At 49.6% G+C, this 57,671-nt stretch carries 41 protein-coding genes (1 of these 41 only partly in view); 12 read left to right on the top strand and 29 right to left on the bottom strand.

The window, feature by feature from the left end:
• Positions 1-84 precede the first annotated feature (84 nt).
• The 17 genes from FJM74_RS14575 to FJM74_RS14495 all read right to left on the bottom strand — a co-directional run bounded on the left by FJM74_RS14575 (position 85) and on the right by FJM74_RS14495 (position 28,380).
• Positions 85-720: a class I SAM-dependent methyltransferase gene (locus tag FJM74_RS14575; RefSeq protein ID WP_187263352.1), complete on the bottom strand. Its 636-nt coding sequence runs from the start codon at positions 718-720 to the stop codon at positions 85-87.
• A gap of 87 nt (positions 721-807) precedes the next feature.
• Positions 808-2,574 (bottom strand): DUF6119 family protein, encoded by a 1,767-nt coding sequence (locus FJM74_RS14570; RefSeq protein ID WP_187263351.1) that lies wholly within the window; start codon positions 2,572-2,574, stop codon positions 808-810.
• An 80-nt stretch (positions 2,575-2,654) separates the two neighbouring features.
• Positions 2,655-3,341: a LamG domain-containing protein gene (locus FJM74_RS14565; RefSeq protein ID WP_187263350.1), complete on the bottom strand. Its 687-nt coding sequence runs from the start codon at positions 3,339-3,341 to the stop codon at positions 2,655-2,657.
• Positions 3,342-3,745: 404 nt separating this feature from the next.
• Entirely contained in the window at positions 3,746-5,182 is a 1,437-nt protein-coding gene (locus tag FJM74_RS14560) for a glycoside hydrolase family 28 protein (RefSeq protein ID WP_241739181.1), read from the bottom strand.
• A gap of 251 nt (positions 5,183-5,433) precedes the next feature.
• Positions 5,434-5,832 (bottom strand): VOC family protein, encoded by a 399-nt coding sequence (locus FJM74_RS14555; RefSeq protein WP_187263349.1) that lies wholly within the window; start codon positions 5,830-5,832, stop codon positions 5,434-5,436.
• Positions 5,833-5,920: 88 nt separating this feature from the next.
• A complete protein-coding gene (locus FJM74_RS14550) occupies positions 5,921-7,153 on the bottom strand; it encodes a dienelactone hydrolase family protein (RefSeq protein WP_187263348.1) in 1,233 nt (410 codons plus the stop codon).
• Positions 7,154-7,591: 438 nt separating this feature from the next.
• Positions 7,592-8,416, bottom strand: a complete 825-nt coding sequence (locus tag FJM74_RS14545) for a rhamnogalacturonan acetylesterase (RefSeq protein ID WP_187263347.1) — start codon at positions 8,414-8,416, stop codon at positions 7,592-7,594.
• A 260-nt stretch (positions 8,417-8,676) separates the two neighbouring features.
• The gene (locus FJM74_RS14540; protein WP_187263346.1) at positions 8,677-11,409 is read right to left on the bottom strand and encodes a pectinesterase family protein; all 2,733 of its coding nucleotides are present in this window, start codon (positions 11,407-11,409) and stop codon (positions 8,677-8,679) included.
• Between the two features lie 515 nt (positions 11,410-11,924).
• Positions 11,925-13,652 (bottom strand): glycoside hydrolase family 28 protein, encoded by a 1,728-nt coding sequence (locus FJM74_RS14535; RefSeq protein WP_187263345.1) that lies wholly within the window; start codon positions 13,650-13,652, stop codon positions 11,925-11,927.
• Positions 13,653-13,713: 61 nt separating this feature from the next.
• A complete protein-coding gene (locus FJM74_RS14530; RefSeq protein ID WP_317175563.1) occupies positions 13,714-15,360 on the bottom strand; it encodes a T9SS type A sorting domain-containing protein in 1,647 nt (548 codons plus the stop codon).
• 582 nt (positions 15,361-15,942) lie between these two features.
• Entirely contained in the window at positions 15,943-16,926 is a 984-nt protein-coding gene (locus FJM74_RS14525) for a pectinesterase family protein (RefSeq protein WP_187263343.1), read from the bottom strand.
• A gap of 6 nt (positions 16,927-16,932) precedes the next feature.
• Positions 16,933-18,162, bottom strand: coding sequence for a glycoside hydrolase family 88/105 protein (locus tag FJM74_RS14520; protein ID WP_187263342.1), 1,230 nt, complete (start codon positions 18,160-18,162; stop codon positions 16,933-16,935).
• A gap of 569 nt (positions 18,163-18,731) precedes the next feature.
• Positions 18,732-20,105, bottom strand: a complete 1,374-nt coding sequence (locus FJM74_RS14515; protein WP_206684047.1) for a pectate lyase family protein — start codon at positions 20,103-20,105, stop codon at positions 18,732-18,734.
• Positions 20,106-20,170: 65 nt separating this feature from the next.
• On the bottom strand, positions 20,171-21,460 hold the full coding sequence (locus tag FJM74_RS14510) for a DUF4861 domain-containing protein (RefSeq protein WP_187263341.1): 1,290 nt from the start codon (positions 21,458-21,460) through the stop codon (positions 20,171-20,173).
• A 136-nt stretch (positions 21,461-21,596) separates the two neighbouring features.
• Positions 21,597-23,204 carry a DUF5123 domain-containing protein gene (locus FJM74_RS14505; RefSeq protein WP_187263340.1) on the bottom strand — a complete coding sequence of 536 codons (1,608 nt, stop codon included), beginning with the start codon at positions 23,202-23,204 and terminating at the stop codon, positions 21,597-21,599.
• Between the two features lie 20 nt (positions 23,205-23,224).
• Complete coding sequence (locus tag FJM74_RS14500) at positions 23,225-25,102, bottom strand: RagB/SusD family nutrient uptake outer membrane protein (protein WP_187263339.1); 1,878 nt, start codon at positions 25,100-25,102, stop codon at positions 23,225-23,227.
• 26 nt (positions 25,103-25,128) lie between these two features.
• Positions 25,129-28,380 (bottom strand): SusC/RagA family TonB-linked outer membrane protein, encoded by a 3,252-nt coding sequence (locus tag FJM74_RS14495; RefSeq protein ID WP_206684046.1) that lies wholly within the window; start codon positions 28,378-28,380, stop codon positions 25,129-25,131.
• A gap of 1,096 nt (positions 28,381-29,476) precedes the next feature.
• On the opposite strand from FJM74_RS14495, the gene FJM74_RS14490 reads away from it, so the two are divergent.
• Together FJM74_RS14490 and FJM74_RS14485 are read left to right on the top strand one after the other, a co-directional pair.
• Positions 29,477-30,559, top strand: coding sequence for a LacI family DNA-binding transcriptional regulator (locus tag FJM74_RS14490; protein ID WP_187263338.1), 1,083 nt, complete (start codon positions 29,477-29,479; stop codon positions 30,557-30,559).
• A 101-nt stretch (positions 30,560-30,660) separates the two neighbouring features.
• Positions 30,661-32,094: a tagaturonate reductase gene (locus FJM74_RS14485; protein ID WP_187263337.1), complete on the top strand. Its 1,434-nt coding sequence runs from the start codon at positions 30,661-30,663 to the stop codon at positions 32,092-32,094.
• Positions 32,095-32,119: 25 nt separating this feature from the next.
• On the opposite strand, the gene FJM74_RS22590 is transcribed toward FJM74_RS14485, so the two are convergent.
• Complete coding sequence (locus FJM74_RS22590; RefSeq protein WP_262890442.1) at positions 32,120-32,251, bottom strand: hypothetical protein; 132 nt, start codon at positions 32,249-32,251, stop codon at positions 32,120-32,122.
• Positions 32,252-32,571: 320 nt separating this feature from the next.
• Here FJM74_RS22590 and FJM74_RS14480 point away from each other — a divergent pair, with 320 nt between their 5' ends.
• The 7 genes from FJM74_RS14480 (at position 32,572) to FJM74_RS14450 (ending at position 43,561) form a co-directional block, all read left to right on the top strand.
• Complete coding sequence (locus FJM74_RS14480; RefSeq protein ID WP_187263336.1) at positions 32,572-33,819, top strand: tagaturonate epimerase family protein; 1,248 nt, start codon at positions 32,572-32,574, stop codon at positions 33,817-33,819.
• A 98-nt stretch (positions 33,820-33,917) separates the two neighbouring features.
• Positions 33,918-35,318: a glucuronate isomerase gene (gene uxaC / locus FJM74_RS14475; protein WP_187263335.1), complete on the top strand. Its 1,401-nt coding sequence runs from the start codon at positions 33,918-33,920 to the stop codon at positions 35,316-35,318.
• A gap of 248 nt (positions 35,319-35,566) precedes the next feature.
• Positions 35,567-36,919: an MFS transporter gene (locus FJM74_RS14470; protein ID WP_187263334.1), complete on the top strand. Its 1,353-nt coding sequence runs from the start codon at positions 35,567-35,569 to the stop codon at positions 36,917-36,919.
• 420 nt (positions 36,920-37,339) lie between these two features.
• A complete protein-coding gene (locus tag FJM74_RS14465) occupies positions 37,340-38,347 on the top strand; it encodes a Gfo/Idh/MocA family protein (protein ID WP_187263333.1) in 1,008 nt (335 codons plus the stop codon).
• A 534-nt stretch (positions 38,348-38,881) separates the two neighbouring features.
• The gene (locus tag FJM74_RS14460; RefSeq protein WP_187263332.1) at positions 38,882-40,246 is read left to right on the top strand and encodes a Gfo/Idh/MocA family protein; all 1,365 of its coding nucleotides are present in this window, start codon (positions 38,882-38,884) and stop codon (positions 40,244-40,246) included.
• 299 nt (positions 40,247-40,545) lie between these two features.
• On the top strand, positions 40,546-42,483 hold the full coding sequence (gene dnaK / locus FJM74_RS14455; RefSeq protein ID WP_187263331.1) for a molecular chaperone DnaK: 1,938 nt from the start codon (positions 40,546-40,548) through the stop codon (positions 42,481-42,483).
• Positions 42,484-42,709: 226 nt separating this feature from the next.
• On the top strand, positions 42,710-43,561 hold the full coding sequence (locus tag FJM74_RS14450; RefSeq protein ID WP_187263330.1) for a universal stress protein: 852 nt from the start codon (positions 42,710-42,712) through the stop codon (positions 43,559-43,561).
• 392 nt (positions 43,562-43,953) lie between these two features.
• Here the strand turns inward: FJM74_RS14450 and FJM74_RS14445 are convergent, their stop codons facing one another.
• The 3 genes from FJM74_RS14445 to FJM74_RS14435 form a co-directional block, all read right to left on the bottom strand.
• Positions 43,954-44,388 carry a hypothetical protein gene (locus tag FJM74_RS14445; protein ID WP_187263329.1) on the bottom strand — a complete coding sequence of 145 codons (435 nt, stop codon included), beginning with the start codon at positions 44,386-44,388 and terminating at the stop codon, positions 43,954-43,956.
• A 42-nt stretch (positions 44,389-44,430) separates the two neighbouring features.
• Positions 44,431-45,246 (bottom strand): thermonuclease family protein, encoded by an 816-nt coding sequence (locus tag FJM74_RS14440; RefSeq protein WP_241739180.1) that lies wholly within the window; start codon positions 45,244-45,246, stop codon positions 44,431-44,433.
• A gap of 191 nt (positions 45,247-45,437) precedes the next feature.
• On the bottom strand, positions 45,438-46,505 hold the full coding sequence (locus FJM74_RS14435) for a DUF6687 family protein (RefSeq protein WP_187263328.1): 1,068 nt from the start codon (positions 46,503-46,505) through the stop codon (positions 45,438-45,440).
• 290 nt (positions 46,506-46,795) lie between these two features.
• On the opposite strand from FJM74_RS14435, the gene FJM74_RS14430 reads away from it, so the two are divergent.
• Positions 46,796-48,277 (top strand): nicotinate phosphoribosyltransferase, encoded by a 1,482-nt coding sequence (locus tag FJM74_RS14430; protein WP_187263327.1) that lies wholly within the window; start codon positions 46,796-46,798, stop codon positions 48,275-48,277.
• Positions 48,278-48,359: 82 nt separating this feature from the next.
• Here the strand turns inward: FJM74_RS14430 and FJM74_RS14425 are convergent, their stop codons facing one another.
• From FJM74_RS14425 to FJM74_RS14405, 5 genes are all read right to left on the bottom strand, one after another.
• Complete coding sequence (locus FJM74_RS14425; RefSeq protein ID WP_187263326.1) at positions 48,360-48,659, bottom strand: HNH endonuclease; 300 nt, start codon at positions 48,657-48,659, stop codon at positions 48,360-48,362.
• A 379-nt stretch (positions 48,660-49,038) separates the two neighbouring features.
• On the bottom strand, positions 49,039-49,458 hold the full coding sequence (locus FJM74_RS14420) for a response regulator (protein WP_187263325.1): 420 nt from the start codon (positions 49,456-49,458) through the stop codon (positions 49,039-49,041).
• Between the two features lie 15 nt (positions 49,459-49,473).
• Positions 49,474-50,256 carry a sensor histidine kinase gene (locus FJM74_RS14415; protein WP_194350014.1) on the bottom strand — a complete coding sequence of 261 codons (783 nt, stop codon included), beginning with the start codon at positions 50,254-50,256 and terminating at the stop codon, positions 49,474-49,476.
• 8 nt (positions 50,257-50,264) lie between these two features.
• A complete protein-coding gene (locus tag FJM74_RS14410) occupies positions 50,265-50,912 on the bottom strand; it encodes a hypothetical protein (protein WP_187263323.1) in 648 nt (215 codons plus the stop codon).
• Between the two features lie 6 nt (positions 50,913-50,918).
• Complete coding sequence (locus FJM74_RS14405; protein ID WP_187263322.1) at positions 50,919-51,239, bottom strand: hypothetical protein; 321 nt, start codon at positions 51,237-51,239, stop codon at positions 50,919-50,921.
• A gap of 255 nt (positions 51,240-51,494) precedes the next feature.
• Between FJM74_RS14405 and trxA the strand changes: the two genes are divergently transcribed.
• Positions 51,495-51,809, top strand: coding sequence for a thioredoxin (gene trxA, locus FJM74_RS14400; protein WP_187263321.1), 315 nt, complete (start codon positions 51,495-51,497; stop codon positions 51,807-51,809).
• A 198-nt stretch (positions 51,810-52,007) separates the two neighbouring features.
• On the top strand, positions 52,008-52,973 hold the full coding sequence (locus FJM74_RS14395) for a nucleoside hydrolase (RefSeq protein ID WP_187263320.1): 966 nt from the start codon (positions 52,008-52,010) through the stop codon (positions 52,971-52,973).
• Positions 52,974-53,030: 57 nt separating this feature from the next.
• Here FJM74_RS14395 and FJM74_RS14390 read toward each other — a convergent pair whose 3' ends face one another.
• The 3 genes from FJM74_RS14390 to FJM74_RS14380 all read right to left on the bottom strand — a co-directional run.
• Positions 53,031-54,644, bottom strand: coding sequence for a family 43 glycosylhydrolase (locus FJM74_RS14390; RefSeq protein ID WP_187263319.1), 1,614 nt, complete (start codon positions 54,642-54,644; stop codon positions 53,031-53,033).
• A gap of 174 nt (positions 54,645-54,818) precedes the next feature.
• Entirely contained in the window at positions 54,819-56,201 is a 1,383-nt protein-coding gene (locus tag FJM74_RS14385) for a family 43 glycosylhydrolase (protein WP_187263318.1), read from the bottom strand.
• A gap of 242 nt (positions 56,202-56,443) precedes the next feature.
• Positions 56,444-57,671 carry the 3' portion of a glycoside hydrolase family 2 protein gene (locus FJM74_RS14380; RefSeq protein WP_187263317.1) on the bottom strand. Its footprint extends 632 nt past the window's final position, so 1,228 of the gene's 1,860 nt are visible here — the last part of the coding sequence; the start codon falls outside the window, past its right edge — the gene reads right to left on this strand; its stop codon occupies positions 56,444-56,446.

Here is a 57,671-nt window from a genome sequence, read left to right as displayed (position 1 = left end):
TACAACTATTGTTGGTGCGGCAACTGGGCTGGTATATACAACAGATTAGGAGTAGGCAATTACTAAAATAGCCACTGGTATTCTTTATCTTTCTAGTTTCCTACACGTTATTTGCCAAAATTTTTGGGAGGGCTTATTCCCCATATTTTTTGCCGGTTCATTTATCTCTTTAGATTCAACCAGTCCATAAGCAGCAAATTCTTTTTCTAAAGTATCCGAATCATAAAAGAATAGCTGAACACCATGCCTCGTTTCAAATCTGTCCTTACTTAATTTTTCTCCTTGCCCATAAGCAGCATCGTTTTTAGAAATTGCCACAAAAACCATGTACCCACCAGGCCGAAGCTGGTTGTAACAATCGCTAATCAGCTTAACACGCTCTTTATCATTTAACAAGTGGATCAGTGCATAGCAGAAAATCCCATCGTACAATTCCTGGTCAAACGGCATGGCGCTAACGGATCCATGGTATACTTTTACATCATCTCCATAGTGTTGTTGGGCTAAGGCAATTGCAGTTTCCGAAATTTCTATTCCTGTTACACTGAACCCATTATCCGTAAAGATCTTTGCATTTCTGCCGTAGCCAAATCCGGGTATCAAAATCTTGCTAAGTCCATTTTTCTTAAAGAGCTGTAAGGTTTCGATTGCAGAGTCCGCTGGTTCAAATCCCCACATCGTCTTTTTATCTTTAAAGCTCGACTCCCAAAACTCTGCCATGATATTTTTTTTTGATTGTGGATACGGTTTTTATAAACTATGCACCAGGTATTAACCTGAGTCGACGTTTACTTTTTGTCTACTCTATTATTGTCTCATAATTTGATGTGTCAAAAGATCATAGTAGTTTGCTCTCATTTCACCAGAACATTGAATGAGCTGAAATCTAGCTATGTTCGAATCAAACCTATCCATATTATCTTCTACTTTCAAATCGTCCTTTAAATGAGAAGTGAAAGCAATCACAAAAGAGATTTTTTTATTAAAAAGATTCTTAAATTCATCAAGATTTAAACCATCAAAATCGTAGCCCTTATCTACTAATTTGCTATATATTTGATTAAGTAATTCTTTTTCCTTCGTTCCCAGATTTTCCCTTAATCTCCTTGCGGAAATCAAAATCTGATTTGTTAATTCCCTCATTTTAGTACTGAATCCATATTTTACATGGATGAGATATAAGTTATTTTCATCATAATGTAAAATATCACACAGCTCTAATCCATCAGCAATAATGGTATCAATTACTATGTAACCCAGTTTATTATTATACAGGAGGTTGTAACTACCCTCCCGACTTAAGAATGTTTTATCCCAGGGTTCTGTTAAAACATTTGGAGGGGCTTTATATATTCTTAGGATATGTTGGGCATTGATATTCAAATCTTTGACAAAAGAATCTCGAAGTCTATACCACTTGGTATCTACTAAAAATATTGGCTGCTGATTGATAGAAAATTCAGTTGTAAAATGGAATAAAAAATTTGAGCTAATCGTTTTCCGACCATCCTTATAACAGGTAACTTTAACACCTTGAAGGTAAACCATAAAATTAAATCTGTCGTTGTTCCCAAACTTCTCGACTGTCCTGCGAAGTACAGTATCGTAAATTTCATTTCTATCAGTTACAGTTGAAAAAGTAGCATACCCTCCATTCTCAGTTTTTTCTTTTAATATAAAACTATCAGCCTCATAGAACCTTTCTATTTCGTTTGGGTTACAGAAATCAAATTCAAACCTTCTGGCTGTCTCTGGCCTTCCGATAAAAGCTGCATCATTGTACAATCTGTCAATTAAAATAGGTTTGAAAGATTCATTAATTATTTTCTGGTCTGTTATTTCTTTGTAAGAGCTTAAATAGTCACTTGGGGCAATCTGAAGTATGTCGCGAAATTCATTGATAATTTTATGTAGTTCCTCAAACGTAACTCCTCTCTTTACCTTGAACGACTTACCTACATATATTTGAATTCTTTCATCTTCACGTTTTTGTAGGAATCCAAAGTGTAAATTGGAAATTTCATTACTTAGCTTAAGGTGTATTTCCTGAGGCAGTTTTCCGAATTTCACGAAGTCAATTATTCTATAGTTATCGCGAAATTGTTCGTTTAGTCCAGCACGGGCACCCGTTAGCCCTCTTGATTTGATAGAGGCAAGTTGGTCCAAATCAGGTTTCATTATCCGGGCATACATATTTAAACCAAATGAATGGTCAATGAAGGGGACTATAATTTGATAGGCATTCCCACCAATTGTACAGAAAAGTTCATTTTCACTGTGGGAAAACAGTATTAATGACAATTTCTGTTGTTTAAAATTTTGACCAAAACTCAAACCCTGAGGTAAAAAATCTTTCCAGTCTGAGTCTGTATCATTTGTATTGAAGAGGTGAAGAAAATAGGTGATATCGTCTTTATTTATTGACTTTATACTATCAGCTTTTATGGTATTTTTAAAACCAAGTTTCTTGTATGAAGTTGATATTATTTTAAAGATGATTTCTCGGGCATCATGATACTCCCTTAATAATCTGTGCGACTTGTCAATTCGATAAATTTTTGGAGTTTGAATCATATTATATGTTTGCTAACTGCTAATTAAACCGAATATTCAGCTTGTCTGCACTATATCTTTAATCGTTTCTCTTCTAAATCCTACGGCTCCAGCGGAGGTAGTGCCCAGGGAATAAACCGAACGGTTTTGATGGCTCCGTTAAACCAGGACACTTTGTTTATTCTGGTGCCGAGCGAAACATTTGCCTGCGGACTCATGGGTAAGAACGTAATGTTGCCGGATCCTTCTTCTACGCCATTTACATAACCTGTCATGGTATTGTCTTTGTAAATCAACGTCATGGTGGCCCACTCGTTTACCGGATGCGTTTTGGTAGAGTCTATCAGCACCAGCCTTTCATTCTCCGTTTTCATAAAGAAGTCGGCGTACCACTCTTTTTTGTCGTTTAGCCTTAGCTCCATCAGCATGCGGCGGTCCAGGTTAACGGGGTCCTGGATGTGGAAAAACCGTTGCTCCACGTTAGCAGGGAAAGCATCGTAGGGGTTAAACACCACTTCTATGGTAAATTCTTCGGCATCGAAAATCGGGTTGGCAATCAGTTGCAGGCCATCGTCTTTCCCGTCGAACTCTACGGCCTTCTCTCCTCTTGCCACGCTTATCACCTTCGGCTCACCTAGCACGGTAGTTGGGTGTTCTCCTACCTTATCGAGCGACTCCAGCCACCAGATTTCGATGGGCCCTCTTGGGTCTGACGCTTTTCTGCCAGAACTGCAACCGAGACTCACGAGTGCCAGCACCCAAATAAAAATATGTATCTTCTTTGTCATGAAAAAGAGTTAATAATAGTTGATTTTGGCCTTCCTGCCAGTGTATTGGAGAAAACGCTGTAGCGGACAGCAGTTTATATTTCATAGTCTTTCTTACTGCTTCCCCAGGACGCTCGCAGGAGCTGCGCACACTGCGAGGTCTGGCCAGCTATTTCACTATTGTCCCTTTAGCACATCAGCACATTAATTAATAGGCCCATTCACACACAATTATTCTAATGAAAATGGCCCTCCTGAGCTATTAGCTGCTGCTGCTGCTGCTCGGGGGTCATGAGCACCCGCGAGGGGTGCGGCTACAGGGGGCATGTTATTGTCTGAATCAAAATTTACAGAATCAGGGAATTATCTGAACAAGGTTTTCAGATATCCAAACCTTTAAAACCTGGCAGCTTCGAATCCGAAAATTAATTCTCCTCCAGCTTTACCTGCTCGCCGTTGATGGTTACATTCTCGAACTGCACGTTTTTGATGTTGCTGAACTTGTAGGGCTCCGCCACATTTTTAATGTTCACGTCGATCAGGCGCAGGTTCTCTACCGGCGATTGCGGATAACCTTCCAGCAGCACCCCTACTTTACCCCCGTTCTCTACAGTCATGTTGCGGACTTCGATGTTGCGGACAGCCGGCACGTGTGCGCCAGAGTCTTCGTAGAACATGTTTACGCGCACCACCTGCTGGGCCACCTGCCCAACCTCGATGTTGCGCAGGTACACGTTCTCTACGGTGCCGCCTCGCATAGAACTGGTTTTGATCCGCAGGGCGCGGTCCAGTTCGGGGCTGCTCATTTTGCAGTTCTCGGCAAAAATATTGCGGGCTCCTCCTGATATCTCACTTCCGATCACCACACCACCGTGACCGTTCTCCATCACGCAGTTCTGGATCACGATGTTCTCGCTCGGCACGTTTATGCGGCGGCCATCCGCATTGCGGCCCGACTTTATGGCAATACAATCGTCGCCGGTGTTGAAGAAGCAGTCTTTGATCAGCACGTTCTTGCACGACTCCGGGTCGCAGCCGTCAGAGTTTGGCCCCTGGCTTTCTACGGTCACTTTCTGGATTGTCACGTTGTTGCAGAGCACCGGGTTCAGAATCCACATCGGGGAGTTGATAAAGGTAACGCCCTCGATCAGAATGTTTTCGCAGCGGTAGGGCTGCACGAACTGCGGGCGCAGGTAAAAGCCTTCACCAAAAATACGCTCCTCTACCGGCACGTTGTCTTCGCCCATCTGGAACAGCACGGCACGCTTGTCGGGGTCGTTCTGGTTGGGTGTTCCTTCTTTCCAGCCATCACGCTTGTTGCCTTTCCAGGGCCACCAGTTGGTTTCGTCGGCCTGCCCGTCCAGCACGCCTTCGCCGGTTATGGCAATGTTTTTTTCCTCAAACGCATAAACCAGGGGTGAGTAGTTCATCAGTTCCACTCCTTCCCAGCGGGTGTACACCACCGGCAGGTAATCTTTGGGGTTGGTAGAGAAGAGAATAGTCGCACCTTTTACCACATGCAGGTTCACGTTACTTTTCAGGTAAATCGGCCCGGTCAGGAATTTGCCTTCAGGCACCACTACCCTGCCGCCGCCTGCTTCGCTACAGGCAGCTATCGCCTTTTTAAAGGCTTCAGAAGAATTGGTGGTGCCGTTGCCTACTGCGCCATAATCGGTTACGTTAAAATCTCTGTCGGCAAAAGTCGGTGCTCTTATCTGGCTCAGGATGTCGTCTAATCCGTCCCACACATCAGCTTCCTGCTGCGCCTGGCCCTGTTGATTCCCGCTTTCATTTCCGCAGCTTGCTGTTCCCAGCAACGTGAGCAGCATAAGGCTGGCAGCCCAGTATTTTCTTATATTCATGTTTATCTTGTTTTTAGGTTGATGTAACTGATACTTAGTTAAATTAGAAATTCAAAATTATTTATGCCCTTGAAACTCGCCCATCATGTTTGAGAACTCCACTAATTTCTGGTGCAAAAGCAGATATTTTGTTAGATAATATCTTCATTTCCCATACGGCCGGAGGCCGCGGAATAGCAGTCACAAGCGAGGACACTCGCGCCATGATCATTTCTAATTTTGAACTTTGAATTTCCCAAAGTGGCGTAGCCTTAGTTTTCCCGTTCGGTGAGCATGGGTTTGCCGCGTTTGCAGAGCTGTACAGCCAGCCCCCAGGGGTCGCGCATCATCACCAGGTGCGAGCCGTCGTCCAGTTTGGTGTCAGACACCTCGGTTGCTCCTGCCTGCTGCAGGCGTGCCTTGTCGGCATCCGGATCTTCCGATACAAAGGCCAGGTGCACCAGCAGCGGGTCCATGTCGCGGTACGGAGGTACCTTGTCTGCCGGGTTGCGGTACACCTCTATCATAATGCGGCCGCTGTCATCGGCCAGGAAAGCCATAAACGGAGCTTCTTTCACCTGTTTTACCACCTTCATGCCCAGGTGCTCGGCATACCAGTCGACCATGGCGATCGGGTCTTCTACGTTCACGGCAAAGTGTTCTAATTTCATATCTTTATTTTGAGTGATTGATTCAGTGATTTAGTGGGTAAATTATTTAAATGAAAACGGCCCTCCGGAGCTGCTATTCCTGCTGCTGCTATTTTAGCCAGCGCTCCAGCCAGGCAAAGGCATCGTCCTGCATTTGTATGCTCATGGAGTGGGGCACGTCGTAGTAGTTGCACTTAAATCTATCGGGAGCTTTCATCTTGGCATAGATAACAGCCAGTTTGGTTTCGGCTGCCTGCATGCCGGCTATGTTGAAGAGTTTGTCCTGCTTGCAGTTCAGGATCAGCAGCGGCCTTGGCGCATTGAGCGAGGCCACATCGGGCAGGTCGAGGAACCTGTGCTGGCGTGGCACATACATCATCCAGGTGTGGCGGGTGTGCTCCTGGAGCATGTGCTCGAACGTGGTAGAAAAAGCAGCCACCACGCCCGTCTTGATTCTGGCATCGAGCCCAAACAAATAGGTGCTGCGCAAGCCGCCCAGCGAAAGCCCGATGCAACCGATCTTCTCCGGGTCCACCTCCGGCCGGGAAAGCAGAAAATCTACGGCCACACGATCGCCCTGCGCGATCATGCCGAGCCAGGTGGTGCCGGAGGCAAGAATGGTTTTGTTGAGGGGGATTTCGTGCGAGTTGGCAAATTTATTATAGGCTCTGATACGCTTGCTTTCGCTCTCGTAGCTCGTGTTTAGCAGGGTTTTGGTGAATTGCGGACTCACCGTTTCCGGCTGCAGCTTCTGAGAGCCAAAGTACATGGCATCGGGGCAGAGCACCACAAAACCGCGCTTTGCCAGCTCATCGGCGTAGTAGCGCCCTTCGTAGAGGTTCTGCACATACTCCACCAGCAGGGGTGGTTGGTTGTCTGTCAGGGTGTGCTTCTCCTTCCCGTAAAAGTAAAACCCGCCGTGGTCATGAAGGGCTATCACAGCCGGGGCAGGTTTGGTCAGGTTATCCGGAATCAGCAAAAAGGCTTCGGTTTTTTGAAGCGCATTCAGGTTGTAGCGCACCAGGTACTGGGTGTAGCCATCTCTTTTGGTAGAATCAAGTACTTCGGAGTTCAGGGGAGCCGGTACAGGGTCAAAGGCCAGCAGCTCGTGCAGTTTCGCTTTGGCGGTATTTCGCCACTTTTTCTCGTTTTTCCAGTTCCTGGCCAGGTAACTCAGGCGATTGTTGTCTTTAGCAGCGTAGGAGCTGATGATCGGGTAAAAGTTGCCGATGTCGGAGGTGGTTTGCTGGGCGAGCAGGCCAGATGAAGCAACTAACGGCAACAGGAGCCAGAGAATCGTTTTTCGAAGACCCGGTAGGAAGCAGAAAAGGTTTAGGGACATAATGGCTGGCTAAATTTCGGCATCGGCTTTAGAATAAATATCCTAAAACTAAACAGGATGTATCTAGTCAAATTTACATTATATTAATCTGAAATGCGAACCAGCGCCGGATTAATACACGATTTTTACGCTGACAGAAAAACTTCTATTTGTCAGGCAGCCGGATTTGCGGCTGATGCCCGCTTCCGAGTTCTGAGCTAACCATATTTCCTTCCGGCACTCAGAAAATGAAATGTACCGATTGTCCTTGAAGCTGTTATTCAGAGTAACTTATGGAAACAGAAATCACCCCCTCTTATGAGCTTTCAGCTCGCGGAGGGGATGATTTCTGTTTAAAGATACCCGAAAAATATTATTCTTACTTATTCAATTATTCTAATCAAAAAGCCCCTTCGGAGGTATTGAACAACTGCTGCTCCGCGCCTTTGGATTATGAGCCTACTTCTCCTTCGTTTTTGTGCTTGCCTGTGGCAGTTTCAGTTGCTTCATGCCGTCAAATACCAGCTGCGCCACGGCTTTGCCTCCTTCCGGCTGAAAGTGCGTGTTGTCTTTCTGTCCTTCGGGATAGGCTTTGTACTTGCCGGCTGGCAGGTTCATAAAATAGTGCTCCGTTACGTACTCCTGCCCTTTCGCCGTGAAAGCGTCCATAGATCGTTGGTTCAGGTCCAGCAGGTACACATTTAGCTCCTTTGCCACCTCCTGCACTGCCTGCGGGTAGTCGCCGTGCACGTTGGTCAGTTTCCCGTTCTGCCAGGGGTAGTTGCGGGCCACTGGCGTGAGCAGAACCGGGATGCCGCCTTTTTCGCGGGTCTGGTTTACGAACAGCCTCAGATACTCTTTGTAGCCTTGTATGTTCACGTAGCGCTCCGGTTTGTTTTGGGCCGCATCGTTGTGCCCGAACTGAATCATGACCACATCATTTTTCTGCAGTTCCTTGTACACAGCTGCCCAACGCCCTTCCTCAAAAAAGGTGCGGGTGCTGCGGCCTCCCCTGGCCTTGTCTGCCACCACCGCACTGTCGGTCTTGATCAGGTGCCTTACTTTGGTGAGGCTGTCGGGGCGCAGAAAGGGCTGAAACACCTGCCCCCAGCCAGTAACCGGGTAACGGGTGCTCCTATAATCTTCGCCATCGTAATCGGTGTAATCGGCCACGGTAGAGTCGCCGATCAGGTACACAGTGGTTATTTTCTTTTTCTGCGGCATAAAGGACATGCCGATGAGGCAGATACCCAACACCAGCATGCCTGCTACTATTCTGTTCATGGAAGGAAGGTTAAGGGGCTACGCCGAATTAAAAATTAGAAATTCAAAATTAGAAATTAACATAAACCTGCTTCCTGATAATACGAGAAGCCTTTTTCACCTGATTCATCATTATTGAATAGTTGAACTCGTTTTAACAGCTTTAACAAGATAAATCTGAGGCTGTTTTCAGATCAATTCTTCTATCTACTGCTGGATCAGGAAGGAAAACCACGTGGCGCTGCAGAACAGCGCCACGTGGTTTAGAAGTAAAAAGTGAGTTATTTTCGGATCAGCACTTTGGCAGATCCGTGCTTACCATCTACAAAGTAGCGGGCAACGTAAAGTCCAGGCTTGTAGCCTTTAAAAGAGATAGCCTTGTCGCTGGTTTCTTTCTGAACCACCGCACCAGTAATGGAGTAAACTGTAACTGCAGTGCGTGAACCGGTAAGGTACAAGGTCTTATCAGCGTAACGGACAGGTTGTTTTTCCAGCTCAGCAGCCACAGACACAATGGTAGCCACCTCCAGGGCGCCTGGTCCTTCGAAAAGAGCAGGGTGCGATGCTGCTGTGTAAATACCGGCTGGCATTTCTACCCCATTGTGTATAAATTTAATAACGCTTACTCTGGTGTTCAACACAGCTTTGCCCGTACCGCTGGTTACCAGTTTCAGTTCGTCGCCGGCACTTTTCTCGTGGCTGAAAAGAACCTTGTTGTTAGCGCCAACCTCTATCTGACCGCTTCCGAAAGCAAAGGCGCTCGTGCCTTCTAGGCGAGTAACCGATGCGGCGTTGCTGCTTGGCCTGGTGGCATCCCAGGTACCGGAAAAACCGCTGTTGTCGCCGCTCAATATTAAAGTGGCTGTTACCTGCTCATTCCGGTTGTTGAAGGCTGTCACCTTGGCTCCTCCTCTTAAGTTGCCCAGCAGTGTGAGCGCATTACCAGCCGCATTGTTGCTGCTCATTTGCATAGTAACATCGCCGAGCACATTAATGGGCGCATTCAGCGAAAAGCCGGTTCCGCCGGTGGCATAGGTTATGCGGGAGCCTGCTTCCATTTCCACTTCTCCGGTTACGGCATGGTTGCCGCGCATACGCAGGTTGCCTGCCGGCTGCAACACCATTTTAGCCGGGAAAGGCTCACCAGTTGTTTCAATTTCCCGGTTCACGTATACGGTCTCTCCGGCCTCCGGCAATAGTTGCGGCGAATAATGGGCCGCGTTATCCCAGTTGCCGTTGGCGCCTCCCACAAAAGTAAAGGAGCCTGGCCGGCCTACAATCACTTTACCAGTCCCACTGATCAGGTCCGGATGTGTCGTGGCCGTATATTCGCCCATGGCCTGCATGTCGCTACCGATGAAGAACTCACTCAGGGTAACGTCGGCGTTGAGCACCAGCGCAGCACCTGCTGCTACACGCAACTGCGAGGTTGGCTGCAGCGCCCCGTCGTTATCGATGGCAAGGGTGGCACCGCTGCTTATGTTCACACTGCCTCTGCCCAATGAGTTGGCAGCCTTTGCCTGCAGTGTACCGGCGCTGATGGTCCAGGCACCAGAGTAGTCTGTGTTGTTGGCGGCCAGCACCAGCAGGCCATTGCCTTCTTTTGTCAGGTTATGCACGCCAGCCAGTGCCGCATCCAGGGTAAGTGTGCCGGTTACGCCAAAGGTGTTGGCTTCTTTAGTCGAAATTTTGCCAGCCAGTGTCACTTCTTCAGCCGCACGGATTGCTGAACCGCCGATAGAAAGATAGGTTACGGTGCTGTTTCCGGTTACCCGCAGCACAGCTCCGTTTACCATGTTCAGGTCGGCAACAAAACTGCCACCGTCTGCCAGCACTTCGTGCTCTCCGCTTACTGTGGCTGATTCGCCGGTAGCCGGAACGGCTGCCGGGTTCCAGTTTTCGGCCACTAACCAGCCTTTGGTGGCGGCGGCACCTGTCCAGTTATAAGAGGGCACTACAGGCGCCTCTGCGGCCGGGTTCCAGCTATCGGTGCCTGCCATTACCTTTTCTACGGTATAATTCTCTGCTTCTCCGGCTGTAAGGGCGCGCAAACCAACCCAATTGGCACGCTTGCTCATATCGGCGCCTGGCCCGGTGTTGTTGTATTCGTACAGCTTCAGATCGGGGCTGGTGGCTGCGTAGTCCATGTTCCAGGTATCGCCCCAACCTTGCGGATGGATCTTCTCTGTCATTTCGGAATTCATCCAGACTACATGCGGATATTCATGCCATGGGCGGCCCAGCCTAACCAGTTCGCCATCGTCGCCGGAACGTGGGCTGCTGGTGGCATAAGTCAGGCGGCACTCGTTGAATACGTAGCCGTAGGTTTGGGTACGAGGCGTAGAAGGTGCTGTAATCCAGCCGCCGCCCCAACTGCGGATTTCACAAGCCTGAAAGAACGCAATTCCAGCGCCATAAATATAGTCAGTGCGGCCCTCGATCAGGCAGTTTTCAAAGTAGGTGCGTTTGCCGGCATCCCAAAGGTAAATGGTGTCCTGGTAGCCTTTCAGGTCGCAGTTCACAAACACGTTCTTATCTGACTTTACGGTGATGGCCTGCGCCTGCCCTACCGGGCCAGCTGTGTTCTCGATGGTCAGGTTCTCGGCCCGGAAGCCATCGCCCTGCAAGGTGAGGGTGGCAGAGGTGCGGATGTTGTCGCCGGTCCATTTGGCTGCGTCGGCGGTAGGGCACTTGCCACTGGCGCAGTCGTAGATATGGTAGCTGATAATGGTTTCTTCGCGGCTCTCGCCAATAAGGGTCACGTTCCTTTTTGTGCCGGGCACCATCAGTTTCTCGGTATTATAAAGGCCTCTTTTGATGTAGATGACCGTGCGCCTGTCGCTGTTATTGGGCACAGCATCTATGGCAGCCTGTATTTTCTCAAAATCGCCGCTGCCATCCTGGGCTACCACGATGTCGGCATTAAAGGGTTTGGTCTGGGCAGTGCTGCTGAAGCCTGCCAACAGCAGACACAAAAGCAAGAGCAACTGCGGTATGTGTATAGGTCTTTTCATAAAATAAATGTGTTATTAAGTTTAAATAGGTTAATAATTTTTTAATACCCTGCAACCTAAAAGGCTAACGAATACTTGTTCTATCATAAACACTAAACTAGTGCTCCTTTCATATGATCTTCAGAAATGATTACTGCTTATAAAGCTGCCAGAAAGCTTATCTACCATAATTTCTAATCTTGAATTTGGCGAAGCACTAATATCAAATCGTATGTAGTCTCTTCCATATGCTCACCCTTCTCTGTCATCCCAAAGGGACCTTGTGGGTGAGAGGCAAAGGCCATGGCTATTGGCATTTTTTCTGAATTGATGCACCTGGCTATCTCATCTGCCTGGCAGTTCCTGTAGGGGTATACTCCAATTAGCCAAAGCCTATGGATACCTCCTTCCAACGATTTGGGACAATAATTCATCTCCAAATCAAGAATTGGCTCATTAAAAAGCTGCTGTTGTTGCTGCTGTAGAATAAGTAACTACTGCGCATGAACCTGATATTCATGCGCAGTATTGTTCATTTACTCCATGGTAAGGGCTGCGTCGTTCAGGTCTTTCCCTTTTGATACCTGCTTCTGCATATCCTTAAAATCTTTGGCATCCAGCTTCACGTGTTGGGTCAGCGGACCGAGCACTTTTACTACCGGCTCTTTTGTCTCGTTGTACGTCAAGCCACTTACCTGTATATTTTTGCTGTTGTAGATCGTGAGGGCGGGGCCTTGCTCTGTTACCACCTGCACGTTCTTCAGCTCAATCCCGTCAGCATCCACAGCCGAAATCCCTTTTTTGGCTTTCAGCACGGCATTCTCCAGGCGCACGTTCTGCAGGTTCATCTCTGGCAAGCCCTGCAGGGCCAGCGCCTCGTCTGCACCCGATACCCGTATGTCTTTCATATAGATGTCTTTGAACGATGGTGTCTCTTTTGACACTGGCACTGGCTTGTCGTCACGGGCCTCGTCGTCGGCGCGCTGGTCTACTTCCAGTACGGGGGAGTTGCCGCCATAGAAAAGGTTAAAGCTGATGGCCTGGGTCGGGATGTTGATCATGTCGATGTTGGAGATGTAGATGTTCTCTACCAGGCCGCCTCGGCCGCGTGTGCTCTTAAAGCGCAGGCCGATGTCGGTGCCCATAAAGGTGCAGTTAGATACGTGCACGTTCCTTACGCCGCCCGACATCTCGCTGCCCACCACAAAGCCGCCATGCCCATGGTACACCACGTTGTTTTTCACGATCACGTTCTCGGTGGGCATGCCACGGTCGCGGCCGTCCTTGTCTTTGCCCGACTTAAAGCAGATGGCATCGTCGCCCACATCAAACGTATTGTTGTAGATGAGCACGTTTTTGCACGACTCCAGGTCTACGCCATCGCCGTTCTGGGAGTACCAGGGGTTGCGCACGTTCAGGTTGCGCAGTATCACGTTTTCGCTCATGAGTGGGTGCAGGTTCCAGGCAGGAGAGTTCTGGAAAGTAGGTCCGTCGAGCAATACTTTATTGCAGCTCACGATGCTTACCATTACAGGGCGCAGGTAGTCGCGCACGGCCTCGTACTCTTCTTTGGTATCGTAAAAAGGTACGTTGAAATTACTGCCGGGTGTGTCGCCTTTCTTCGCCATTTCAGTAGGGTACCACATTTGCCCGTCGTCGCTCAGCACGCCGCCTGACTGCACCTTGGCTTTCCACTGCGACTCGGTGAGCTTGCTTTTCTTCACGGTGCGCCAGGCATCGCCATTGCCGTCAAACGTACCCGGGCCGGTAATGGCAATGTTTTCCAGGTCTTTGCCGTAAATAGGCGAAATGCACCGGTAGGTATTCAGTCCCTCAAAGCTGGTTTCTATAACGGGGTAGTCATCAAAGTCTTTGCTGAAAATCACCAGGGCGCCAGCCTCAGCATGCAGGTTGATGTTGCTTTTGAGAATTATCGGGCCGGTGAGCCACATGCCACGCGGAATTATTACTTTGCCGCCCCCTTTGGCTGCCACCGCCTCTATGGCCTGCTCAAAGGCTTTTGTGTTTTTGGTCAGGCCATCGCCCACTGCTCCGAATTCAGTAATGCTTACAATGTTATCAGCAAAGCTTGGCTCCTGCACTCTGGGCATATCGAACTCCACGCCCTCGTACACATCAAAGGTATCGGCTACAGCCTTAGAAGTGGTAGCACCTCCGCTTTGCTGCTGACAGGAAGAAAGCAGGATACCTGCCAGGCCCACTAACACCACTAACCGGCTTGTTAATTTGTTTTTGATCATCATAAAATTTGTATTGGTAATCTGTAATTATAAGCTTGTACTGTATTACAAAATTTCTCTGATACTACTCCCGTATCAGCGCCACCCGTTTCACACTTGTTTCCTCCCCGATCCGGAGCGAGATAAAATACATACCGCTGGTGAGCTGGTTGCCGTTGGTGTCGGTGCCGTTCCAGTTTACAGAATAGGCGCCGGGTGTCAGTGGCTTGTTGAGCAGGGTAGCCACCTGCTTTCCGGTGATGTCTGACACGGTTACCTGCGCCTGCCCCTGCTGCTTGGTTACAAAGGCAAAGGTGGTGGCTACCGCAAAGGGGTTCGGGTACAGGTTTGCTTCGGCCAGCTGAGCGCCTTCCGGCGAGCTGGTGGTAGTGCCAGCCGCTACAATGGCGTGCAGGTATTTCTCCAGGTTGGTGTAGCCGTCGCCGTTAAAATCACCGTTTCGGTCGGCCGGGTTGTTAGGGTCCAGGCTATGCTCGGTTTCCCAGGCATCGGGCATGCCGTCGCGGTCGGTGTCGGCAGGGGCAGGCAGCGACTGCAGTTCCGGCCAGCCGCCCACATCGTTCTGAGAGTCGATAATGCCCTTGGTGCTTCCGTTGGATCCATTTGCCGTGAAGGTTTTGTTGCGCACGTTCTCGATTATCCGGAGATCAACGGCATCGCGCACCAGCGAGGCGCCTGTCTTTTCCAGCACCAGTTCATATGCCTCCTGTGCGGTATGGGTGGTTACGTTGCCCTCGATGGGGTGCGGCGCAGACATGCGCATGGCCTGCTTGTCGGCCTCGGGCACGGTGCCGTAGCTGCCATGGAACTGGTTGTACACGCCATAGGTCCAGTTATCGTTGGTGGCCCGTGTGCTACCCTCCACAAAATTGCCGTCTATAAAGAACTTGCCCCACCTATCGTACACCTCGGTGCCCTGGTTCTTGTTTTTGTCGATGGAGATGATGCGCTCGCCTTTGGAGGTTGCCGGGCCGGGTTTGTAGTAATTGTTCACGATGTTTACATTCATGGCTTCGCCGCCATACATGCTGTTGCCTCCCCAGTTAAAAATAATATTGTTGCGCACATCCGTCAGGTCGGTTAGCGCGAAGGCCTTGCCGGCTTCCTCGCCTAGCCGCGGGTTGCGGCTGTCGTGGTGGGCCAGCAGGTTGTGGTGAAACGAGGCGTACCGGCCTCCCCATACTCCGCCGTAGCCATGCGCTCCTTTGGCGTGGGCAGAGTTGCGAAGGCTCTCTGCAATCAGGCACCACTGCAGTGTAGTATTTTCATTGGCATAAAGAGACACGCATTCATCGGTAGACCAGCTCATGGAGCAATGGTCTATGATAATGTTTTTCCGGAACCTGGCCTCCAGCGCATCCGCCTCCTGGTTGGCCTCATCGCCCATCCTGAAGCGGAGGTAGCGGATAATCACATTGTCGGCATTAATCACGACAGGGTAATCTTTAATGGTAATGCCGTCTCCGGGAGCTGTCTGGCCAGCAATGGTGAGATTAGGGACAGTGATGCTCAACCGTGATTTAAGCGCAATAGTACCAGACACCCGAAAGACCACGGTTCTGGCACCGGCTGCCATCACGGCAGCCCTTAAACTACCTGCCCCGGAATCGTTGAGGTTGGTTACTTCTATAACGGAACCGCCTCTGCCGCCTGTCGTGAACCGGCCGAAACCTTCTGCCCCCGGAAAGGCCAGTTGCTGGGCGTGCAACATAGAACTCAGGCACAGAAAAATCAGCAGGACTGGTAAAATTGAATGAGTATAAAGCTTCATTTTTGAATGGGATGATCGTTAAAACAACAGCGATTTCGCCAGTGTTGATAAATTCCTGTTTAAGTAATTATTCTAATGAAATGGCCCCTCCAGAGCGTTTTGCGGCGGCTGTTCTTTCCAGCTAATAGATGCCAGAAGTTAGGCATTTATTGTCTGCATCAGAATTTTAGGATGGGCGGAATTCTTCAATATGATCTTCTGCGACTTCTTTATTCCGCACGCACTCTAACCAGTCAGATCCGTTGTTGAATATTCAAATTCCGCCGCTGGTGCGGGCTTGTAGCTCGTACCGCAATTTTCTAAGCCAGCGCATGGGTGAACTCAGTCTTATCCGAGCTGATATGCTTACGCGCTCATTATCAGTAAAATGAAAGCACGAGCCACAAGCCCGCACTGGCATAATGGCAATCAGCAACCAAATTATTCAAATGAAAATAGCCCTCCGGAGGCATTTTCGACTGCTGCTGGTACCGATATAAATTTGGCATCTCCCGGAGCCTTGCAGGTTTGGCCCGGCAGTAGCTACCTGGTAGCCGTGTAGGCCTTGCCCGGAACCCAGTCGCCGAAAATGTTCTCCAGGGAGTATTGCTTTGCCTCCTGCGCCGTGAGCTGCTTGGCCCATTTCACTCTTTTGCCTGTTGCTGCACCAGGGCCTTTGGAGTTGTACTCGGCATAGACGGTGGTTTTCTCTGCCTCCGGTTTGTTCCAGTTGTGCCAGCCCTCCGGTTTTATCTGCTTGTCCAGGTAGCAGCCGATAAAGGCGGTTTTGGCGTATGGCCTCCACGGGCGGCCCAGGTAATACGAATTGGCAGGGGCATCGCCGGTGATGCGGCAGTTCAGAAACACAAAACCAAAGGGAGTCTCTGGTGAGGTGGAGGCAGCCGTTACATAGCCACTCTCCTTTTTGCAGAAGATCTCACAGTCTTCAAACACAGCCGTTGACCAGCCGAAGATAAAATCTACGGTGCCTTCTATGTAGCAATTTCGGTAGTACTGCCGGCTCTTCTCGCCATGCGGGTAAAGCGTGTCCTGGAACCCCAGGAAGCGGCAGTTGGTAAACATCACGCGGTCGCCATCAATACGGACGGCAACGGCCTGCCCTACCGGACCGGAGGAGTTCTCGAAGGTGATGTTCTCCGCCGAAAAGTCATCGCCGAAAACAAAGAAGCTGGTGGAGCCGGTGGTGCCCATCTCCTCCCCGAAGCGGTTCTTTTTAGAGGCATAATCGTCGTGGGTCAGGATAGTGGAAGTCGCGTTCTCCCCTACCAGCCGCACATTGGTTTTAGTGGCTGCCAGTGTCAGTTTCTCTTTGTAAACGCCGTTCTTCACAAAGATCGTGGTGGGCTTCTTCCGGAAATCAGGAACAGCGTTAAACGCCTCCTGCACGGTCCGGAAATCGCCGGTACCGTCTTTTGCCACCACAAAATCGTGTTTCTGTGCCTGCACCTGCCAGGCGGCGAAGCACAGAAACACGAGCTGTAAGGCAATCTTTTTAATTATCTTCATAAAATATTATTTGGCAGCTGTTGTTGCCAGTTCTTCAAATTCGAGGGCAGCCATAATAAAAGGCGCCACCCCTTTCGGGTCGTTGGCGCGGCGGGGCTCGCTAATGTAGTATTCGTATGTTCCATCACGGTAAGGGGTTCCACCCAGACCTGCCACCGCACAGATATCGGTAATGCTAATGGTGCCGTCAGGCTCCTCCCGGATCAGGTTTTTAACCATACCATCAAATCCTTTTTCAGCAGTCTGCATATATTCCTGGCCAACGTAGCCATTCTTCACCGCCTTTACCAGAAAGTAGGTAAACATGGCTGAAGCAGAACCTTCGAGATAATTTCCTTCGCGGCTGCCCTGGTCCACCACCTGCCACCACAGGCCTGTCTCTGTGTCCTGGTACTGCTTTATGGCACCTGCCATTTTCTGCGTCACACGCAGTATGTCGGCTCTTTTCGGATGATCTTTCGGCATAAAGTCCAGCACATCGACCAGCGCCATGGCAAACCAGCCCATGGCACGTCCCCATACCTCCGGTGCTTTGCCAGTGACAGGATCGGCCCATTTCTGCTCCTTTTTCTCGTCCCAGGCGTGGTGGTAAAGGCCTTTTTCCTCGTTCCAGGCATATTTATCGATCAGGTAAATCTGGTTGGCCACGTCATCGAGCAGGGCCGGCTCGTTAAACTCTACTGCATACTGCGCCAGAAACGGGGAGCCCATGTACAGGCCATCGAGCCACATCTGGTGCGGATAGATTTTTTTGTGCCAGAAACCGCCTTCGGAGGTGCGCGGGTGGGTACGCATCTGGTCGCGCAGTTCCTCTACGGCCAGCTTGTACTTCTGCTCCCCGGTTTCTTTATAAAGTTCGATCAGGAACTTGCCCGGATTCACGCGGTCAATGTTGTAATCTGTCTTTTTATAGGTCATGATCGCACCCTGCTCATTGATCATGGTGTCGGCAAAGGCCTTGATGTAATTCAGGTATTTCTCGTTGCCGGTTCGTTCCCACACGCGTTCCAGGGCGCTGGCAAAAAGCCCTTGCGTGTAGTCCCATTTCGGTTCTTTCCTGAAGTCGATCATCCATCCTTTTGGGGTACGCTTCATCTCAGAGTCGGCCATCCAAACCGACCATGGTTTTTCGGCTGTCTGCTTTTCAGCGGTGGTGCTGTCGGCAGTGGTATTTCCGGTATTGCAGGCCGTGGCGAGCATCACCAGGAAAGAGAGCGCTACATGTTTTAATTTCATTAAGTTTAAAATTAGATTTTAAGATTATAACAGCATCTGCACTTTTACCGAAATACCCTGGTTTCGTAGGATCTTTCAGAGAAGCCATGGCTAATCAAATCAGGCCTGCCTGAGCTTTGCCGAATTAAGAAATATAATTGCGCGAGCGTCCTCGCAGTTGACAACCATTCCCAAGCCTCTGGCCACTTTGAAACTCCTTTGGAGGGGTAGTTAACTCCAAAAATTATAATGGTGCAGCACTACACACAGTACATTCAAGAAATTTGTGCCCGTTAAATTCAACAATCAGCCGTAGCATCAGTAAGGTTAAATAGCGGAATAGGCTATTTTTCATTAGAAGAATTAACCATCCACCGCCCCAAGACTTACTTTGATCGCAATTAGCAGTTTCAAATGCCTTCTATCTCATTTTGCCATATCAGCTTGCGTTGCAGTTCGGTTCTTCCTTTTTCAATTATTCGAATAGAAATTGCCCTCCAGAGACTTCTAATGCTGCCGACGAAGTGTATCAAGAGATATTATCTGATTTCACACAATCATAAACCTCTCAGCCATTTGCATCAGTAGTATTAGGCCTTCACCAGGCTGTTGAGATACACTTCGATATTGGTGTAATGCTGGTGCAGCGTGCGCTGTGCTGCGTCAGCGTTGCTATTTGGGTTCAGCTTATGCTTTTTCTCCCACTCGTCGGGCATGCCATCTTTGTCAGCATCTGCAGGAGCCGGGGTCGTTTTGAGTTCAGGCCAGCCGCCCACTTCGTTCTGCGAATCGATGATGCCGTTGTTCTTTTTGCCTGCCGATGGGTTTCCTGCTCTTACGTAGGCTACCACGCGGGTGTCAACAGCATCGCGCTTATGGCTTGCCCCTGCCTTGCTTAGCACCAGTTCGTATGCTTTGCCTGCCTCCTGCTCCACAATAGGCATTACTTTATGCGGGGTGGTTACTTTAGCAGAGTCCGGATGGTCGCCCTGCACGCCTCCCGCCCAGTTGTTTTGAGATATTGCGGGAGAGCCTTCCATGAAATTGCCTGCTATGTAAAACTCGCCATAAGGTCTCCAGATCTCTACTATCCTGTCTCTTTTAGAAGAGGCGGTAGCCGGCCCTGGCTTGTAGTAGTTATTCACCAAATTGTAGCGGCCTTTCTCGCCACCATACACACTGTTGGCTCCCCAGTTATAAATCACGTTGTTCCGGAAATCCACCAGCTCATCAGGAGAATTTCTGGTGGTGCTGGAGCCACTGAAGCGTGGTGTGCGGCTGGTGTGCGACACGATGAGGTTATGATGGAACGTTGCGCCTTCGCCCCCCCAGATGCCGCCGTAGCCGTGGTCGCCTTTGGCGTGCACAGACTGGTTCAGACTTTCGGAAACAATGCTCCACTGCAGGGTAAAGTTCTTGTTCTTGTAAAAGGAGGCGCATTCGTCTGTGGCCCAGCTCATGGAGCAGTGGTCAATAATTATGTTGTTCATCCCTTTGTTGGCCCCTACCGCATCTGCCTGTTGTGCTGTTTCGTCTCCAAGCCTGAAACGCAGGTAGCGCATAATTACATTGTCGGCTTTTATGCTAACCGGATAATTCTTCAGGCAAATGCCATCTCCCGGCGCCGATTGCCCTGCTATGGTCAGGTCGGGGTTGTTAATATCGAGCGGAGACTCCAGGGCGATGGTGCCGGAAACGGCGAACACAATAATGCGCGGCCCTTTTTTCCGGATGGCTTCCCGAAGACTACCCGGACCATTGTCGTTTAAATTGGTAACCACTACCACCTGGCCGCCACGACCTCCGGTAGCATGCTTCCCGAAGCCTTCAGCACCCGGAAAAGCAACTAATTCCTCTGCAGCATCTTGTAAAGCTACTTTAGAAGGCTGCTGGGCGCATCCAACGATACCCATTGACTGAAATACTATGCCTAAGAAAAGGCACTTGGCAAATCTTTTATTCATAAATTATGTAAGCTGACTTTGTTGGGCCTCTTGTTGTTACTTTAGATTACATTCTTTTCTGGCACTTAGCGTCCGGCAATCTTCACCTTTACCGGATTAGCCAGCTCCTTCGCTGTCTTATCCAGGTATTTCAGGAACTCCTCCTCGGTTTTAATGCCTTCGGGCTCCAGTTCCCAGGCAGCCAGGAAGTAGTATTCCAGTTTGCCGCCTGTTGGCGTGAGCTTCACAATATGGCTGTTCTCGTCTTTGGTGAACTCCTGGAAATCCTGCGGACGGAAAAGCACGGCAATCCCTAAATTATCGCCTGGGCCGTTGAGGCTTTGCTTGCCATAGCTGGCCACATAACCGTATTGGCTCTGGTCTCCTTTGCTGGTGTGAAGCTTTGCTTTTTTGTCGTTGATGATGCCGGTGCTCAGGTTCTGTGGCACGCCCCCCTTCAGGCTCACTTGGTGCTGCGTCAGGCGGCTGCCGGCGTGTATGTTGAGCCTGGAGTTTACATCCAGCACATGCCCGGCCACTTTCCAGCCATAGTAATCGGTCACGATAGAGGAGAACAGGTTGCCGTTCTCCCGGATCACGCTGATCATGCTATCGGTTTTCTCTACTCGGTTGGCTTTGCCGGCATCGAACATCGACAGTGTCCCTACCCCCAGCGATTTTCCTACTTTCAGCACATCCAGTCCCCAGTCCTGCAGCTCGTGGTACGAGTCATAACCATCCTGCCCCACGTTTTGCAGCACCATCTCGTTGGTTTTTTTGCCAAACACATCGGTGCCGTTGCGCCAGTCCAGGTAAAAGCGGTAGGCTACTTTATCCGATTCCCAGCCCGGACCTTCATAGCGGATATAAAAGGAGTGGTCCGTCACCTCATCGGGTACCCGCAACGAGTCCACATTCACAAATTTCTCCCCATTTATGTACTTGCGGTTCTGGAACTCACCGCCTACCTTGTGAGAAAGCTCGGCCTGCGTACGCTTCTTATAAGTGCGGGGCTTCTCACCGTTTGCGTTGTACCGGATGGTTAGCTTCCTCGGTTTTCCGGCTTCTAATTTATCCAGCACCAGCACTATGCCCTGGTGCTCATCTTTCCGGGTGTTGTACTGGCTGGCTATTTCCTTGTTGCTATCCAGCACCACAAAGGCTTTGGGGTTGAAGGATGGAACTGCTTTTACTATTTCGTCGGCTTTCAGAAAAACCATTACGTCCTGCCGCTCCTGCTTGAGCGGGTTCGAAACAGTAACTGAGAATGATTTTGGATAATCTTTTTTAAGATCTTGTGCCGTAACCTGCAGGTTGCATAAACCGATAACAAACAAGAGCTGCCAGGTAAACAAGGGCTTTAATATTTTGATCATAAAAATAATATTAGAAAAAGAGCTTCAGGAAAGATTGTGATTGTCTGGTATTATCTTTTGATCTGAATAATTCAGAATGTAGATGAAAATGAAAAAGTGCGGCCTCAAAGGCCACACTTTTTTAAGCTCAGAAAGACTATCTCCAGCGAGGGTCGCCGGCAGTATTTCTACCGCCAAAAGTCGCATCTTTAATTTTAAAATTAAGATTTTCTGGATTTTCAAACAAGGCGGTGGCAGGTTTACCGTACTCCAAAAGTCCTGGTATCTGATAGGTAGAGGCAATGGTATTATACCCTGAAGTAGAATATGTACCCATGGCATCTACATTGGCAGTTGCCCGGACCCCATGAATCGCGGCAGTTTCTTCTTCACCCGCTGCCCAGCCTGGCCCTAAAATAGAGTTGTAAATTTTCACGCCGTTGGTCACATTGTCAGCACCTGCGGTTCTATAATATGCCAGGTATCTCCCTGTTCTTAAAAACTTGTAGAAAGTACAATTCTCAATCACTACAGAATTTGAGTTTGATTTGCTAACAATGCCAACTTCAGTTCTGGCGAACGTGCTGTTCAGCAATCTGATATTATCTACTTTGCTCGCTTCATCGTCAATGGTAGTAATGCCATAGTTTGAAATACTATCTACAAGACATCCTTTAATGTTCAGGCTTGACACAGTGATTGGTCCTCTGAATCTAGTGATCCCTCTGAAGTTCTTGATAGTACAAGCTTCGAAGATGATGTTTCCAACGGTAGTCGCACCACTCACATTCGGATTCATTACATATCTCCCTGCGAAATCAGTTCCTCTTAAATTAAGATCTCTAAATTTCAAAGAATCCACGGTACTTCCAACTGCGAAGTTGAAATCACTGCTCATTATTACTTTTGCAACTGGCCCAAAACCTAAACCACTTACAATGGTTAAAGCTCCACTCACTACAGGCGTGGAAGTAATCGTATACGTCATGCCTCTTTCCAATACAATTACGCTACCTGCCGGTAAGTCTGATTGCAGTGTCTGCTGTAACAGTGTCGGGTCATTCTCCATACCTCTCAGGTCCACGATGTTGCTGCCTACCGCAAACACCTGTGCTGCTTTGGTTGTGTAATATTCCCAACCGCGTATTTCCTCACCGCTGTAGGCATAGATCACGTATGGAGTACCGGCAGTTAATCCGGTAACGAGCTTGAACTGGTTTGCCAAATCCTCCTCGGTCAGCTCTATTTCCTGGATAGGGCTTTGCCTATTATCCACCTTATATACCCTCAGGGCAGAAGCTGTAGCTCCACTGTTAGTCCATTTCACTAAAGCGGCAACATCAGTTACATCATTTACAGTAGGCACAGTCAAGATAGTCGGGAACTTAGCAGTCTTCATTTCGCCAAGGAATGACACACCAGAATTTTTGGCCGGGTCTCCAGCCAACGCCTGCACTTGCACCTGGTATAACATATCCCACTCCAGGTCATTAAATACTACATAGTTAGTATCTACCTGAGCAGAACGCTCTATTGTTTTAAACGTGTCGCGGCTGATCTCTACTTTATAGGCAATGGCACCTTTATTTTTCTGCCATGAAACTCCCAACCAGTTACCGCGCGACTCCATTACACCTTTTATTGTAGGCCTGAACAAACGATCAGGCCCCACTAGTTCTTCCTCCGGATCACATGCTGACAGGAGCAGCAGGGCTGAAACAAGCCCAAGGAGCACATTCTTTATGTTTAAAAATTTGCTATACATATCGCTATTCGCTTAATTCCTTAAAAATTGTATCCATTATTATTTAACACGCCCTGGCTGTTTATAACAGTCTCACTTGGAATTGGCAAAATATATGGCACAGGTGCTTGTCCTGTCGGATCTTGGTAGCCTCTCCAGTTATAGAGAATGTAGTTAGCCGGCTCCTGAGTAGTTGTATTAATATTGCCGAGCAACCAGGTTTGTCTGAAGTAGCCTTCCGGGTTATCGCCCACCGTTGGCGAGTCTTTCAAAGGAGGCGCAACTGCTAAGCTTCTGAATTTATTCAGAAATGTAATTCTTCCAGCTTCGTCTCTCTTATAATACAGGTAACGTGGGAGGTTAGCATACTGGCCTGATTGATTAAGGGCGTCAATGCCCATCTGAATCAGTGCCTGCTTAGTTTCCGCTACCTTCTCACCATACAGGTTCCAGCGAATAAGGTCGTACTTACGGATAGCCTCAGCTCCCAATTCCCAGGCTCTCTCATCAACAATTGCCTTGAAGAAAGCATCTTTGCCACCAGATACATTTGCAACATAGGCATCTACCTTAGTAGCCCATGCACTCCCTGGAAAGGCACGTTGGCGCACTTTCTTCAATGCCTCAATTGCTTCACCCGTAGGCCCATTGTTAAGTTCATTCTCTGTTTCTGCCAGCATCAGGAGCACATCTGCATAGCGCAATATAGGCCAGTTGATACCTGTACCTTTAGCCGAAGCGGCGCCTGGAGGAGTTGCTAACCATAACCTGTTCCACTTACCGGGAGCAATGGAAGATACTGCTACAGGTTGTTGAATCAAGTCTTTGTCATACATGATCAGCGAAGCAGTTGCATTCTGCCGTGTATCTAAGGTGTCAAACGAGTAGTAATAGTTTACTGTAAGGCTTGTGTAGTTAGAACCTGATCCGTACTTGTGCGCGTTTGCATCTGCCCCACCAGCATCTACTCTGATACCATGGTTCCAGGCTACATCCCCAAAGCCAGGATGGAAGGCTACCTCGTAGAGGATATCTCCTTCTACAGTAGGCACCGTAGGAGCATTTTCAAGGGGCGTAAGAACTGCCTGATTTCGGAATACCTGCGCAAAACTTGGGTTGAGCGTATGCGGCTTCAGGTCTCTTAGCTTTTTCGTATAAGTATTCGCTATTCTATAGTACTCCAGGTAATCATCATTCCGCTTCATGGTCATGTCCGGCTGAAGCGAATATCCTCCCCGGGTTAAGGCAATTCGTGCAATAAAGCCCATGATAAACTCCCGGTTCATACGCTCAATACCATACGGCACCTGAGCAGCCCACATCATGTTTGGTTCTACTTCAATCAAGTCCTGGATAATGAAGGAAAGGATTTCATACCTGCTTGTCCTTGGCTTATAAAAGTCGTCCCCTGCTTTTGTCGCTGTTACGGAAAAAGGAACATCTCCCCACAGGTTAACCAGGTAATAATACCAGAAAGCTCTCAATCCTTTTGCCTCCCCTAGCAGTTGGTGCATTGTTGGGTTGCCGTCTTTATAAAGTTGGCTGGCCTCAATGCCTTCAATTGCCTCATTTGCCCTGTTGATTGCCAAATAAGCATTGTTCCAAACAACTCTTACATCACTGTTTTGGTCTTTGGCTTCAAATGTCCATATATCTCTTCTACCATTATCTCCGGCAGAGCTGTTGGCTCCACCCATTTCAATGTCAGTGTTTCCCATGAAGTTGTTAGACAACCTGGAGGTGTAGGCATCCTGATTGAAAAGAGCATAAATGGCATTTACAGCTCTTGCCGCATCAGTTTCACTATTGAAAATATATTGCTGGGTAAAAGATGAAGGAGAAGTAGTATCTAAAAAATCTTCACACGAGGTGAACAAAAGTGCAAGCACAACTGCACTGTACCTAAATATCTTTTTCATTTTATTAAATGACTAAGTAGTTAAAACTAAAATGTAATGTTAACTCCGGCAGTAAACGTGCGGCTTTTTGGATAACCAGAATAATCCACGCCAGGAGTTAAAGCTGCATAAGAACCACTTCTGGTGGCACTCACTTCAGGATCGTATCCTGTGTAGTTTGTCCACAGCCACGCATTATAAACTGTACCATATACCCGAAGCTGTTTCATGCCAACTTTTGATATCAATCCTTTTGGTAAAGTGTAACCAAGTGTAAGATTGCTCAACCGAAGGAAAGAACCATCTTCTACTGCATGAGAATGGAACACAGAGCCAGAAGGACTCATAGAGAATGGAGACCAGATAGTGGCATTGGCATTTAGTGCGCGCAGCTCTTCCAGATCTGTTACTACCTCACCTGCAGCATTGATATACTTAAACCTGTTATCAGAATTAACAGTGTTAAGCATATTGCCATAACTTGTTCTGTAAATCTGGTTAAACTCCAGTTTACCTGTATTGTACACATCGTTGCCATACACCCAGTTAAAGAAGGCAGAGAAATCGAATCCTTTAAAGGTAGAGTTGATACCAAAACCGCCTGAATGCTTAGGCATCGCATTTCCAATTACTTGTCTATCGTTCTCAGTTGAAATCGTACCGTCCCCATTCAGATCTTTAAACTTCAGCACACCTGGTCTAACAGAGAATCCACCCAGAAAAGCCCCCATATCAACTACCCCTTCTTTTAAGGTATAGGAATTGGTAGTTGGATTATAGGATGTAAAATCATCTACTGTATAGAAGCCATCAGTCACAAATCCGTACATCAAACCTACATTCCTGCCAACATACAACCTGTAATCATCCTGTCCTTTTAAGCTTGTACCAATCCAGTTAGATTGATAAATATCTGACTCTACACCACCTAAATCATCCACTCTTGAGCGATTAAAGCCGATGTTAAAATTAGCTGACAAAGTAAAATCTGATTTTTCAATGATACTACCGTTTAAGGCAAGTTCTATCCCTCTGTTAGAAGTCTGGCCAATGTTCTGCATCTGGGTTGGATATCCAGTGGTTGGAGGAATAGGCTTGGTTACTAACAAACCTTTTGTTGTATTGTGATACACATCAACTGTTGCCGACAAGCGATTATTAAATAAACCAAAGTCAAGGCCAAGATTTCTGGTTACTGTTGTTTCCCATTTCAACTCAGGGTTAGTTAAAATAGTCGATGCCGGCACATAGAATGGTTGTGCAACTTCGCCAAAGCCAATGGTTCTGTTCGAAGAAGAATTGTATGTTCTTCTAAAGGCGTTATCATGAATCCTGTTGTTGCCGGCTTCTCCATAACTGAATCTCAGTTTCAGGTCAGACACCACAGGAAGATCTTGCATAAAATCTTCTTCAGATATACGCCACGCAGCAGCAGCTGCCGGGAAAACACCCCACTGGTTTCCTTTAGCAAATTTGCTTGATCCGTCGGCACGGAGCGTAAAGTTGAACAAGTACCTGTTTTTTAACTGATACTGTGCACGACCGAAGAATGAGAACAAATGGTCTGGTATACCGGTTTCAGTTTCAATTCTATCCGGCGTTCCTAATGCCATGTTCTCAAACAAAACATCTGGCTGCAGGTGCGCATCGAAGTATTTTGCCCTTTGGAACCTGGAATAGCCATTTCCCATAATCATCTCCTGCCCCACTAATAGGTCTAGTGAATGAATATCATTGATGTTTTTAGTAAAGTTCAGGGTATTTGTCCATCTGTATTTTTGATCCTGTGAGTTTTGAATTTGACCAAGTGGAAGGTTACCACCTACGTTCCTGGATTCTCCGGTTAAGGGACCCCAGAAGCGCTTATCTTCTCTCCAGGAGAAATCAACGCCAAAATCTGATCTGTAAGAAAGATTTTTCAGCATAAACCATGTAAGCGATGTACTCATGTTCAGCCTCTTAGTAGCCCTGTTTCTAAAATCTTGCAAAACAAGTTCTGTCGGGCTAATAATGCTTCTCAAAAACTGATCGTAATCATCATCGGCGTCAGCACTTGTATTTGGGTCTATGTCTATAAAATCAGCCAATCCGTTAACAGGACGTGTTGTAATGCCATCGCCAACTCTTAAACTGGAACCACCTGATGTTCCGGCGCCATCTACGTCTTCATTAGAGAAACGCGTTGCCAGGTCAAGTTTCACAGACTTTGATATTTCGTGGTTCAACTTAAAGTTCAGGTAGGTTCTGGCATAGGCTGAGTTCATCAATATACCTTCATCACTGTTATGCGCTACACTAAGGCTCATTTTAGTTTTTTCAGAACCACCAGTGATACTCAGGTTATGGAATTGCGACATCGCCGGATCACCATACAATTCCTCTTGCCAATCGGTGCCTCTCTGTCTTTTATAAAGCTCTAAATCTTCATAAACACCGAAATATTTGGTAAAATTCGTAATATCAGCTCCTCCTCTTACTTTAGCATATTCGTATTGCGCCAACACATATTCATAAGGAGACAGCACTTCTAATTTGCGTGGCAGGGTACGAGCTTGCATGTAACCATTATAAGAAACCGAGGTTTTACCACTTTTCGCGCTCTTGGTTGTAATAATAACAACCCCATTAGCACCTCGCGAACCGTAAATAGCTGCAGAAGCAGCATCCTTTAACACATCTATACTGGTAATATCCGCCGGAGCTATGTCGTTGATGCTGTTCACAGGGAAGCCGTCCACTATATATAGAGGAGCATTATCCTGTGTTACGGAACCACCGCCACGTACCCTGATTATGATTTCAGCGCCTGGGGCACCGTCAGTGGTAGTTACATTCACACCAGCCATACGACCTGTCATAGCCTCAGCCACACTGGACACCGGAATTGTCTCCAGTTCCTTGGCAGACATAGAAGTGACAGCACCAGTCAGATCCTGCCTTTTGGCTGTACCGTAACCAATCACCACAACTTCATCCAGTGCCTTCGCATCAGAAGCTAAGGTAACATTAACAGTTGACCTGTTATTGATAGGCACCTCCTGCATCTGAAATCCAACGAACGAGAAAACTAACGTGCCGCTTCCATTTGGAGCAGACAAGGTGTAGTTTCCATCAATGTCTGTCGGAGCGGCAGTATTTGTTCCTTTTACCAGAACAGTCACCCCTGGCAGACCTTCTCCCTTATCATCCACCACCTTTCCGCTTACAGAAAAGCCCTGAGAGTGAGCCGCTGAAATAGCGGCAAAAACAAAAAGAAGCATTAACAAATACCTCATCTTATTAGGTAAAGTGTATTGCATAAAACATTATTTAGGTTATCAAAAATTTAACTTATTAATATGACATTAAGCGTAGAAAACAACCGGGTAAATATGCCAACGTTGGCACCATCTTAAGGATCGAATATTTTACACTAAGCTTTCCCGACACTTATGCAAACATCTCTCACTCTGCCTCCCTATGACCGCCATACTCCATTCGAAATTTCAACCAACCATTTATAATTAGATTGAACCGGTTACAGAAGGCTTATTGATATATAATCTCACTGAATCAGCCGCACACCTCAAGTCAGCACCTCCTCTAACCTAGCTAATATTCATGACTTTAATAATCACCTCTCCTCTGACTAAACTGGTCAGAAACACACCCACTTACTCCGCGCAACCGATTGCATAGTTAAACATTTTTTGATTTTTAGACAAACATTAGTTAGCAATTATTTTAAAAAAATTCAACCTGTCTATATTTATTTATTAATAAAAACCATCTTGATATATAAATAAAAAATATCCGGATTTAACATATTCACCACCGCCTCAGAAGGGCCGGAAAACGACCTTAATGCATCAAAGGACCAATTTCCAGCCCCTCCCAAGGCTGGATATCTTTAGCCACCTTCACATCACTGAATGAGTGATGTGAAGGTGGCTAAAGAAGTGGTGCTTAAAATCAGCTAACAGGAACCTGCAGGCGCAAACAAACTCGAATGTACCTACACATAGTCCGTTAGATTTAATTTTCCAAAACCCGGCAGCGGCTCTTTAATTTCTGCAAAATCTTTTGTACTTTGCGCAAACGATTACGCAACAAAGCCGGCATAACTGCAGGGCGTCAGCTTGACAGTAAATTACAGCAAAAGCCGTTGGATAGCTTTTGCTACGGAGAACAAAAAGGCTACAAAAAAAGCCTGGAGCACTGTAACACCTGGAGAAATGACAAATTTGTTACTGCCGGGGGAAAAATGAAGTCAGATTTGCATTAGTTTAATTCTCAGAGCAGGACCCTACAGGATAATGGTGTATAAAATTGTCCATATGTTTAGATAGAATTTTTTTAATCTGAAAACAATCGTTTGTTCCGGGATAAACACACAGGCTCCAAACACTACCTCACATGACAATCAAACCTAAAGTTACAATTCATGATATAGCTGAAAAGCTGAATGTAACAGCCTCTACCGTATCGCGGGCGCTTAACGACAACCCACGAATTTCTGACGCCACTAAAAAAGCTGTCCTTAAAATCGCCAAGCAGCTCAACTACCAGCCCAACAACATAGCTGCTGCCCTCCGAAACGGCCGAAGCCATATTATTGGCATCATCGTTCCTACCGCCGACCGGGCTTTCTTCTCTTCGGTGGTCAGGGGCATTGAGGAAATCGCCAACAAAATCAATTATAAAGTTATTATCTGCCAGTCCTACGACAATTACGACAAGGAGGTGCAGACCGTGGATGCCCTGCTCAATGCGCGGGTAGACGGCATCATCGCCTCTGTAGGAAAAAACACGGAGAACTTCGACCACTTTAAAAAAGCATTGGAGAAGAACGTGCCGCTCGTGCTGTTCGACCGCACCACCGATGCCCTGGAGGTGAGCCAGATTGTGATTGACGATTACCTGGGGGCCTACAAGGCCGTGGAGCATCTGGCACAGCAGGGCTGTAAAAGGATAGCCCACTTCACCAGCCCCAAAAAAGTGAGCGTGTTTAAAGAGCGCCTGAGAGGTTACCTCGATGCCCTCCGCGACAATGGCATTGCCTACGATGAAGAACTCGTGATAAAAAGCAACCTGCAGCTGGAAGACGGAAGAGAAAGCATGGAGCAGCTCCTGAAGCTGAAACAGCTGCCCGATGCCGTGTTCTCGGCCAGTGATTACGGCGCCATGGGAGCCATGCAGGTCCTGAAAGAGAACAACTTCAGGATTCCGGAGGATGTGGCCCTGGCAGGCTTCAGCAACGACCCTTTCACCTCCTTCACCGACCCTCCGCTCACTACCGTAGACCAGCTCAGCATTACCATGGGCAAAATCACGGCAGAAATCTTCTTTGAGCAGATCAGCACCCATGAAAAGCGGAACATGTCGCAGAAGATCATTCTTAAACCAGAGCTCATCATCCGGAAATCGACCTTGCGGCTTGCTGCAGTGCCCGCTGCCCCGCCCATGGGCCGGGACCTGGTGCAGGAGCAGGAAATTTAAATAGCACCAATATTTCGGCGGCATAGCCAGCCACACACCTTCTTATTACCCCCTAAACAATTAACCAAAGTACCAACAATCTTTCAGAAATCAGATTTTTTATGAAACCACTAAACAGAGAATCGGCCAATCTGCCACAACAACGGCCAGTTAAAGTGTTACAGTTTGGCGAAGGCAACTTCCTTCGCGGATTTGTGGACTGGATGATCGACATCCTGAACGAAAAAACAGACTTTAACGGCGCTGTTGAAATTGTGCAGCCACTGGGCCAGGGCATTGTGCACCTGCTCAACAAGCAGGACGGCCTGTACCACCTGCTGCTGGAAGGTATCCAGGGAGGCGAGCAAACGCAGGAAATCAGGCTGATCAGCTGCGTGGCCGATTCGCTGAACCCATACGACGATTACCAGGACTACCTGAGAAGAGGCGAGAACCCGGACCTGCAGTTCGTGATCTCCAATACCACCGAGGCAGGTATCGCTTTCGGAGCCGCCGATAAAGACATGGACACGCTGCCCTCCAGCTTCCCGGGCAAACTTACCGCTTTGCTGTATCACCGCTTCAAGCACTTTAACGGCGCCTCCGACAAAGGCCTGTACCTGATCCCGTGCGAATTGATCGAGAAGAACGGCGAGAACCTGAAAGACACCGTGCTGCAATTTGCCAGCCACTGGAACCTGCCCGAAGCATTTGTAGCCTGGATAAACGAGAGCAACATTTTCTGCAACACCCTGGTAGACCGTATCGTGCCTGGCTTCCCGAGAGACACCATCAAGGAAATACAGCAGGAGATCGGCTACGAAGACAACCTGGTGGTAAAGGCAGAGCCGTTCCACCTTTGGGTAATTGAGGCGCCGGCCGAAGTAGAAGCAGCCTTCCCTACCGCAAAAGCGGACCTGCAGGTAAAATTTGTGTCTGACCTGACGCCTTACCGCACCCGTAAAGTTCGTATCCTGAACGGAGCCCACACCGTATTGGTGCCTGTTGCCTATCTACAGGGCCTCCGCACGGTCCGGGAGGCGGTAGAGGATGCCACAGCCGGCAAATTTATAAGGGAAGCCATCTTTGAAGAGATTGTGCCTACCCTGGACCTGCCGGCCGAAGAGCTGAAGCAATTCGCCAACGACGTGATCGAGCGTTTCCAGAACCCCTTTATCCATCACGAGTTGATGTCGATCGCCCTGAACTCAGTTTCTAAATACAAGGTGCGCGTGCTGCCATCGGTGCTGGAGTTCCACCAGCGCACCGGCAAGCTTCCGCAGCGCCTGCTCCATTCGCTTGCGGCACTTATCCTGTTCTACAAAGGCGAGTGGAACGGTGACCAGATTCCACTTAACGACACGCCGGAGGTGCTCAACTTCTTTAAGAGCGCCTGGGAGAAAGGCTCTGCCGAAGAAACTGTTGCCACCGTGCTTGCCAACAAATCTTTCTGGGGCACCGACCTGACACAGATAGATGGCTTTACGACCACTGTAGCAGCAGAAGTTAAGCAACTGCAGCAAACAGCTCAGAAAGAAAAATCAGGAACTGTCTGATTTCTTTCCCTGCCCCGCACCCGGTTTAAGGCCAGATGCGGGGCAGGTATTTTTTCAGGCACCTGCTCACCTTCCGAAGCAAAATAACAGAAGCCATGCTCACTGCCAGCAACAGCACCAGATGCTCCCGAGGGGCAAAATCATTCAAATAATTCATAAAATGATACGGGGCCTACTTTACCCTGCTTTATTTGCCAAAAGGTGAGAAGATGGCGGAATAGGTTTTTATGCCACTTTACTGGCCTGAATCAGCCTCTAATCTCTTATTGTTCTCCTGAATAAAGCAGCCACACTTTCCAGATAACACTAATGCGTGTTTGTGAAATATGAATAAAATTGTTACTTAGCCATTTGATTATAGTTTTAGCAGGGCAACCTGGCTGCGGCAACATACGCTACCGGCAAATTCAATTTTAAACAGAGCTTAAATACTATAACACAAGCTTCTAAAATCAGGAAAACTAACAGAAGAACAGCATGAAAACAATCGGAAAGTATTCATTTGGGGTAGGAGACCGGTTTGCCCACCAGGGGGAAGCACAACTGCAGGCCTTTATAAAAGCCAGAGAGGCAGGTGTTGAGATCACCCCGGTCTGGAACAAATCGAACCGGGAGCACCTGACGGTAAACACCTCGCCGCAAGATGTGCGCGCAGAGGCAGATGCCGCCACCAAAGCCCTGAACTGGCAAGGCGACTACCTGGTAGATGCCGACCATATAAACCTGAAAAATGTAGACCCTTTCCTGGATGTTTCGGATTTCTTTACAATAGATGTAGCCGAGTACATTGGCAAGCCGGCAAGCACAGACGAGACAGAGGCTTTTCTGGAAGAGAACAAAGACCACCTGGGCGAGTTCTCCATACCCGGCATCTCCCACTCCTTCCCTATCGACGAGGCCCTGCTGCGTTCCATCGCGGGCAAATTTCTGGAAGCCACCAAAGAGGCAAAGAACATCTACGACTATATTACCAGCAAAAAAGGCGCTGACAATTTTATTACAGAAGTTTCGATGGATGAGGTAAGTGAGCCGCAGAGCCCGGTAGAGCTATACTTTATCCTGAAAATGCTGGCAAAACAAGGCGTGCCTGTTCAGACAATCGCTCCAAAGTTTACGGGCCAGTTCTATAAAGGCGTGGATTACCAGGGAGACATAAACCAGTTCGCAAAGGAGTTTGAGGAAGATATTCTGGTGATAAACCACGCCATAGAAAAGTTTGGCCTGCCTAAAACACTGAAACTCAGCGTACACAGCGGCAGCGACAAGTTCTCGATTTACAAGCCAATCCGGGAGCTCATTCGCAAGCACGATGCCGGCATCCATGTGAAGACAGCCGGCACCACCTGGCTCGAAGAGCTGGCAGCTCTGGCAACGGCCAGTGAGGAGGGCCTGCAGATGGCCAAAAACATTTATGCCGAAGCCCTCGACCACTATAAAGAGCTCACAGACCCTTATGCCACCGTGCTTTCTATAAACAAAGACGAGCTGCCCTCTCCTTCTGAAGTGGCCACCTGGTCGGGCCAGGAATATGCGGCGGCGCTACGCCACGACCAGAGCAACCCGGCCTACAACCCTAATTTCAGGCAGCTGATCCACTGCTCTTACAAGCTGGCCGGCAAAAAAGGGCCTGCCTTTACCGATGCCCTGAAGGCCAATAAAGAAGAGGTAGGCCGCCATGTGACGGAAAACATCTGGGAGCGCCACATAAAACCGCTTTTTTTATAGTAAAAACAGGCACCTGAGCCATCATATTGAAATAATAGTACTGCAGTTTATATAAAATAGTTAGATTTATAATATTATCAATACCATATAAAAACGCCATGTCATTTTTAGACGAGAACTTCATCCTCAAGACCAAAACGGCACAGAAACTTTACCATGAGCATGCCAAAAACATGCCCATCATCGATTACCATTGTCACCTCCCCCCGGAAGATATCGCTTCTGACAGGAAGTTCAAGAACCTGACAGAAATCTGGCTTTATGGCGACCACTACAAGTGGAGAGCCATGCGCACCAACGGGATAGATGAGAGATACTGCACCGGAGACGCCGACGATTACGCCAAGTTTGAGAAATGGGCCGAAACGGTGCCTTACACCGTGCGCAACCCACTCTACCACTGGACGCACATGGAGCTGAAACGACCTTTCGGCATAGAAAAGATCCTGAAGCCTGAAACGGCAAGAGAAATTTACGACTCCTGCACCGAAATGCTGCAGACAGACGAGTTCAGCGTACGCGGCATTCTGAAGCAGATGAACGTGAAGGTGATCTGCACCACCGATGACCCTGCCGACAGCCTGGAGCACCACCAGAAGATAAAGGCCGACGATTTTGGCATCAAAGTGCTGCCCACGTACCGCGCCGATAAAGCCATGTCGCCAGAAACAGCTGGTTACCTGGAATACCTGCAGAAACTGGAGAAAGCCTCCGGCGTTGCGATCAACAACTTCCAGGGCTTAAAAGATGCCCTGAAGCAGCGGCATGACTTCTTTCATGAGCAGGGTGGCCGCCTATCTGACCACGGCCTCGAAACCATTTATGCCGAAGACTACACTGACGAAGAGATCAACAGCATCTTCGACAAAATCCTGAGCAGGCAACAGATCTCAACAGAAGAGTTGTTGAAGTTTAAATCGGCCATGCTGATGTTCCTGGCGCTGATGGACCACGAAAAAGGCTGGACACAGCAGTTCCACCTGGGCGCCCTGCGCAACAACAACCTGCGCATGGTACGCGAACTGGGCCCCGACACAGGCTTCGACTCTATCGGCGACTTTAGCGTGGCGCAGCCGCTGGCTAAGTTCATGGGCAGGCTGGATGACAGCAACCAGCTGGCAAAAACAATCCTTTACAACCTGAACCCGCGCGACAACGAGGTCTTTGCCACCATGATCGGCAACTTTAACGCGGGGTCTTCTACGCCAGGCAAGATACAGTTCGGCTCGGGCTGGTGGTTCCTCGATCAGAAAGACGGCATGGAGAAACAGATGAACGCACTTTCGAACATGGGGCTCCTGAGCCACTTTGTGGGCATGCTCACCGACTCCAGAAGCTTCCTTTCCTACCCACGGCACGACTACTTCAGAAGGATTCTCTGCAACCTGATCGGCAACGATGTGGAGAACGGAGAACTTCCGGAGAGTGAAATGGAATGGCTGGGCCAGATGGTGGAGAATATCTGCTACAACAACGCCAAGAATTATTTTAATTTCTAGCCAATGACCAGCTTCTTCTGCTGCACTACAGCAGAAGAAGCTGGCTTTCCGATGTGATGCAGCCAGGAATCTGTAGGTTTAGCTGCGTTGATAACCAATATGGCAATTGCTGATCGCAAGTAGTAGAGGCAATCTTTCCCTGTAAATCAGTGGCGGCAATGCCCTTATGGCTAAATCGGAATTTGCCCACAAGGCACGGCAGCTAACACAACACCTGAATTAATAAAAATTTTAACACATTTTTCCTTATGACAAAGCCTACCCTTTCAAGTAGCGTCACGCAAAAAGTCGGCAACTACCGGTGGACAATCTGTGCACTGCTCTTTTTTGCCACCACCATCAACTACTTAGACCGGCAGGTACTAAGTTTGCTGCAACCCATGCTGGCCGAAGAATTCGGATGGACGGATAGCGACTACGGAACCATTGTTGGTGTATTCTCCATCGTATATGCCGCCTCCATGTTGTTTGCCGGTCGTTTAATTGATTGGTTGGGCACTAAAAAAGGATATGCCTGGTCTATTATTGTTTGGTCTTTTGGTGCTATTCTGCACGCGTTTGCCACCTTTATCCCAGGCCGTATTTTCGGTTTTACACTAGGCCGCACCGTGTTGGCTATAGGCGAGGCAGGTAACTTCCCGGCTGCCATTAAAGCCACCGCAGAGTATTTCCCTAAAAAGGAGCGGGCTTTTGCTACGGGTATTTTTAACTCAGGGGCAAACGTTGGCGCTATTCTGGCTCCTATCGTAGTGCCCTGGATCGCCTACCACATGGGCTGGCAATGGGCCTTCATTATTATCGGCGCCGTTGGTTTTGTATGGTTAATCGCCTGGTTGATTCTGTACGAAATCCCTTCCAAGAATAAAAAACTGAGTGCTGCAGAGTACATGTACATCCATAGCGACGATGTTGCAAACGAGCAGCCGATTGAAGAGGAAAAAGAAGATGACGGCCAGAGATTTTCCTTCATCCAGTGTTTGAAGTACAGACAAACCTGGTCTTTTGCCTTCGGGAAATTTATGACTGATGGGGTGTGGTGGTTCTTCCTGTTCTGGACACCGGCCTACCTGAAAGCGCAGTATGGCATGGAAGGCATTGATATCCAGTGGCCGATTGCTTTGCTCTACACCATTACCGTGTTTGGTTCTATAGGTGGCGGCGCCTTCCCTACATACTTCATCAACAAAGGCATGGAGCCTTATGCCGGCCGTATGAAAGCCATGTTTATTATTGCGCTGTTCCCGCTCGTTATTCTGGGTGCCCAGTATTTTGGGCAGTACAGCTACTGGTGGGCTATGTTGCTGATTGGCATTGGAGGTTCTGCTCACCAGGCCTGGTCAGCAAACATTTTCACTACTGTTAGCGACATGTTCCCGAAAAAAGCCACCGCAACCATTGTTGGCATCGGCGGCATGGCCGGCGGTATCGGTTCGTTCCTGATCAACAAGGGCAGCGGCATGCTGTTCGATTACAGCGAAGTTACCTGGGGAAGCAAGGAACCGGGCTACACCATTGTTTTCTGCATCTGTGCCGTGGCGTACCTGATCGCCTGGTCAGTAATGAAGACCCTGGTACCGAAAATGACGCCTTTGAAAATGTAAGAATTAGGCTAAGTACTATCTCAAAAGAGCGCTGCCCGGGTTTCCGGACAGCGCTCTTTTTGTTGAGACAGGTAATGCCGGCTCTGAATTATTTGAATGAAAAAGGTCCTCCGGAGGTAAAAAGAGACCTATGACACGGGGGCTTTTTAAGCGTGAAGAGCTGCTGTGAATCTTCCGGTTCATCTTCAAATTTCCAAATCAGCCATGTAGCCATTAAACCATTTAACAATCAGCAACCAAATTATTCTAATCAAAAAGGCCTTCCGGAGGGCTGTGCTGCTCCAGAAGGCTTACGAAGAAGTACATTAGGACTAGCTGGTGCACCTTAACGAAACAGATACTGTGGCAAATCAGGAGAGGTAAGCCGTTTTTTGCTATCTTAACTCACCAGAACAAGTTAAACCATCAAACCTGAAACCTATGAAAATGAACTGGGGCATATTGGGCGCTGCCAAAATAGCGCTGGAGAAAGTGATACCCGCCATGGCCGGCCGCCCTGACTTCCAGGTATATGGCATCGCCTCCCGGAATGTAGAAAAAGCACGGGCTGCTGCAGAAAAACTCGACATCCCGAAAGTGTATGGCTCCTACGAGGAGTTGATCGCTGACCCGGACATACACATTGTTTACAACCCGCTCCCCAACCACCTCCACGCCGAGTATACCCTCAAATGCATAGAGGCCGGGAAGCATGTGCTGTGCGAAAAGCCTATCGCCCTGAGCAGCCAGGACGTAAAGCGGCTCATAGCTGCCCGCGACAGGCACCAGGTTAAAGTTGGGGAGGCTTTTATGGTAAGATCTCATCCGCAATGGCACAAAACCAGGGAGCTGGTGCAACAGGGGGCACTCGGTAAAATAAAGCTGGTGCAAGGCAGTTTCAGTTATTTTAACGTAACACCGGGCAACATCCGCAACATAGCCGCTTACGGCGGAGGCGCCATGTGGGACATCGGCTGTTACCCGGTTACCATCTGCCGCTACGTCCTTGGTGAAGAACCTATCAGGGTCATCGGCCTGATGGAGACAGACCCCGGCTTCGGCACCGACAAATTGACCAGCGTTGTCATGCAGTTCCCGTCGGCACAGGTTGCTTTCTCGGTCAGTACCCAGTTGGTGCCGTACCAGCGCATGCACTTCTTCGGCGAAAACCAGGAGCTGGAGGTGCAGATACCCTTTAATGCGCCGAACGACACCGCCTGCGAAATCAAAATAAACCACGGCGACATACTACAGGAGCAGGTCAAGACCATCTCGTTTGCGGTTTGCGACCAGTACACACTGATGGCAGCAGCCTTTACAAAAGCCGTGAGGGAGAACACCGAAGTGCCCGTTACTCTGGAAGACGCCCTGGCCAATACTCGGGTTATCGAAGCGATCTTTCAATCGGCCAGAGAGCACCGCTGGGTAAACCTGCAGGAACTCTCTTAGCTGTAGCAGCCGCTCCACCGGTCTTCCTGCAAAACCCTGCGAGGCGGACAGAAGAAAAAGGCAGACGTACAACCTGAATTATGCTAATGAAAAAGCCCCTCCGTAACACATGCTGCTTTTGCTGCCACTCCAACAGCAAAACAGCAACAGGCTGTTATTATAAGAACTACAGACAGCCGAACCCAGGTGCAGCAGCATATTGTATGGCTGGAGGGGCTTTTTCATTAGCATAATTGCTCCGGCAACAACTATCGTCTTTTGTTTTAGGTGCCATTAGCTACCGGCATGCTGGTTCCGCTCTTTGCGGCTTCATTTTATTCCAGCTACAAAATTTAAAAAACATGACACAACAGGATGGTTTTGTAAACTGGAACCGCTATTTTAACTACCGTTAGTTCAAATCAGCTTTTATACCGCCTGTTTTGGATAAAACAGGTTCCCGTTGTTGGCTTTGGAGATAGCTTTAAGGGAACAGGCGGAGGCATGAGAGCGAACTCAATAAATTAAAACTATCTTCCAATTTTTACAATTGCTATGAACAACAGTGAAAACGGCGTCTCCAGAAGAAGCTTTCTATCAGCCACAGCCGCTCTAGCAGGCTCTGTCGTGCTAAACCCTTTTGCGGCCGTAGCATCTGCCGCTGACAAGAAAATGAGAATTGCCATTGTGGGCACCAGCGGCCGGGCACTTGGCATGTGGTCTAAATCGATCAAGGAAAAATATGGCGAAAGAGTAGAATATGTGGGGCTTTGCGATATAAACCCCGGGCGCCTGGAGTACTTCAAAAAGAAGACCGGCTTTAAATGCCCTACGTTCACCAACTTTGAGCAGATGATGAAAAAGGTGAAGCCGGACACCCTGATGGTGATGTCGGTAGACAACACGCACCACGAGTTCATTATCAAAGGCATGGAAATGGGTGCCAACATCATCACTGAAAAGCCCATGACCACCGACGAAAAGAAATGCCAGGACATTCTGGACGCGGAAAAGAAAACAGGCAAGAAAGTAACCGTAACCTTTAATTACCGCTACTCCCCGCACCGCGCCAAACTTTACGAGCTGGTACATAGCGGGGCCATCGGCGACCTTACCTCTGTCGATTTCCACTGGTACCTCGATACCCGGCACGGCTCCGATTATTTCCGCAGGTGGCACAGGCTTAAAGAAAAAGGCGGCACCCTGTGGGTGCACAAAGCTACGCACCACTTCGACCTGCTTAACTGGTGGATCGAGTCTGACCCGGAAGAGGTGTATGCATCCGGCGAACTGGAGTTCTATGGCAAAAACAACCCGTTCCGCCATACGCACTGCCGCCCCTGCCCCCACAAAGACAAATGCGATTTCTATTTCGACATTACCAAAAGGCAGCAGCTGGTGGAACTGTACGTGGACCACGAGAAACACGACGGCTACCTGCGCGACGGCTGTGTGTGGAAAGAAGACATCGACATTTATGATAAGATGGCGGCTACCATTAAGTACAAAAACGGCGTGCACGTTAGCTACTCCCTCACCACCTACTCGCCGTACGAAGGCTACCGCATTGCCTTTAACGGCACCAAAGGCCGCATAGACTGCTGGGTAGAAGAAAGCAACCCGATGGTAGAGAAAGACTATGAGGAAATTGTGCTGACGAAGAACTTCGGCGGCCGGGAGATCATAAAAGTGCCTCATGCAGAAGGCGGCCACGGTGGTGGCGACAAGCTCCTGACAGATGCCATATTCCTGGGCGTTAAATCGGACCCGCTGCGCCAGGCTGCCGGTGTAAGAGATGGTGCCCTGTCGATATTGGTAGGCATTGCGGCCCGCAACAGCTGCGAAACCGGGAAGGCTGTTAAAATAGCTGACCTCACCAGCATTAAGCCCATGGAAAAACGACAGTTTGTAACTACCTGACCGTAAATTTTTTAAGCAGCAAAAAGGCCCGGCCTGCCCCAGAAAAACTGAGGCAGGCCGGGCTATTTTATGAACCCACATGCCATGCAAAACAAGCGCCCTGCTTTAACATGCAGGCTCTGAAATTATGTCGTAAAGTGTGGGTATACTTCCAAACAAGACAGACATTGTTGCGCCCCAAGCTTTTGCTGTGACAGAATGACATAAATAAGGCACGATTTACCGCTTGGCACAAGCCTTGATATAAACCTGACAACAGAAGAAATCAGATTAAGAAATTATATTAATAAAACTATAGAATGGGAAAGATAATTGGTATTGACTTAGGTACAACTAACTCGTGCGTTTCAGTAATGGAAGGTAACGAGCCAGTAGTTATACCGAATAGCGAAGGCCGCAGAACTACACCATCTATCGTTGCCTTCCTGGACAACGGTAATGGCGAGCGCAAAGTAGGTGACCCTGCCAAACGTCAGGCAATCACAAACCCGCAGAACACCATCGCTTCTATTAAGCGCTTCATGGGCCACAGCTACAACGAAGTTAGCGAAGAAGCAAAGCAGGTGTCTTACAAAGTGGTTCAAGGCAGCAACAACACCATCCGTGTAGAGATTGGCGACAGACAGTACACACCACAGGAGATCTCCGCCATGGTGCTTCAGAAAATGAAGGCCACTGCCGAAGATTACCTCGGCACCACGGTAACAGAAGCTGTGATTACAGTTCCTGCCTACTTTAACGATGCGCAGCGTCAGGCTACAAAAGAAGCCGGTCAGATTGCTGGCCTCGAAGTAAAGCGTATCATAAACGAGCCTACAGCAGCAGCGCTGGCTTACGGTCTCGACAAAAAACATAAAGATCAGAAAATTGCCGTATTCGACTTAGGTGGCGGTACCTTCGATATCTCAATTCTGGAGCTTGGCGATGGCGTGTTTGAAGTACTATCTACCAACGGTGATACACACCTTGGTGGCGACGACTTCGACCAGGTGATCATTAACTGGCTGGCCCAGGAGTTCATCAACGACGAGAACATCGACCTGCGCAAAGACCCTATGGCCTTACAGCGCCTGAAAGAAGCTGCTGAGAAGGCGAAAGTTGAACTTTCCAGCTCAAACGAGACGGAGATCAACCTGCCTTACATTATGCCGGTAAATGGTATTCCGAAGCACCTGGTGCGTAAACTGACCCGCGCAAAATTCGAGCAGCTTTCTGATGACCTGATCCGCCGCTCTATGGAGCCTTGCCGCAAGGCCCTGAAAGATGCCGGCCTGTCTACTTCCGATATTGATGAAGTAATTCTGGTTGGTGGTTCTACCCGTATTCCAAGAGTACAGGAAGAAGTGGAGAAATTCTTCGGTAAGAAGCCTTCTAAAGGAGTAAACCCGGATGAAGTGGTAGCAATTGGTGCCGCTATACAAGGTGGTGTACTGACCGGAGAAGTTAAAGACGTGCTCCTGCTGGACGTAACGCCACTTTCGCTGGGTATTGAGACCATGGGCGGTGTGATGACCAAACTGATCGAGTCGAACACAACCATTCCTACGAAGAAGTCTGAGACGTTCTCGACTGCTTCCGATAACCAGCCATCTGTAGAGATACACGTGCTGCAGGGTGAGCGCCCTATGGCCCGCGACAACCGCACCATCGGCCGCTTCCACCTGGATGGCATTCCGCCAGCACCACGTGGCGTTTCGCAGATCGAAGTTATTTTCGACATCGACGCCAACGGTATTCTGCACGTAACAGCTAAAGATAAAGCCACCGGTAAAGAGCAGAAGATCCGCATCGAGGCTTCCTCTGGTCTGAGCGAGCAGGAAATTGAGCGCATGCGCCAGGAAGCCGAAGCCAACGCCGAAGCTGACAAAAAGGCCAAAGAAGAGATCGAGAAGCTGAACGCAGCCGACTCTATGATCTTCCAGACCGAAAAGCAGCTGAAAGAGTATGGCGACAAGCTGTCAGAAGGCAACAAAACTGCCATTGAAGGGGCCCTTGGCCAACTCCGCACCGCACACGGAGCCAAAGACATAGCTGGCATCGATGCAGCTCTGGAAGCGCTGAACAATGCCTGGAGCGCAGCCTCTCAGGAGATGTACGCAGCCACACAAGGCCAGCCAGGTGGCGCACCAGGCGGCAACGGCCAGCCCGGAGGACCAGATGCTGGTGCCCAGGGAGCCTCAGCCGATGGCGGCGTAACCGACGTAGACTACGAAGAAGTAGACGGCAGCAAGCAGTAACATCAACTCAACTATATAAAAAAGTCCCCCGCTGTTTCAGTGGGGGACTTTTTTTGTTTAAAGATTTTATGTTTTGAGTTGGGCGCCTGATCAATATCATACGAAAAGCAACGTCTGATAATATGTTTCGAACTGATTTCCCTAAAATCGCTAATCTCTTTTTGCCCGGCACGTATACATAGGCAAACCAGGATATACGTATTCCTGAACACCCATACCAACGTCTATGAAAAAGATTCTTTGCCCAACCGACTTTTCTAAAACGGCTATGAAGGCGGTAGACTATGCCGCTACCATTGCGCAACGCGCGGGTGCACGCCTTACGCTCCTGCACGTGGTGCACCTGCCCGTGGTAGACACCTCCGAAACAGCTCTGATCGCCAGTGAACTACTGCAGGAACAGATCAGGGATGCGCATGAAAAAATGAAGGACCTGCAACACCGGATCGAAGAGAAATATAGTGGCAGCAACAATGGCTTTTCCTGCGATTATATCATAAAAGAATCGCTCCTGACAGATATTGCCGAGCACCTGACCAGCACCGAAGGTTACCACATGATTGTGATGGGTACTACCGGCGGTGGCAGCGCCCTGGAAGAGCTGCTGATTGGCAGCAATGCCGAAGCGGTGATAGAGCAGGTCCGCTGCCCTGTACTCACCATCCCGGCCACGGCTAACTGGCCTGACATCCGGAAAATTATTTATGCCTCAGACTATGTGGAAGAAGACAAATATGCTTTGCAACAGGTTTGGGAAATGGCCAATCTTTTTGATGCCACAGTAGATGTGATCCATGTTTCGAGAGAGGCCACCCCGGAAAGCGGAGCCAAGGCACAGCAGTTCTGGGAGGAGCTGCAGCGCCTGTTCCCGGATAGCCCGATGCGGTTTCAGGAAGTAGTGAGCAGGCACCGCATGGATGGGATCAAAGCTTACTATAATGAATCGGAAGCCAGCCTGGTAGCTATACTCCGCAAAGACAAAGGGTTTTTCCAGGAGCTCTTCTCACGTAGCCTGACCGAGAAAATGACCTATAAAGCCGATGTGCCGCTGCTGGTGTTGCATAGCAGAAAGCTCTAACCGGGCAAGCTGACTATTCCCAGTTTCCGCGATACAGGCAAGTATCTAATTATTCCAATGGTTTTGCCCCTCCGGAGCGTCTTGTTGCTGCTGCTGAAAAAAGACACTAGAAGCAGGGCTTTTTCCGGCTGCATCAGCGTGAGAGGAGGAGCAGGGTGGCTACTTGATGGGATGGCTGATTATTCTAATAGAAAAGGTCCTCCGGAGGCTCTGCTGCTGCTCGAGGTCATGAGCACCCGCGAGTGGTGCGGCTACATTTTTATGAATCCTATTGATACTGTCCTTCCTGTTGGCAGAACCATCTCCCAATCTGCTCATCTCCAACTTAACCAATCAACCATGTAGCCATTTAACAATTGGCCCATCAGCACATTAAAAAATCAGCACATTAATTACCGCCTTTGGATCACCTGCTGCTCATCGAAAATAACAGCCAGGTCTTTGCTGCAGATGTCGCAGTTGTAGCGGCCGTAATCTTCTACAGCGCGTAGCAGCATCACATTCTTCTTCAGGGTTTTGCAGCCGTTCAGGGTTTCGCAGTCGTACTTGGTGTGGAAAACATCGGCGTTGGCATCGTCGCAGACATATACTCTGTCGCGGGCCATCTCCGTCGGGATCCGGTGAAATTGTGGTGCAGGCCTGCGTTCCTGCTGGGCAGCAGAATCTGCCGCAGCGGCTTCTGTTTGATCAATGGCAGTTGTACCGTCTGTATGTTCCTGCTCCGGCGCCTGGCAGGCGGCAGCGAAAACCGTCAGAAACAGCACAAAAACGTTAAATTCCTTTAAGAAGGACAAGCCCGGAAAAGGGTTGGTGAACTTTGTTGTCATGGGTTAGGTATACGGATTTCTACATACGGCAAGCAGCAGTGCTCAGGAACTGCACGTTTTGTCGAGCCTGCGGCCATGCTGCCTGATGGCTTCTGCCTCTGTCATTTTCAGCACCCCGGCTTTGCAGCGTTTTAGCACAGAGCAAGTGGTAGAAACATGATAAACGGCAGAACCGGAGCTGTTGCAAAGGTAAACAATTCGTTTGGTTGCTCCAGCCGGAATCGGAGCTTTGGCGTTTTCGGCTGCGGCAGCTTCAGCCAGGATGGTGCTTTTATTTTTGCGGAAATCCCAGGGCGGCATCGGGTTGGGGTCTTTCCAAAGGCCACGTTTAAAACGGCGGGCATCTGTTTCGAGGTTGGCCAGGTTCTGGTCTTTGGAATACTCCTTGTAATGCCAGGCAAACCCGGCGCGCACCATCTCTTCGTTCAAGTTACGTCCGTCTGGCAGAATAATGGAACCCACAGTGCGGCCGTAGCGGTCGGTGTTGTGTGCTATGAGCTGCACGTACTTGCCAAAGGCCAGGTCGGAGGCATACTGTTTTGCCCGCTGCCCAAAGTCCTGGTTTTTCTCCGGGCTGTCGATGCCATATAGGCGCACTTTTATCACCTGCCCGTTCCGAAGCAGGTCCATCGTATCGCCATCTTTCACGGCCACTACCCTGTCGCCGGCTCTTTTTTCAGGTTTTCTGTTTTCCGGCTGAGGCTGCTCTGCTTCAGCAACAGGCACTTCAGAAGTTGGTGCGTCAGCAACTGGCCTCTCCTGCCTGTGGCGGGTTTCGTGGGTATTGCCCGGGTCTTGCTTGCAACCCCAGAAGAGCAGCAGGCAGAGTAAGACAGACTTCAAGTAAAGCAGTTTCAAGGTTATGTATTTTTAAGTAAAGTAGGTTGGTACCGGGGCCATGGCTAAAATAAGTACCTCCTGCCCTTCATCCATTGTAAGGTAAATGGTAGCCGAAAAAAGGCCCGTTTCCTGTTTTATACGCCTAACCTCCATTTTTAATCAAACCAGGGCATGATTTGTTCTGAACAGCGTCAGGCGCAAACTACCCATCAGAATGGCAGCTTTTGCTGCAGCTCCTTTATCTCTTTCCAGCTCCAGAAGTAACGTGGCTCCAGGCCGGCATAAGCTTCCGTAAAGAAAGCTGTGACCACCTGCTTCAGTTCCTCCACCGCAATAGAAGAGCTATGGATTTTGCGTGAGGTCGGGTTATCGTAGGCTTCCATGTGGGTAAGTGCTTCGCCATCCAGCCGCAACAGTGGGCCGGTTTCTGTAATGGCATCGCCGGTCCAGGTGCGGCCTGATTTCTCCAACGCGTTAAGCCGTGCCGCCAGGGGTGCCAGGTTAAGGCGGGGCAGCGTAGGCCTGGAGCTGAGGTCTACCCAGGTGGTATACTTATACTCCAGCTCATACCGGTTGTCGCTGTAGCAGGTCAGCACTATATCAAAGCCTTGCGTACGGCTGAAGAGGGCATAGTAATGAAGCGGCTCCGGCAGCTCCAGTACGATAAGGCCGATAGCCGGATGGCGGGTAATCTTCGCCTCTGGCGTGTACATATCGCGGTAACCGAGCAGCACCTCTCCCACTTCCTCCTCCCAGGCAGCTTTCTCCCAATCGGGGTCCTGGAGCACACGGCCGAACTCGCGCAGGAAGTAAGCAAACTTTTTAGGGCACAGCGTCACCTCCGACTCTGGCAGTTGCTCCGCACCGAAAGGCGGATAGAACAGCTCCTTCTCCCGTGCATTTATCCAGCAAACCAGCTTCAGGGCCTCCCCTGCCAGCGGATGGTTCAGGTCGAGTTCTCTGAAATCGCCGATCAGGGCCATTTGCCGCAACACCTCCTCGTTCTGCAGGGCCAGCTCCGGGTGCAGCAGGCTCCAGACACCCACAAAGCCATCTATATCAAAGTGATTGGCCGTAACGTAAGGTAACTCTAAACCGGGCAGGTTCAGCCGCAGCGCGTGCAGCACCATGGCGGCGCTGGTATTGTCGCGTACTTCAGCAGGCGTGGGAGCGCCCCGCCAATGCGATAATACCAGTCCATTCGGGTGCATACTGTCTACTATTATAGCCTTGTGCTGCTTTAGTTCAGAAAAGGGAATAAATTGCCGCTGTATCATATTGTAAAGTTAAAAATTGTGCCGGTGAATTGTTGCCACATCCAAGGATAAATCCTTACTTGAAACAAGCTTTGTGCCTCCCGATGAAACTGTAGCAGAAAACCGGATCAGCAGCAGCAGGAGCAGAAGTGCCTCCGGAGGGCCTTTTTGATTAGAATAATTCTGAAAGGCAGCCTTTTATGCTTCCCAACCGGACCCGGCAAGGCATCGCTGAAAGTACTAGACCATGGCAACTCCCCGAAGCCAGCTCAAAAGCTGTTCTTCGGGCCATCACCTTTGTAAAACATGTTATGAAATTAAACGACATTTACGCCACCTCCCTTTCGCTGCTCACCGACCTGTACCAGCTTACCATGGCCTATGGTTACTGGAAGCAGGGCATGGCCGAGCAGGAAGCTGTATTCCACCTGTACTTTCGCAAAAACCCGTTTAAGGGCGGCTACACTGTAGCAGCGGGTTTAGCCCACGCCATCAACTACCTGGAGCAGCTCCGGTTTCAGGAAGAAGACCTGGCGTACCTGGCCAGCCTGAAAGGAAGCCGGCAGCAACCCCTGTTCGAGCCCGCTTTTCTGGACTACCTGCGCCAGATGCGCTTTACCTGCGATGTAGACGCCATTCCGGAAGGAACAGTCGTGTTCCCGAACGAGCCGCTGATAAGGGTACGCGGTCCGCTCCTGCAGGCGCAGCTCATCGAAACGCCCCTGCTTACGATCATCAACTTTCAGACGCTTATCGCTACCAAGGCTGCGCGTGTGGCAGATGCGGCCAAAGGCCACCGGGTGGTGGAGTTCGGCATGCGCCGGGCGCAGGGCATAGACGGAGCGCTGGCAGCCAGCCGGGCCGCTTATATTGGGGGTGCCGCCGCTACCTCTAATGTGCTCGCCGGAAAGCTTTTCGGCATTCCGCTCAGCGGCACCCATGCCCATAGCTGGGTACAGGCCTTTGCTTCCGAGCAGGAAGCCTTCAGAGCCTATGGCGAGGCCTTCCCCTACGACTCTGTCTTTCTGGTTGATACCTATAACACACTGGAAGGAGTAAAAAAGGCCATCGCTACCGCCAACGAGCTGAAGGATCAGGGGTTTACCTTCAATGCCATCCGGCTCGACTCCGGCGACCTGACTTACCTTAGCGTAGAGGCCCGCAAACTGCTCGACGCCGCCGGTTACGTTAATACCAACATTGTAGCCAGCAACGACCTGGACGAGCACATTATTACCAGTCTGCGCCAGGAAGGCTCTAAGGTGAACATCTGGGGGGTAGGCACCCAGATGGTAACGGCCTACGACCAGCCGGCTCTTGGCGGGGTTTACAAGCTGGCGGCCCTGCAACAGGAAAACGGGGAGTGGTCTTACAAAATAAAGCTCTCGGAGCAACTGGCAAAAACCTCTACGCCAGGCATACTGCAGGTGCGGCGGTTCTACAACGAGAACGGCTCTCTGGCCGACATGATTTTTAACGAAGCGGAAAAGCAACCTGAGCGTGTGGTGATTGTAGACCCCGCAGACAGCACACGCCGCAAAACCATTGTACCGGGCACCGCTTTCAAAGACCTGCTGGTGCCAGTTTTTGTGAAAGGCGAGCTGCAGTATGCCCCGCCTGCCTTACCAGACATAAAAGCCAAGGTGCAGCAGGAGCTAAACACGCTGCACGAGAGCATCAGGCGCTACCTGAACCCGCACAGCTACCCGGCAGGCCTGGAAGACAGCCTGCACCAGTTTAAAATAGACCTGGTACTGAAGCTAAAGGAACAGGGAAATAGTACGGAGGTATAGTCGTAACCGACGTTGCGGAAGGAACTCAAACCTGGCGCAGAAATTTTTACAGCGCCATGTTTGAGTTCCTAATGCAAGCCGTTTACCTTTTGCGCCTGGCCCGGCTTCTTCTGTTGGAAATGCGTTCTATGGGGCGGCCTTTGACCCATTTCAGATACTTTTGCAGTCCCTCCGCCGACTTCAGAGCGCTTATACTGTTGTAAATTGTGGCCAGTTCCTGGTTGCTGAACGTGAGGTGGAGGGTGCTGTGGCAGGGTTGGCAGAGCTCTGCGGTTGGTCCGTAGCGGCCACCTTCTTCGCGAGGCACCAGGTGGTGCCGCGACAGGTACTGTACTTCCCGTTCGCAAAGTTCACAAACAAGTATCTCCTGCTTTCTGGCCATTGTTTCCTCAAGGCTTTAAGTTGCTTTATTTCTTAAAACACCATCTGGTGCCAGATGGTTTTGAGAAAGGCCCTGACAGGAGGTTAACCAGCAGCCACAATGGCAGTACAGCGAAGAAGACCTATTGCTTCTCCAAATTAGAAATTATGGTAGATATACTTTTAAATGGCTTAACAAGCATCAAACCTTTCTAAAAATCAAATTGGAGGAGCACTGTACCGGTTGAAACACGCTTATTTGATCATCTGTATTTCAGAATTTTATTGCCCCCCAGTCCTCTACCAATCCTGCCGCATCCCTTATGGTGCAGCTTGATACGGGATTTCAGGAGTTTTACCACCTGTTCCGCCAGACAAGGCAGCGCAGGCAGCAGGTCGAATTAATTGGCGAAGGGCTGGTTTGGCAGCTTCTGAACATATTTTTGCCCTTGATACACCACCTGCAGGGCGTTGCGCAACTCATCCGGCTCTGCTGCTTTGGTGAGGTAGCCATGTACTCCTTCTTCCAACAGGTTCTCCACCAGTTGCTCCTCTCCGTACATAGAGAGCAGGAGAATTTTTACATCCGGAAATTTGCTGATAATATAGCGGGCAGTAGCAATGCCATCAATATCAGGCATTTCCAGGTCCAACAGCACCACATCGGGTATGGCATATTCTATCTTCTCCAGCAATTCAAACCCAGTGCCGGCATCGTAGAGTATGGTTATCTCCTCAAAGCTCTTCATGATTTCCAGCAGTCCCTTCCGGAAGAGTGTATGATCATCAGCTACGGCTAAGGTGATTGGCTTTCGGTCCATAATTTAATGTATTATCTAATTATTGTCAGTTGGAATAGAGGCGACAAAAGTTACACCGCTACCCTTCTCTGAGCTAAAATCAAGTGTTCCATTCAGGAGAGCAATCCTGCTCTGGAGGTTTGTAAGCCCCAGCCCTGCGTAGGCATTGTCTAACAGGTTCTGGTAGTCAAACCCTTTGCCGTTGTCGGTATAGGTCAGCATCAGCTTATCAGCTTCAAAATGGAGCCGTATATAAATCTCTGTGGCTGCTGCATGCTTTATAGTGTTGGCCAGCAACTCCTGCAGGATTCTGTACAGGGCCAGTTCCAGCCTTTGTGCCACACGCCGTGCCGGCTCATTGCACTCAAACTTTACGTGCAGGTTGCTATCGACAGGTAAGCTGCGCCTCAGGCTCTCGATGCCCTGCACCAGTCCGTACTTGTTCAGCACAACGGGCATCAGGTCATGCGATATCCGGCGGACGCTGCTCATCACCTCATCCAGTTTCACCTTCAGTTTTTGTATCGCAAGGCTGCCATCTGTTGCCGCATCTTCTGAAGAAGCATTTACCCACTGCCCTGCCTGCATCTTAGCCAGGGCCAGCATGGTACCCACCTCATCGTGCAGGTCGCGGGCCAAACGCCTTCGTTCTGCCTCCTGGGCCTCCAGCGCCGCCTCCAGCAATTGCCGCTGCCTTGTTTCCTGCAGCTGCCGCAAATGCTCCTGATGCCTGATAAGCCGCCTCTGGTATAAGATCAGAAAACCTATCAGACCTAGGGCCAGCAGCAGTATGATAGTGGTCGCTATTACAAATGGCAAAAACGGACTCACCCCTTCGGCACTCTCCTTAGCACTAACACCAGCACTATATTAAAAATTATATTCGAAAAATTAACAGCAATCATACTCAGCATCATGTACTCCCTCGGATAGTCCAGCATGACATTAAAAAGTGAGTTATACACCGATGAAACCGCAAAATAAAACATCACCCCCGCACTCAACATAAAATAGGGGTCATCAAACAACTCTTTCTGGTCGATGCGCTTTAGCTTCTGGTAAAAATACAACATAGCCAGACCAACCATGAAAACGCTCTCTATAGACCTTGGGTAAGAATTATAGGTGGTAAGGCCCTCCAAATATAGCACATTAAAGGCACTAAACAGGAAAAAGAATATGATAGAGATCAAAATTAACCTTCGTACGCTGGCAGCATCAAAGGCGTAATAGTAAATGAAGGCCAGAATCGCATACTCTACCGGCACGTACACATGAGACATCCAGAGGTTGTTCTGCTGATGCGCTGCTGTTATCCATCCGCCTGCTTCTACCAGTGCAATAAGAACAGAAAACCAGAAGATCTGCAAAATAAGCCTGTGCTTTGTGGTGCGGAGCAGGCTCAGACTATACAAAAGAGGGGCCAGAATACTAAAAGCAGAAAGTTCCTTAATTATGTTGAATAAAATGGCCATTCAAAATTACTTACCTGCCAACGAGCCAACACTACAGTATGGAGGACAACTGGATGACTTATCCAAAACTATTCCATCTTCCTGATCATTTCCATCCGCATCCACGCCAATCAGGATCAGTTGTTTTTTACCGGAGTCGTCTATGCCGTAATACATTCTGGCGCCCATGCAACCGTCCTGCGCCAGCAGCCGCTGCAGCACCTCGCGTCCAAAAAAGTGAGCTTTTACCACGTCTTCATTTTTATGCATGTCGCGGTAATTCTGCGTCCATGCCTGGGCGGTGGCCAGATCTATTTCGCCCCCTTCGTTTCCGTTAAAAACTGCCATATAGTCGGTTTGGGTTTATGTAAGCTTAAATATAGCAAATATAAAATGTAATATCCCGCGTCGCTGCCATTTTTTTGATTTCAACCTTTAGGCAACTACAAACTTCTCATTTTTAAGGGTATGCGCACGTTCAAAATCGCGCTGCAGGCTTCATCTATTTGTCCGTTTTAGCTGCTCGAGGCGCTCGGAGAGCGATCATTTTTGTGTTGCTGCCGTATCAGAAAGGGTAGCATTTTTTAATTTATGTTGGGCAATATGGCAAAGAAATCCTTTAATGAACTCATCAATAGCCCGGGCATGCCGGTGCTGGTCGATTTTTACGCTGATTGGTGCGGCCCCTGCAAAACCATGAACCCTATTGTGGAGCAGGTGGCAAAAGAGTTTTCGGGCAAGCTAAAGGTGCTGAAAGTGAACGTAGACCACAACCAGGCCGCTGCCAGCCAGTACCGGGTGCAGGGTGTGCCCACTTTTATCCTTTTCCATAACGGGCAGATCGTCTGGAAACAGGCCGGTGCCGTGCCGGGCCACCAACTGACGCAGGTGATAAAACAGGCGATAGCGAAGGCTTGAATTTTAAGTGAGTGAATGAATGAATGAATGAATGAATGAGTGAATTTCTAATTACTTTTTATAAAGGTGTGGCTCTGGACAGCAGCAGCAGGGGCAGCAGTGCCTCCGGAGGGGCTTTTTCATTAGAATAATCGGGCTAAAACGCTTCTCTCCTTTATCCTGGATTCCTTCCCCGAAGATCATGTGCTATATTGCCGCATGAACCAAACAACTGCGCAACTTCCCAGGCCTGTCCTGTTCGATCATGATGGCGGTGTTGACGATTTCCTTTCGCTGCTCCTGCTCCTGCTGCTGGATGAGGCAGAACTGACAGGCATCTCTATTACACCGGCCGATTGCTACGCTGAAACCGCCTTCGAAACAACGCATAAGCTTCTATCTCTTACGGATAAGAAGCACATAGAAGTAAGCGTGGGCCATTACCATGGCATTAACGCCTTCCCGGCCGACTGGCGTGCCAAACCTAAAATGCTCAATGCCCTCCCTGATCTGATTAATGTGGCTTGCCCGCAGAAGCTTGAGCACGCCGAGAACAGCTGTGATTTTTTCGTCCGTAAATTGTCTGCTGCCCTTGTGCCGGTAACAGTGCTCCTGACAGGTCCCTGCTCCAACCTGGTACTGGCGTTTGAGAAACATCCCGGGATCAAAACCAAAATAAAGGAGATTGTATGGATGGGCGGCGCCATAGACGTGCATGGCAATGTGCGCACCTACAACCACGACGGCACCGCGGAATGGAATGTTTTCTGGGACCCGGCTTCTGCCGGCAAGCTCTTTAAGGCTGGCATACCGCTCACCATCGTGCCACTGGATACTGCTAACCATGTGCCGGTAACGTTCGAGTTCCTGAGAAAGCTGGCGGCACAGGCTTCGGCTTTTTATGCGCACCTGGCTGGTCAGTTCTGGGCCACCACCATCGACACGATTCCTTCTTACGACTACACCTACTTTATGTGGGATGTGCTCACCTCCAGCTACCTGGCTATTCCGGAGGCTTTTACGCTGCAGGAAATGGAGCTGGATGTTGTAACGGCCGGGCCATCGGCAGGAAAGGTTTTCCGTGCTCCCGGCACGGGGCAGTGGGTGCAGGTAGCCACAAACGTAGACAAGGCGTTTTTTTACACCTTTCTGTTTGAGAAACTGACCTCCGACCGCGGACACTGAAAGCCCGGCCGGGTTGAGCAGGTGCACCTTGTAAGCAACCTGCTCAACCCGGCGAGTCTACTCTTGCTCCGACACGCTCATCCTGAACCAGTTGAAGGTGGCTGTAGCAGTGGCAGGTCCTTTGGCAGTAAGCCCCACGCGCACGCCTCTGTCCCAGGGTGGAAGGTAGTCGGCGTTTACCGCCTTTCCGCCATGCAGGTCGTTCCAGGTGGCACCGTCGGTGCTCCAGGCAAAGGTCATTTGATCTCCTTGGGTGGTTATGAGCCTGAGCTGAATAATACCTGCTTTTGGAGCCGCTGTTTTTGCCACAGTTTCCTCTTTGCCTCCTCTTACAGACCAGAGCACGATCTCGTCGTTCCGCAAGGCCACCCCCACGGCATTTTCCTGATCGCCTATGGCTGTTAAACCTGCCATGACGCCTGCAGGCAGGGAGCTTTTCTGAATGGCAGTAGTGGCTGTATAATCGGCCTGCAAGGTGCGTTGTGCCAGTGTTGCCCCAATTCTGTCGGGAGAGGCTGTGAGGGCAAGCGTACCCTCAGAACCTGCCGTAAGGCTAAAGGTTGGCTTCTGCCCTACCGGCCACTGCCACCGCTGCGAGAGTTCGGCTTCCATGAATTCTTCCTGCACCTCTCTGGCTGTGGCAGTAGTGGCAGCCGCCTTATGCGCAAGCGAGGCACTGATGGCGGGTGAGTTGGTCTCGAAGCGTGGCCATCCATTCTCTTCCCACAAGATCTTATCCAGCATTCCCTGGCGGCCCGGGTATACCGAGGCGCTGGTGCTGTAGGCATGGTAGAGCATATAATCCTGTCCGCTGGCGTCTGTTACCACTGTTCCATGGCCGGGGCACTTCCAGTCGTCGTTTTTCTGCATAATCGGGTTCTCGAGGTGCTTCTCCCAGGGGCCCTGCAAAGTTTTGGCCCTTGCCACGCCTATACCATAGGTGCACTCGCGGCCGCAGCAGGCATCGCCGGCATAGAAATGGTAATAGTAACCGTTTCTGCGTACAATGGCCGATCCTTCCACCAGGCCTCCCTCCCAGGAGTCGGGATCGTTGCGAAACATCTCGAACATCTGGCCGGTGAGGGCGGTGCGCTCCTCGTTCATTTGCTGGGCCCAGATGGGCGTTGGCAGGCCCCGGCTGTTCCCGTCTTCTTTCCAGACCAGGTACAGATCGCCTTTCTCGTCTCTTATCTCAAAACCATCTATGGAGCCGACTTCCTGGCAAATTAAGGGGCCGTGATCGGTATAGGGGCCGGTAGCGCTGGTGGCGCTGGCTACGCCCACACACAGGTTGCCGCCTTTCTTTTTAGCGGTGTAATAGATGTAGTATTTCCCGTTTTCGTAGGCAATCTCCGGAGCCCAGAAATGCGCCTCGGCCCACTCGGGCAGGTTTTCCGGGAACACGTGGCCTACAGTCTCCCAGTTTACCAGGTCTTTGGAATGCAGCAGCGGGAACAGCGGCGCCCATTCGGAGGAGGTGGCGGTGGCCCAGTAGTCGTCTCCTACCCGCACCACCGAGGGGTCAGCATAATCGCCGGGAAGCACGGGGTTGGTATACGTGGTGCCTGAGGCGGCAGCAACCGTAGCGTCTTCTACTGCCTCTTCTGACCTGTTGCTGCTGCAGGAGAGCAGCAAACAGCTGTAAAGGAATATGAAAAAGTGCTTTTTCATGGGTTGAGAGTTAAGTTCAGGAAATAAGATATTTGATTACAGACGCTCATTATATAGCTTAAGATAGCTTAGGAGCAGCGGCAGTACCAAAGGCCTCCGGAAGGGCATTTTCATTAGAATAATTTCTAACTGCCGCGTGGTTTGCGCTCAGGCTTTTTGTGCGCCTACTTTAACTTAATACAGCTTCAGCTCCCACAGCCCTGTCCGTTCAGCGTGCGGCATGTTGTTGGTTATTTGTATTCTGATAAACCGGGCTTTTGCTTCTCTCTGGTGCTCTACGGGCCATTCCGTGGCGGTGGCATTGTTGCCTTTGGCATAGGGGCTCCAGTTCTCTCCGTCGGTTGAGCTTTCTATGCTATAATCGTAATTGCCCATTACCTCATCAAACACCGGCGACACCGCACGCACTGTTTCTTCTTTGCCTAAATCGGCTCTCAGCCAGGCATTCGACGCATTTTTATCGACTGCCCACAGGGTGCCGTTATTTTCATCGATGGCCCTGCCCGCATCGTATAGCGGCCCTACCGTGCCAGAGGCCTCTACGGCTACCGGGTGGAGTTGCCGACGGCCGGGCTTCGACTTTGCAAAATCCAGCGGAATTCCTTCCTGTGTGGCGACCATCCGTTTTATAGCCCCATCCTCTTCAAACTCCATCTTATCGATACACACCTGCCGGATGCCTTTGTAAAAAGGGTACACATGGCGGTGGTACACCATGTAGTACTCATCTCTGAGTTTGATGGTAGAATGATGGCCCGGGCCACTGATCTTGCCATCGGGCGTGGCCTTGAGGATGGGGCTATTCTTGCCCTGCTTAAACGGACCGGTGGGCTTGTCGGACATGGCGTAGCGCACTTTGTAGGTGGAGTCGTAGTAGAGGCCATCGGAGTACATCAGGTAGTAGATGTCGTTGCGCTTCATCATGTGCGGGGCTTCAAAATAGCCTTCGGGCGTAATAAGTTCAGGCTGCTTTTTAAAAGAGGCCATGTCGTTGTTGAGCAAGCCCACGGCGCAAATGCCATCCTTAAAGTCGAAGCCGGAGCCCCAGTAGAGGTAGGCCTGCCCATCGTCGTCTACAAAGGGGTCAGCATCGATGCTGTGCATCTTCTCCCACCACTGCCGGTTTTTGATAAAGATGCTGTCGCCACCCAGCAGGTTGGCAAATGGCCCCAGCGGATGGTCAGCCACGCCAGCATAAATGTTGTGGTTGGTGGAGGTGTAGAGGTAGAACCTGCCATCTGTTCCTTTGGTAATGCCCGGTGCCCAGATGTCGGGTTGCTGCATGCTGGTGGGCCAGTTCAGCTTGGTGAGTTTCCAGTTCACGAAATCGGCAGAGCGCCAGACGGTGGCTTCGGCGCCGGTGGTGGCGTAGATGTAAAACGTGTCCTGGTGCTGCAGAATGTGCGGGTCCGCAAAATTGCCGGGCAGAATCGGGTTGCCGGTGTAGCGCTGCTCCTGCTGCGCTGCCTGCTGACCGTCTGCGGTCTGATCAGAGGCCGAATTACAGGCAGTAAAGGCTAGGAGCAACAGCAGCCACTTTGGAGTCTGATATGTCATGTTTCCTGAAATTAAATTTTATAATTAAAGTTTAGATGCAGCAAGACAGGTAAAGTGCATGCCAGCAAATTCAGTTGTATAAGAGAGCAATTATTTAAATAAAAATGGCCCTCCAGAGGCTTCCTGGGCTCTTTTCATGGCCATATTTTGTCAGCATCCATTTGGGCATACCTAAACGGAACCCATGAAGAAGCTGATGCCTGTTCGTCCAAACCACACTGACAGCGAGCCCTCTCCTCCCGCTACTTCATTTTCACCAGACTTGGGTTGTAGAGTTTGGCATGGACTTGCTTCAGCTTCTCTACCGGCACTTTTATTACTTTACGGTCGTAGGTGATGAGGCCGTTCGTTTCTATTTCCACATCGGTGGTCTGGGTGTAGATGGCTGCCGACAAGCCTCTCGGGATGAGTTCTTCCAGCCTGTCGATAAAGGAGCTGTAGCGTTTAAAGAGCTCATCTGCACTTTTAAAACTCTGGTAGCCCCAATTGTCTTTTTCCTGCCAGGTATGGCCTTCTATGGGCAAACCCAGGCCGCCATATTCTCCCAGCGCCAAAATCTGCTTCTGCCCGAAGAGGTCGGCACGGGGCATGGCCGGGTCGGGGTAGTTGTGCAGGTCTATGATATGGCCCACCGGGTGGAAGTTGCCGCCACTGGCGCTGTTCACCAGCCTGGATGGGTCGCGCTGCATCGTCCACTCAGTTATCTCCACAGTTTTGAACTGGCCCCAGGCTTCGTTGAACGGCACCCACACCACAATGCTCGGAAAGTTGTGCAGGTCATCCATTATCTCGGCCCACTCGGTCCGGAAAATCTGTTCTGACTCCGTGGTGCGCTCCATGTCGCCGCCGCGACCTTCAATACCCGGGTTGTTCTCCCAGAACTGGCCCCAGTCGCCGTTGGGCATGTCCTGCCACACCAGCATGCCCAGGCGGTCGCAGTGGTAATACCAGCGGGCAGGCTCCACCTTTACGTGCTTCCGAATCATGTTAAAGCCCATTTCCTTTGTCTTTTCAATATCAAACAAAAGGGCATCTTCTGTGGGAGCTGTGTATAATCCATCGGGCCACCAACCCTGGTCGAGCGGGCCGAATTGAAACACGAACTCGTTGTTGAGCAGCATGCGCTGAATGCCGTTGGCATCGGGCTCCATGCTGATCTTGCGCATGGCAAAGTAGCTCTTCACCTGGTCCAGCACCTTGTTGTTTCGCACCAGGGCCACCTGCAGGTCGTATAAATGTGGATTACCAGGAGACCAGCGCTTTGGATTCGGGAGTTTCAGATTGGCTTCGGCGTTGGCTGCTACCTCCTGCTCGGCTATCTTCTTCTTTCCTTCCCAGGCCGATACCCTGATTTTATCATTTGCCTGCGCCTGCGGCACGTTTGCTGTTATGGTTACAGTGCCCGCATCTACCGATGGTGTTTGGCGCGTGGCGGCGATATACGTCTGAGGCACTGCCTCCAGCCAGACC

Origin of the sequence: Pontibacter beigongshangensis (assembly GCF_014332515.1) — a bacterium.
Classification (GTDB): domain Bacteria; phylum Bacteroidota; class Bacteroidia; order Cytophagales; family Hymenobacteraceae; genus Pontibacter; species Pontibacter beigongshangensis.
The sequence above is the reverse complement of the archived record's forward strand: the minus strand, read 5'-3'. Positions and strand labels throughout refer to the sequence as shown.

What these genes read in the sequence shown, in the direction of transcription:
- FJM74_RS14575 (WP_187263352.1), bottom strand. Translation starts at nt 720, where the DNA reads ATGGCAGAGTTTTGGGAGTCGAGCTTTAAAGATAAAAAGACGATGTGG.
- FJM74_RS14570 (WP_187263351.1), bottom strand. Translation starts at nt 2,574, where the DNA reads ATGATTCAAACTCCAAAAATTTATCGAATTGACAAGTCGCACAGATTA.
- FJM74_RS14565 (WP_187263350.1), bottom strand. Translation starts at nt 3,341, where the DNA reads ATGACAAAGAAGATACATATTTTTATTTGGGTGCTGGCACTCGTGAGT.
- FJM74_RS14560 (WP_241739181.1), bottom strand. Translation starts at nt 5,182, where the DNA reads ATGAATATAAGAAAATACTGGGCTGCCAGCCTTATGCTGCTCACGTTG.
- FJM74_RS14555 (WP_187263349.1), bottom strand. Translation starts at nt 5,832, where the DNA reads ATGAAATTAGAACACTTTGCCGTGAACGTAGAAGACCCGATCGCCATG.
- FJM74_RS14550 (WP_187263348.1), bottom strand. Translation starts at nt 7,153, where the DNA reads ATGTCCCTAAACCTTTTCTGCTTCCTACCGGGTCTTCGAAAAACGATT.
- FJM74_RS14545 (WP_187263347.1), bottom strand. Translation starts at nt 8,416, where the DNA reads ATGAACAGAATAGTAGCAGGCATGCTGGTGTTGGGTATCTGCCTCATC.
- FJM74_RS14540 (WP_187263346.1), bottom strand. Translation starts at nt 11,409, where the DNA reads ATGAAAAGACCTATACACATACCGCAGTTGCTCTTGCTTTTGTGTCTG.
- FJM74_RS14535 (WP_187263345.1), bottom strand. Translation starts at nt 13,652, where the DNA reads ATGATGATCAAAAACAAATTAACAAGCCGGTTAGTGGTGTTAGTGGGC.
- FJM74_RS14530 (WP_317175563.1), bottom strand. Translation starts at nt 15,360, where the DNA reads ATGTTGCACGCCCAGCAACTGGCCTTTCCGGGGGCAGAAGGTTTCGGC.
- FJM74_RS14525 (WP_187263343.1), bottom strand. Translation starts at nt 16,926, where the DNA reads ATGAAGATAATTAAAAAGATTGCCTTACAGCTCGTGTTTCTGTGCTTC.
- FJM74_RS14520 (WP_187263342.1), bottom strand. Translation starts at nt 18,162, where the DNA reads ATGAAATTAAAACATGTAGCGCTCTCTTTCCTGGTGATGCTCGCCACG.
- FJM74_RS14515 (WP_206684047.1), bottom strand. Translation starts at nt 20,105, where the DNA reads ATGAATAAAAGATTTGCCAAGTGCCTTTTCTTAGGCATAGTATTTCAG.
- FJM74_RS14510 (WP_187263341.1), bottom strand. Translation starts at nt 21,460, where the DNA reads ATGATCAAAATATTAAAGCCCTTGTTTACCTGGCAGCTCTTGTTTGTT.
- FJM74_RS14505 (WP_187263340.1), bottom strand. Translation starts at nt 23,204, where the DNA reads ATGTATAGCAAATTTTTAAACATAAAGAATGTGCTCCTTGGGCTTGTT.
- FJM74_RS14500 (WP_187263339.1), bottom strand. Translation starts at nt 25,102, where the DNA reads ATGAAAAAGATATTTAGGTACAGTGCAGTTGTGCTTGCACTTTTGTTC.
- FJM74_RS14495 (WP_206684046.1), bottom strand. Translation starts at nt 28,380, where the DNA reads ATGCAATACACTTTACCTAATAAGATGAGGTATTTGTTAATGCTTCTT.
- FJM74_RS14490 (WP_187263338.1), top strand. Translation starts at nt 29,477, where the DNA reads ATGACAATCAAACCTAAAGTTACAATTCATGATATAGCTGAAAAGCTG.
- FJM74_RS14485 (WP_187263337.1), top strand. Translation starts at nt 30,661, where the DNA reads ATGAAACCACTAAACAGAGAATCGGCCAATCTGCCACAACAACGGCCA.
- FJM74_RS22590 (WP_262890442.1), bottom strand. Translation starts at nt 32,251, where the DNA reads ATGAATTATTTGAATGATTTTGCCCCTCGGGAGCATCTGGTGCTGTTG.
- FJM74_RS14480 (WP_187263336.1), top strand. Translation starts at nt 32,572, where the DNA reads ATGAAAACAATCGGAAAGTATTCATTTGGGGTAGGAGACCGGTTTGCC.
- uxaC (WP_187263335.1), top strand. Translation starts at nt 33,918, where the DNA reads ATGTCATTTTTAGACGAGAACTTCATCCTCAAGACCAAAACGGCACAG.
- FJM74_RS14470 (WP_187263334.1), top strand. Translation starts at nt 35,567, where the DNA reads ATGACAAAGCCTACCCTTTCAAGTAGCGTCACGCAAAAAGTCGGCAAC.
- FJM74_RS14465 (WP_187263333.1), top strand. Translation starts at nt 37,340, where the DNA reads ATGAAAATGAACTGGGGCATATTGGGCGCTGCCAAAATAGCGCTGGAG.
- FJM74_RS14460 (WP_187263332.1), top strand. Translation starts at nt 38,882, where the DNA reads ATGAACAACAGTGAAAACGGCGTCTCCAGAAGAAGCTTTCTATCAGCC.
- dnaK (WP_187263331.1), top strand. Translation starts at nt 40,546, where the DNA reads ATGGGAAAGATAATTGGTATTGACTTAGGTACAACTAACTCGTGCGTT.
- FJM74_RS14450 (WP_187263330.1), top strand. Translation starts at nt 42,710, where the DNA reads ATGAAAAAGATTCTTTGCCCAACCGACTTTTCTAAAACGGCTATGAAG.
- FJM74_RS14445 (WP_187263329.1), bottom strand. Translation starts at nt 44,388, where the DNA reads ATGACAACAAAGTTCACCAACCCTTTTCCGGGCTTGTCCTTCTTAAAG.
- FJM74_RS14435 (WP_187263328.1), bottom strand. Translation starts at nt 46,505, where the DNA reads ATGATACAGCGGCAATTTATTCCCTTTTCTGAACTAAAGCAGCACAAG.
- FJM74_RS14430 (WP_187263327.1), top strand. Translation starts at nt 46,796, where the DNA reads ATGAAATTAAACGACATTTACGCCACCTCCCTTTCGCTGCTCACCGAC.
- FJM74_RS14425 (WP_187263326.1), bottom strand. Translation starts at nt 48,659, where the DNA reads ATGGCCAGAAAGCAGGAGATACTTGTTTGTGAACTTTGCGAACGGGAA.
- FJM74_RS14420 (WP_187263325.1), bottom strand. Translation starts at nt 49,458, where the DNA reads ATGGACCGAAAGCCAATCACCTTAGCCGTAGCTGATGATCATACACTC.
- FJM74_RS14410 (WP_187263323.1), bottom strand. Translation starts at nt 50,912, where the DNA reads ATGGCCATTTTATTCAACATAATTAAGGAACTTTCTGCTTTTAGTATT.
- FJM74_RS14405 (WP_187263322.1), bottom strand. Translation starts at nt 51,239, where the DNA reads ATGGCAGTTTTTAACGGAAACGAAGGGGGCGAAATAGATCTGGCCACC.
- trxA (WP_187263321.1), top strand. Translation starts at nt 51,495, where the DNA reads ATGGCAAAGAAATCCTTTAATGAACTCATCAATAGCCCGGGCATGCCG.
- FJM74_RS14395 (WP_187263320.1), top strand. Translation starts at nt 52,008, where the DNA reads ATGAACCAAACAACTGCGCAACTTCCCAGGCCTGTCCTGTTCGATCAT.
- FJM74_RS14390 (WP_187263319.1), bottom strand. Translation starts at nt 54,644, where the DNA reads ATGAAAAAGCACTTTTTCATATTCCTTTACAGCTGTTTGCTGCTCTCC.
- FJM74_RS14385 (WP_187263318.1), bottom strand. Translation starts at nt 56,201, where the DNA reads ATGACATATCAGACTCCAAAGTGGCTGCTGTTGCTCCTAGCCTTTACT.